General features: G+C 41.1%; 47 protein-coding genes and 1 pseudogene (1 of these 48 only partly in view). 19 read left to right on the forward strand and 29 right to left on the reverse strand.

Annotation, left to right across the window (positions count from 1 at the left end):
• Positions 1-79 precede the first annotated feature (79 nt).
• The gene (locus tag V6C71_01590; protein ID HEY9767183.1) at positions 80-610 is read right to left on the reverse strand and encodes a helix-turn-helix transcriptional regulator; all 531 of its coding nucleotides are present in this window, start codon (positions 608-610) and stop codon (positions 80-82) included.
• Positions 611-790: 180 nt separating this feature from the next.
• Between V6C71_01590 and V6C71_01595 the strand changes: the two genes are divergently transcribed.
• Positions 791-2,125 (forward strand): efflux RND transporter periplasmic adaptor subunit, encoded by a 1,335-nt coding sequence (locus tag V6C71_01595; GenBank protein ID HEY9767184.1) that lies wholly within the window; start codon positions 791-793, stop codon positions 2,123-2,125.
• Between the two features lie 87 nt (positions 2,126-2,212).
• Positions 2,213-5,467 carry an efflux RND transporter permease subunit gene (locus V6C71_01600; GenBank protein ID HEY9767185.1) on the forward strand — a complete coding sequence of 1,085 codons (3,255 nt, stop codon included), beginning with the start codon at positions 2,213-2,215 and terminating at the stop codon, positions 5,465-5,467.
• 97 nt (positions 5,468-5,564) lie between these two features.
• On the opposite strand, the gene V6C71_01605 is transcribed toward V6C71_01600, so the two are convergent.
• The 10 genes and pseudogenes from V6C71_01605 to V6C71_01650 all read right to left on the reverse strand — a co-directional run bounded on the left by V6C71_01605 (position 5,565) and on the right by V6C71_01650 (position 16,804).
• The gene (locus V6C71_01605) at positions 5,565-6,254 is read right to left on the reverse strand and encodes a response regulator transcription factor (GenBank protein ID HEY9767186.1); all 690 of its coding nucleotides are present in this window, start codon (positions 6,252-6,254) and stop codon (positions 5,565-5,567) included.
• A gap of 65 nt (positions 6,255-6,319) precedes the next feature.
• The gene (locus V6C71_01610) at positions 6,320-7,768 is read right to left on the reverse strand and encodes a HAMP domain-containing sensor histidine kinase (protein HEY9767187.1); all 1,449 of its coding nucleotides are present in this window, start codon (positions 7,766-7,768) and stop codon (positions 6,320-6,322) included.
• Between the two features lie 33 nt (positions 7,769-7,801).
• Positions 7,802-9,346 (reverse strand): annotated as a pseudogene (locus V6C71_01615) (iron uptake porin).
• Entirely contained in the window at positions 9,313-10,299 is a 987-nt protein-coding gene (locus V6C71_01620) for a phosphotransferase (protein HEY9767188.1), read from the reverse strand. The pseudogene V6C71_01615 and the gene V6C71_01620 overlap by 34 nt, the downstream one beginning before the upstream one ends.
• 127 nt (positions 10,300-10,426) lie before the next feature.
• A complete protein-coding gene (locus tag V6C71_01625; protein HEY9767189.1) occupies positions 10,427-12,298 on the reverse strand; it encodes an ABC transporter ATP-binding protein in 1,872 nt (623 codons plus the stop codon).
• A complete protein-coding gene (locus V6C71_01630) occupies positions 12,253-12,780 on the reverse strand; it encodes a glycosyltransferase (GenBank protein ID HEY9767190.1) in 528 nt (175 codons plus the stop codon). Before V6C71_01630 ends, V6C71_01625 begins: the two co-directional genes overlap by 46 nt.
• Positions 12,764-13,435: a glycosyltransferase family 4 protein gene (locus tag V6C71_01635; protein ID HEY9767191.1), complete on the reverse strand. Its 672-nt coding sequence runs from the start codon at positions 13,433-13,435 to the stop codon at positions 12,764-12,766. The genes V6C71_01630 and V6C71_01635 overlap by 17 nt, the downstream gene beginning before the upstream one ends.
• 41 nt (positions 13,436-13,476) lie before the next feature.
• Positions 13,477-14,796 (reverse strand): glycosyltransferase, encoded by a 1,320-nt coding sequence (locus tag V6C71_01640; GenBank protein HEY9767192.1) that lies wholly within the window; start codon positions 14,794-14,796, stop codon positions 13,477-13,479.
• Positions 14,797-14,802: 6 nt separating this feature from the next.
• On the reverse strand, positions 14,803-16,134 hold the full coding sequence (locus V6C71_01645; protein HEY9767193.1) for a glycosyltransferase: 1,332 nt from the start codon (positions 16,132-16,134) through the stop codon (positions 14,803-14,805).
• Positions 16,135-16,480: 346 nt separating this feature from the next.
• Positions 16,481-16,804 (reverse strand): hypothetical protein, encoded by a 324-nt coding sequence (locus V6C71_01650; protein ID HEY9767194.1) that lies wholly within the window; start codon positions 16,802-16,804, stop codon positions 16,481-16,483.
• A gap of 413 nt (positions 16,805-17,217) precedes the next feature.
• On the opposite strand from V6C71_01650, the gene V6C71_01655 reads away from it, so the two are divergent.
• The gene (locus V6C71_01655; protein ID HEY9767195.1) at positions 17,218-18,270 is read left to right on the forward strand and encodes an AI-2E family transporter; all 1,053 of its coding nucleotides are present in this window, start codon (positions 17,218-17,220) and stop codon (positions 18,268-18,270) included.
• 64 nt (positions 18,271-18,334) lie between these two features.
• Here V6C71_01655 and V6C71_01660 read toward each other — a convergent pair whose 3' ends face one another.
• The 6 genes from V6C71_01660 to V6C71_01685 form a co-directional block, all read right to left on the reverse strand.
• Positions 18,335-18,712 carry a YhjD/YihY/BrkB family envelope integrity protein gene (locus tag V6C71_01660; GenBank protein ID HEY9767196.1) on the reverse strand — a complete coding sequence of 126 codons (378 nt, stop codon included), beginning with the start codon at positions 18,710-18,712 and terminating at the stop codon, positions 18,335-18,337.
• On the reverse strand, positions 18,594-18,881 hold the full coding sequence (locus V6C71_01665) for a YhjD/YihY/BrkB family envelope integrity protein (GenBank protein ID HEY9767197.1): 288 nt from the start codon (positions 18,879-18,881) through the stop codon (positions 18,594-18,596). The genes V6C71_01660 and V6C71_01665 overlap by 119 nt, the downstream gene beginning before the upstream one ends.
• Before the next feature lie 404 nt (positions 18,882-19,285).
• A complete protein-coding gene (locus V6C71_01670) occupies positions 19,286-20,068 on the reverse strand; it encodes an ATP-binding cassette domain-containing protein (GenBank protein HEY9767198.1) in 783 nt (260 codons plus the stop codon).
• Positions 20,069-20,082: 14 nt separating this feature from the next.
• Positions 20,083-20,862, reverse strand: coding sequence for an aliphatic sulfonate ABC transporter permease SsuC (gene ssuC, locus V6C71_01675; protein ID HEY9767199.1), 780 nt, complete (start codon positions 20,860-20,862; stop codon positions 20,083-20,085).
• Between the two features lie 161 nt (positions 20,863-21,023).
• Positions 21,024-22,190, reverse strand: a complete 1,167-nt coding sequence (gene ssuD / locus V6C71_01680; protein ID HEY9767200.1) for an FMNH2-dependent alkanesulfonate monooxygenase — start codon at positions 22,188-22,190, stop codon at positions 21,024-21,026.
• Positions 22,139-22,312, reverse strand: a complete 174-nt coding sequence (locus tag V6C71_01685) for a hypothetical protein (protein HEY9767201.1) — start codon at positions 22,310-22,312, stop codon at positions 22,139-22,141. The genes ssuD and V6C71_01685 overlap by 52 nt, the downstream gene beginning before the upstream one ends.
• Positions 22,313-22,590: 278 nt before the next feature.
• Here V6C71_01685 and V6C71_01690 point away from each other — a divergent pair, with 278 nt between their 5' ends.
• Complete coding sequence (locus tag V6C71_01690) at positions 22,591-23,556, forward strand: aldo/keto reductase (GenBank protein HEY9767202.1); 966 nt, start codon at positions 22,591-22,593, stop codon at positions 23,554-23,556.
• 45 nt (positions 23,557-23,601) lie between these two features.
• Here V6C71_01690 and V6C71_01695 read toward each other — a convergent pair whose 3' ends face one another.
• Positions 23,602-24,063, reverse strand: coding sequence for a DOPA 4,5-dioxygenase family protein (locus V6C71_01695; GenBank protein HEY9767203.1), 462 nt, complete (start codon positions 24,061-24,063; stop codon positions 23,602-23,604).
• Between the two features lie 2 nt (positions 24,064-24,065).
• Here V6C71_01695 and V6C71_01700 point away from each other — a divergent pair, with 2 nt between their 5' ends.
• A complete protein-coding gene (locus V6C71_01700) occupies positions 24,066-24,284 on the forward strand; it encodes a hypothetical protein (protein ID HEY9767204.1) in 219 nt (72 codons plus the stop codon).
• 179 nt (positions 24,285-24,463) lie between these two features.
• Here V6C71_01700 and V6C71_01705 read toward each other — a convergent pair whose 3' ends face one another.
• Positions 24,464-25,249 carry a dienelactone hydrolase gene (locus tag V6C71_01705; GenBank protein HEY9767205.1) on the reverse strand — a complete coding sequence of 262 codons (786 nt, stop codon included), beginning with the start codon at positions 25,247-25,249 and terminating at the stop codon, positions 24,464-24,466.
• A 544-nt stretch (positions 25,250-25,793) separates the two neighbouring features.
• Here V6C71_01705 and V6C71_01710 point away from each other — a divergent pair.
• From V6C71_01710 to rppB, 5 genes are all read left to right on the forward strand, one after another.
• Complete coding sequence (locus V6C71_01710) at positions 25,794-26,018, forward strand: hypothetical protein (protein ID HEY9767206.1); 225 nt, start codon at positions 25,794-25,796, stop codon at positions 26,016-26,018.
• Between the two features lie 570 nt (positions 26,019-26,588).
• Entirely contained in the window at positions 26,589-27,029 is a 441-nt protein-coding gene (locus V6C71_01715; protein HEY9767207.1) for a heavy metal-responsive transcriptional regulator, read from the forward strand.
• Complete coding sequence (locus tag V6C71_01720; GenBank protein HEY9767208.1) at positions 27,029-27,160, forward strand: hypothetical protein; 132 nt, start codon at positions 27,029-27,031, stop codon at positions 27,158-27,160. Before V6C71_01715 ends, V6C71_01720 begins: the two co-directional genes overlap by 1 nt.
• Before the next feature lie 36 nt (positions 27,161-27,196).
• Positions 27,197-27,892 carry a two-component system response regulator RppA gene (gene rppA, locus V6C71_01725; protein HEY9767209.1) on the forward strand — a complete coding sequence of 232 codons (696 nt, stop codon included), beginning with the start codon at positions 27,197-27,199 and terminating at the stop codon, positions 27,890-27,892.
• A gap of 28 nt (positions 27,893-27,920) precedes the next feature.
• Complete coding sequence (rppB, locus tag V6C71_01730; GenBank protein ID HEY9767210.1) at positions 27,921-29,267, forward strand: two-component system sensor histidine kinase RppB; 1,347 nt, start codon at positions 27,921-27,923, stop codon at positions 29,265-29,267.
• Positions 29,268-29,421: 154 nt separating this feature from the next.
• Here the strand turns inward: rppB and chlP are convergent, their stop codons facing one another.
• Both chlP and V6C71_01740 read right to left on the reverse strand, forming a co-directional pair.
• Entirely contained in the window at positions 29,422-30,645 is a 1,224-nt protein-coding gene (chlP, locus tag V6C71_01735; GenBank protein ID HEY9767211.1) for a geranylgeranyl reductase, read from the reverse strand.
• A 256-nt stretch (positions 30,646-30,901) separates the two neighbouring features.
• Positions 30,902-32,050, reverse strand: coding sequence for a ferrochelatase (locus tag V6C71_01740; GenBank protein ID HEY9767212.1), 1,149 nt, complete (start codon positions 32,048-32,050; stop codon positions 30,902-30,904).
• Between the two features lie 522 nt (positions 32,051-32,572).
• On the opposite strand from V6C71_01740, the gene V6C71_01745 reads away from it, so the two are divergent.
• Positions 32,573-32,905, forward strand: a complete 333-nt coding sequence (locus tag V6C71_01745; protein ID HEY9767213.1) for a (2Fe-2S) ferredoxin domain-containing protein — start codon at positions 32,573-32,575, stop codon at positions 32,903-32,905.
• A 209-nt stretch (positions 32,906-33,114) separates the two neighbouring features.
• Entirely contained in the window at positions 33,115-35,379 is a 2,265-nt protein-coding gene (locus V6C71_01750; GenBank protein ID HEY9767214.1) for a transglycosylase domain-containing protein, read from the forward strand.
• A 15-nt stretch (positions 35,380-35,394) separates the two neighbouring features.
• On the opposite strand, the gene V6C71_01755 is transcribed toward V6C71_01750, so the two are convergent.
• Together V6C71_01755 and secG are read right to left on the reverse strand one after the other, a co-directional pair.
• A complete protein-coding gene (locus V6C71_01755; GenBank protein HEY9767215.1) occupies positions 35,395-36,150 on the reverse strand; it encodes a peptidase in 756 nt (251 codons plus the stop codon).
• A gap of 92 nt (positions 36,151-36,242) precedes the next feature.
• Positions 36,243-36,476 (reverse strand): preprotein translocase subunit SecG, encoded by a 234-nt coding sequence (gene secG / locus V6C71_01760; GenBank protein HEY9767216.1) that lies wholly within the window; start codon positions 36,474-36,476, stop codon positions 36,243-36,245.
• A gap of 314 nt (positions 36,477-36,790) precedes the next feature.
• Between secG and V6C71_01765 the strand changes: the two genes are divergently transcribed.
• Together V6C71_01765 and V6C71_01770 are read left to right on the forward strand one after the other, a co-directional pair.
• Positions 36,791-37,135 carry a phage holin family protein gene (locus tag V6C71_01765; protein HEY9767217.1) on the forward strand — a complete coding sequence of 115 codons (345 nt, stop codon included), beginning with the start codon at positions 36,791-36,793 and terminating at the stop codon, positions 37,133-37,135.
• 207 nt (positions 37,136-37,342) lie between these two features.
• On the forward strand, positions 37,343-37,732 hold the full coding sequence (locus V6C71_01770) for a DUF3574 domain-containing protein (GenBank protein ID HEY9767218.1): 390 nt from the start codon (positions 37,343-37,345) through the stop codon (positions 37,730-37,732).
• 420 nt (positions 37,733-38,152) lie between these two features.
• Here V6C71_01770 and V6C71_01775 read toward each other — a convergent pair whose 3' ends face one another.
• Complete coding sequence (locus V6C71_01775) at positions 38,153-46,345, reverse strand: hybrid fatty acyl-AMP ligase/type I polyketide synthase (protein HEY9767219.1); 8,193 nt, start codon at positions 46,343-46,345, stop codon at positions 38,153-38,155.
• A 277-nt stretch (positions 46,346-46,622) separates the two neighbouring features.
• Positions 46,623-48,281: a mechanosensitive ion channel gene (locus V6C71_01780; protein ID HEY9767220.1), complete on the reverse strand. Its 1,659-nt coding sequence runs from the start codon at positions 48,279-48,281 to the stop codon at positions 46,623-46,625.
• A gap of 360 nt (positions 48,282-48,641) precedes the next feature.
• Between V6C71_01780 and V6C71_01785 the strand changes: the two genes are divergently transcribed.
• Positions 48,642-49,100, forward strand: coding sequence for an SRPBCC family protein (locus tag V6C71_01785; GenBank protein HEY9767221.1), 459 nt, complete (start codon positions 48,642-48,644; stop codon positions 49,098-49,100).
• A gap of 14 nt (positions 49,101-49,114) precedes the next feature.
• Here the strand turns inward: V6C71_01785 and V6C71_01790 are convergent, their stop codons facing one another.
• Positions 49,115-51,037, reverse strand: a complete 1,923-nt coding sequence (locus V6C71_01790) for a diguanylate cyclase (protein ID HEY9767222.1) — start codon at positions 51,035-51,037, stop codon at positions 49,115-49,117.
• 142 nt (positions 51,038-51,179) lie between these two features.
• Positions 51,180-53,486 carry a single-stranded-DNA-specific exonuclease RecJ gene (gene recJ, locus V6C71_01795; protein ID HEY9767223.1) on the reverse strand — a complete coding sequence of 769 codons (2,307 nt, stop codon included), beginning with the start codon at positions 53,484-53,486 and terminating at the stop codon, positions 51,180-51,182.
• A 92-nt stretch (positions 53,487-53,578) separates the two neighbouring features.
• Here recJ and V6C71_01800 point away from each other — a divergent pair, with 92 nt between their 5' ends.
• Complete coding sequence (locus V6C71_01800) at positions 53,579-53,776, forward strand: hypothetical protein (protein HEY9767224.1); 198 nt, start codon at positions 53,579-53,581, stop codon at positions 53,774-53,776.
• A 38-nt stretch (positions 53,777-53,814) separates the two neighbouring features.
• Here V6C71_01800 and V6C71_01805 read toward each other — a convergent pair whose 3' ends face one another.
• A complete protein-coding gene (locus tag V6C71_01805) occupies positions 53,815-54,420 on the reverse strand; it encodes a GNAT family N-acetyltransferase (GenBank protein ID HEY9767225.1) in 606 nt (201 codons plus the stop codon).
• A gap of 122 nt (positions 54,421-54,542) precedes the next feature.
• Positions 54,543-55,331 (reverse strand): adenosylcobinamide-GDP ribazoletransferase, encoded by a 789-nt coding sequence (gene cobS / locus V6C71_01810; GenBank protein ID HEY9767226.1) that lies wholly within the window; start codon positions 55,329-55,331, stop codon positions 54,543-54,545.
• 142 nt (positions 55,332-55,473) lie between these two features.
• Here cobS and V6C71_01815 point away from each other — a divergent pair, with 142 nt between their 5' ends.
• The 3 genes from V6C71_01815 to V6C71_01825 all read left to right on the forward strand — a co-directional run.
• Complete coding sequence (locus V6C71_01815) at positions 55,474-55,920, forward strand: hypothetical protein (protein HEY9767227.1); 447 nt, start codon at positions 55,474-55,476, stop codon at positions 55,918-55,920.
• 58 nt (positions 55,921-55,978) lie between these two features.
• Positions 55,979-57,088 (forward strand): tRNA guanosine(34) transglycosylase Tgt, encoded by a 1,110-nt coding sequence (gene tgt, locus V6C71_01820; protein HEY9767228.1) that lies wholly within the window; start codon positions 55,979-55,981, stop codon positions 57,086-57,088.
• 408 nt (positions 57,089-57,496) lie between these two features.
• Positions 57,497-57,671: the 5' portion of a hypothetical protein gene (locus tag V6C71_01825; protein HEY9767229.1), read on the forward strand. The gene runs 32 nt beyond the window's last position; only the first 175 of its 207 coding nucleotides appear in the window; it begins with the start codon at positions 57,497-57,499; its stop codon lies off the right edge, out of view.

Consider the following 57,671-nt stretch of genomic DNA (forward strand, 5'->3'; position numbering starts at 1 on the left):
TTAAATCGAAATACGGCGATCGCCCTAGAGGATGTCTGGAAAGCTAGAAATGACCCAACTATCGAGTGGTAATTGAATCTTAAGTTGATGCTGTATTTTGTTGCTCCCGCCAAATTTGTTCTTTTAACCAGTCAATTTCAAAGCGGAGATTTGCTTGGTGACGTTGCAGAGCGATCGCTTGATAGGGATCTTCGGCATCTCGATCGACAAGTTGCGATTCGCGATTTTCTAGGCGTAATTGACAAGTCATCAAGCGAGACTGCATAAGTTTGATTCGCTCTAGTGGTTCTAGTTGACTAAAGAAAAAGAATTTTATAATAAAACGAGAACGACTGTTAACCCAGCTTTCATGAGGATGCGCCAACATTTTTTTTTGCCAGCGATCGCGTCCTAATTGGGTAACTTGATAGACTTTACGATTTGAGCCACCATCTGCCAATTCTGGAAAGGTTTTAATGTATCCCTGTTTTTCCAGTCGCTTCAGCAAGGGATAAATAGCACCATAGTTGACGCTGATGCAGCCACTCATAAACCTTTCTAACTGTTGTTTTAAAAGATATCCGTGTAAAGGTTTTTTGAGTAATAGACCGAGGGCAGCTAATTCCAACATTTTTTGTTACCGTCAATACCAACAATTCTTAATATTATATTGATATAATAAGCGAATATATCAGTTTGATATAGTTTGATTCAATACTCGCGAAATTGAAGTCGAGAGAGGCTTTCGGTCAGAAAGCATCTCTAATCGACTTGTTGAATCGCCCTTGCTTACTTCAGTTTCGTAAAATTTATGTCACTCAGATTTTCCGCTACCAATACTCAACGGTGGGCAAATCCAGCCTCGTTGATATACTGGACGATCTTTTTACCAGGATTGCTCTTTACAGCAAGTTGCGGTTTATTGCCTCCAGGAGATGCCCAAAGCAATTCTAGTCCTCAGCAGCAACAGCAATCCCCAACTGTTAATACAGCAGTAGCTAGCCAAGGCTCACTTGAGAAAAATACTGAGTATGTTGGTACGACTTTTCCAGTGCGGGAAGTTTCTTTGCGATCGCGCATTGAAGGACAACTGCTGGATGTGACGGTAGACGTAGGCGATCGAGTAGAGCAAGGTCAAGTATTAGCACGGATCGACGATTCCATCTCAGCAGCTACGGTGGCGGAGGCAGAAGCAGAGGTGGCAGCACTTCAATCGGAGGTAGCCAGTTTAGAAGCAGATGTCAATGATGCCCGCGCCCAAGTCGAACAGGCACAGCTAGAACTACAACAGGCGCAGTCTAATGCAGCCAGGACAAACCAACTTTTTCAGCAGGGTGCAATTTCCGAACAAGAGGCAGAATTAGACGAAACTGCGGTGGGGACGGCAGAACAAACTTTAAGATCTGTTCAACAGCAAGTAGACAATCGCTCTTCTGCCGTAGTAGCTGCCCAACGTCGCGTGGCAGCACAGCAGGCAATAGTTGCCCAGGAGCAACAAAGACAGTCATTTACCGTCTTAACTTCCCCCGTGACGGGTTCGGTATTAGAAAGAGTTTTAGAACCAGGAGACTTAGCCCAACCAGGTGACGAAGTATTGCAGTTAGGAGATTTTAGCCAGATTCAGGTACAGGTGCAAATTTCCGAACTAGAACTAGCAGGGATTCAGGCAGGACAGACGGCACAGGTACGGTTAGATGCCTTGCCAGAGCAAACGTTTACAGGAGAAGTGACGCAAATTTCTTTGGCTGCCGATTCCACAGCCCGTTTAATCCCCGTCGAGGTGACTATTGCTAACCGCGATCGCCGTATTGGTAGAGGATTACTAGCGCGGGTCAATTTTGAGCAACAGAGCGATCGCAACATTGTCGTTCCAGAAACAGCAGTTCAAATAACCTCAGAGGAGGCAAAAAATAATTCCGCGTCAGAGTTAGATACGGCAACCATGTTTATCTTAAAACAAGAAGGAGAACAAGCTACAGTTACCGCCCGCGAGGTGAAACTCGGCGAGCGCGCTAACTCTCGAGTCGAAATTCTCTCTGGACTAAAACCAGGAGAAAAATTTGTCGTGCGTAGTAGTGACAATTTACAAAACGGCGATCGCGTTCGTCCCAGCTTTATCTCCGAATCATCACAATCTGAATCGTAAAACTTCTGACCTCTCTACAAGGCATTGCCTTGCCCACTACTAACCTCTGACCTTCTGTACGGGCGAACGGCCGTTCGCCCCTCCAAGATGAAAACTTCCCCCCCCGCCAACTTTAGTATCAGCATTGTTGCCATTCGCCAGCACATCGGCACTCTAATGCTAACCCTAGCGGTAATTGTTATCGGAGTATTTTTTCTGTTTAACATCCAGGTAGACTTGCTTCCTTCTATTTCCTACCCACGCATTGGTTTGCGAGTCAACGTACCTGGCATTTCCCCCGAAGTCGCAGTAGATGAAGTGACTCGACCACTAGAAGAAGGACTGGCTGCCACTGAAGGGGTGGTACAGGTTTTTTCTCAAACTCGCGAGGGACAAGTAAGTGTCGACCTTTACTTTCAACCAGGAGGAAACATCGATCTCGCTTTAAATGATGCTACTGCTGCATTTAATCGCGCGCGATCTAACCTACTAGACACAGTTGAAGAACCAAGGTTATTTAAAGTCGATCCGTCTCAGTTACCCATTTACGAACTAGCACTGACATCTCAATCTTTAGATCCTTTGCAGTTGCGCGTGTTTGCCGATGAAGAACTGGCGCGGGAACTGGGAGTTGTTGAAGGTGTAGCCGTAGTTGATGTTTCGGGGGGTGTAGAAGAAGAAGTAAGGGTTTTAATCGATCTCAGCCGTCTTCAAGCCTTGGGTGTAGCCTTAGATGATGTTCTCACTGAGTTAGAAGAAACTAATCAGGATATTTCTGGCGGGCGAATTTTAGGCGAACTTAACGAACCTTTGACCCGTGCCGTTGGTCGCTTTGAGGATGCAGAGTCAATTCTCAATCTTTCTTTTGAAGTAGAGAATGTAGAGAATTCGGCAACAGCAGAAACGGAAAATAATTCAGTTCCTCTACGTCGCGTATATCTGCGAGATTTTGCCGAGGTTATCGATGGTCAAGCCAACCAGCGAGTTTTTGTGTTTCTCAACGAACAACCTGCGGTGAAAGTCAGCATTCAAAAGCAGCCTGAAGCTAATACGATTGAAGTCGTCGAGGGAATCAAACAGCGAGTTAAAGAGTTGCAACAAGCAGGGATAATTCCTGAAGATCTGGAATTGGTTGCAACTTTGGACGAATCGATCTTTATTCAAAATGCCATTAGCAATGTTACCAATTCTGGTTTAATTGGCGCGGGACTAGCTGCGATCGCCGTTTTGCTGTTCCTCGGTTCGCTGCGACAAACCGCAATTGTCGTGTCGGCAATTCCTTTAGCAGCATTAACAGCAATTATTTTAATGAAGCTATTTGGTCTGTCTCTCAATGTATTTAGCTTGGGCGGATTGGCAGTAGGAGTAGGAATTGTCGTCGATAACTCCATTGTCATGCTAGAAAATATTGCTGAAGGTGCGGGCATGACACCAGGAAAAGATGCCAAGACGCGACTTAATTCTCAGCAGCTGATCGAGCAAACCATGTATAGCAGTCAAGAGGTTGAATCGGCTTTGGTTGCTTCTACCAGTACCAATTTAGTTGCCGTTCTACCTTTTTTGCTGATCGGTGGCTTTATTTCTCTGCTGTTTAATGAATTAGTTCTCACCGTTAGCTTTGCGGTGGCAGCCTCAATTCTAGTAGCCATAACAGTTGTGCCAATGCTAACCTCGCGTTTACTGGCGATCCGAAAATCTAGTTCCATTGGGCGTTTTTGGCTACTCCAAGCATTCAATCGTCAATTTGAAGCTGCTACTAGACGCTACGGAATTATGCTCAAACAGGTTTTGCGACGGCGATTACTTGTAGTTGGGCTGACTTTTTTACTGCTGGGTGGCAGTACTATTCTAGTTGTCGGTCAAGTTCCCCAAGAGATTTTGCCTCGAATCGATACAGGGCAAGCGCAATTGCGCGCCCAATTTCCCCCAGGAACTCCTCTAGAAACAAACCGCCAAGTCATGGCAAAAGTGGATGAGATTTTACTAGCACAGCCAGAAACTGAGTATGTCTTTACTACATCTGGTGGCTTTTTGTTTGGTAGCAACACCAGCGAAAACCCCCTACGGGGTTCTAGTACGATCACTCTTCAGCCAGATACCGATGTTGAGGCTTATATCTCGCGGGTAGAAGCAGAATTAGATCGGCTCAACTTAGTTGATATTCGTCTGCGGCTTGCTCCTGGTGAAGTACGAGGTTTAATTTTAAACAACTCTCCAGTGCGCGGTGCAGATGTTGATGTAATCCTTCAGGGAGAGAATTCTCAGGTACTAGAACAAGCAGGACAGCAAGTATTAGATACTTTAGAACAACGAGCCACCTTATCTAGCTTTCGTCCCGATGCCGATCCTAGTCAACCTGAAATTCAAATTCGGCTAAACCGCGAACGCGCTGCGGATCTTAACTTAAATATTCAAGATATTGGCAATACTTTAGAAACGGCGATTACTGGTTCAGTACCTACCCAACTACAGCGGGGAAACCGCCTGGTAGATGTCAGAGTTGAGCTGGAGGAAGATGCAATTAGTCGTCCCGATCAACTAGAGCAAATTCCCTTATTTATCGATGATAGCGATCGCCTGATTCGTTTGGGAGATGTTACCCGCATTGAACAAGGACAAGCCCCTGGAGAAATTCAGCGCATTAACCAACGTCAGGTATTTTTAATTTCAGGTAGCCTCAATGAAGATGCTGATTTAGGAGCAGCCTTGACTGAATTGGAGCAAATTTTTCAAGAGATTGACTTGCCAGAAGGGGTCAGTCGCCTCCCAAGTGCTGCGGCGCAAAGCAATCAAGAAATTCAATCTTCTTTCGCTGTTTTGGGCGGACTAGCTGCATTTTTAGTTTTTGTCGTGATGGCTGTACAGTACAATTCTCTAATCGATCCGCTGGTAATTATGTTTACTCTGCCCCTGGCATTGGCGGGAGGTATTTGGGGACTATTTATTACCCAAACGGCGATCGGTATAACTGTGATTGTGGGAGCAGTTTTACTAGTGGGTATTGTAGTTAACAACGCGATTATTTTGGTAGAGTTAGCCAATCAAATTAGAGAGCGAGAACAATGCGATCGCACCACGGCGATTTTACAAGCTGCACCACAAAGATTGCGTCCTATTTTAATGACCACCATTACTACTGTAGTCGGGATGTTTCCTTTGGCATTAGGGTTAGGACAGGGGGGCGAGTTTCTGCAACCTTTAGGTATCGTTGTCTTTTCAGGATTAGCATTGGCAACGCTGCTAACTTTGTTTATTATTCCTTGTTTCTATATATTGCTACATAATTTGGTGGGCAGAATTTCAGGTAAAAAGCGATCGCTATCTAACCAGCAGAAAACTACACAAACCCTTACTCCTAAATAAATTAATACTATTGGTGATAAATTAAGGTATTACGCTGTTTGTCAATCGGTCTTTAGCTAAGAGCTATTAGCTCTTAATTAGTATTTTAATTTTTTCCCTATTTACACTTTAATTGTTTGTTGTCTATCAATTGATAACCTATTCCTCGAACTGTTGCAATTAAATCGCTGGCTAATTTTTTGCGTAAATAACCTACATAGACATCGACAATATTTGAGCCGGGATCGTAATTATATCCCCAGACGCGATCTAATAATTGTTCCCGACTCATTACTTGTCCTTTATGTCGGATAAACGTTTCTAAGAGTGTAAATTCTCGTTCGGAAAGTTCTACTGGTTGATGTTTGAAAGTTACTTGGCGAGTTAATAAATTAAGCGTCAAATTTTCGGTAGTTAAGCTCGTTTCATTTTTGATCGTAACTGGTTGAGAAGTACGCATCCGCAGACGAATTCGTGCCAGTAATTCTTCAAAGCGAAAGGGTTTGGTGATGTAATCATCTGCCCCACCTTCGAGTCCAGCTAGTTTATCTTGAATATCATCACGAGCTGTCAAAATAATAATCGATAAAGTCGCCCCTTGTCCCCTTAATTCTTCAAGGACAGCTAAGCCATCTTTCTCTGGAAGTCCTAAATCGAGCAACAGCAAATCGAAATTATCATCTAATGCCATGGAAAGCACTTCAATACCATTGGTGGCAATTGTAGTTATATACCCTTTAGCGCGTAATCCTTTTTCTAAAAAAGAAGCAATACGAGGTTCATCTTCAGCAATTAGAATTCGATTCATAGACTGAGCCAATAATAATAAATTTAATAATCGACTTAACTTATTAGTCTTTGCTTATTTAAAATCTATTGAAATCGATTTAAAGGCAAAATTAAGGTAAAAGTAGCTCCTTTGCCTATTTCGCCATTCGCTTCTACTTTTCCTCCATGAGCTTTGGCGATCGCCTGTACGATAGATAATCCTAAACCCTGTCCTTGAGAATGCCGACGATTATTAGCAGCGCGAGCAAAGCGTTGAAAAATTAATTCTCGGTCTTTGGCAGCAAAGCCTTCTCCCGTATCTTGAATCGAGAAAGACACACGATCGCGATCGCTTTTTGAACCTAAAATAATCCTATCGGTTTCTTCCGTATGTTGAACGGCATTTTGAGCCAGATTAATAATAGCTTGAGTTAGACGCTGGCGATCGCCCTGAAAATGACCACGACCTCGATTGTTTAATTGCCAGTTGCGTAGGGCTAATGTAGTTATTTTGCTATAAATTTCTTGGGTAAACAGAGCGATGTCAATTGTTTCTTCTTGCAAAAAATCAAATCGTTCGGCTTTTGCTAACAGAACCAAATTATTAACTAAACGACTCATGCGGTCTAATTCATCGAAGACAATAGCCAAAGTTTCCTCTTGTTCTTGAGGATCGTTGCCCATCAACTCTAAATGTCCGCGAATAATCGTAATCGGCGTTCGTAACTCATGACCAGCATCATTTAACAATTCTCGTTGACTGAGAAAAACTTTTTGTAACCGCTCCATCATTTGATTAAAGCGCTTGGTTAATTGAGCGATTTCTCCCGATCCTGTCACCGCAATTCGTTGTTCTAAATCGGACTCGTCAATCGAAGAAACAGTTTTACTGAGCTTTTGTAAAGGATTGAGTACTTTTTCTGAAGCAATCCAAGCTGCCAAAGCAGCGCAGAGCAAAACTATGACTAATATTCCCAGGGACATTCTAACTGCATCGAAAGCTTCTTTGACTTCTCCTGCGGTAAGATGGGCTGCTACTAAAATGCCTGTAACTTCTCCTCGAACAATTACAGGTTTAGTTAAATACAAGATTCTGCCGATTTCGGGATTTGAAGTTGTCCATTCTCCTTGAGTTGGTTGTTTAAATGTCAACCATTTTTGCATTAACGACGACTCTACTGCTAAGATATGTGGTCGCAATCGTGGATTAGAGCGATAAAATTGACCGTCGAGAATCGTAATTAAAAAAGTGTCATCTTCGGGAATTTTATAGTTTAAAAATTCTTCAAATAATTGAGCTAGTATTGCTTCGTTTGTGGTTTCAATTTGCGGAAATTGAGCTTGCTGAAAATTATCAAATACTTCTAACTCTTCAATCAGATCGTGACGCACTCTCAGGTTAACTTGAAACAAGATTAGGTGAGTAATCACAGGAACAGATAAAGCCAAAAAGCTGGTGATCAATGCCAGATACCAAGCCAAAATTCGCGTTCTCGCTTCCCAGAAAATATTTTGTTGGCGACTGGCAGCCTTCAGGTTTTGGTCAGACTTCAATTTGTTTTTGCCTCCTTAAAAAATATTATTTACTTAAAATTCCAAAGTAGTCCGAATCGTGCCGACTACAATTGAATCATTTTGGCTATTATGTTCGGGATTGAAAATCGTAAAAAATCCAGGGGTAACAGCAATGTCATCGGTTAGTTGCCAACGATAAAATGCTTCGAGATGATATGCTGTATCAGGATCTTCAAATTCTGCGCCTAAATTATTTTCCATCACTTTTGGTGGTTGCCCAAAAACTAAGCCTAATAAACTATCTTCTCGACCCCAATCAGTCACGCTCAACATAATTGTCCAAGTCAAAATATCCGCTTGAGGAGTATCGGGTAAATCTTGAGCAGAGGCTTGAATTTAACCCAATCGACCGCCTAAACTAATGTTAGGTTGGAGTAAAAAAGAGAACTCTGGGCCAACACCATGAGTGGTAACATCTTCGCTATTCTCAAAGGGATTTTCGGCTAATTCACTGCCTGTACCAGTCCCAACATTGTTAGAGGTGTAGTTATAGGTCAAACTTAAGTTCAGTCGATCGCTAGGAAGAAAGGTTAATTGAGTTATCGCAGCGTAAGGATTTTGCAGCAATCCTCGATCTGGTTCGTTTGCCTCGTTACTGACATAACCCAGCGTAAAATTAAATTTTTTGCCAAAATCGTGCGCTAGAGCGATCGCTGTCCCTTCTGCTTGTCTACGAATGGGATTTTCTCGTCCAAAAAGTGAAATTGCCCCATCACCACTACCACTAAATAGAGGATTGATAGCGGGAATTAAATCTCCCAAACCTCCACCCAGGGCATATAGGTTTAGCCTAGTATTTTTAGCGAGCAAAATTTCGTATTCTATTTCATCAATTTCTACTTCATTATCATCTGCACCATCAAATCCTAAGTTAGCCATATTCGTATCGGTTGTTTTGGCAAATTCTGGAATATTGCGTCCTTGAAGACGGATCTGTAATTCATCTTTGCCCGTAAAACTGGTGATAAAATCAAGACGCAAGCGATTTCCTAACGTCAAACTGGTATCATTTTCATCCTGCCAAACTTCGGCTACGGCTATAATTGCTTCTCCTTCTAGTTCTACTTGAGGAGCAAAGGATTGTTTTTCTAAAGTATTGACTCGACTTTCGAGTTGGTTAACTCTAGTTTTCAGCCCAATAAATTTAGGTTCAAAATCTTGTTGTAAACGATTGATGGTCGCGATATCTTGTCGATTTAATAAATTATTTGTTTGTTTAATATTATCGAGGCATTGATACAGTAATATGCCAAAATAATTGCGAGTAATCACGGGAGGTGATTGCTCTAAAATATTATTTGCTAAACATTGATAACGACTATTTAAGCCTTGCAAAGCCTGAAACTGCCAGCTATTCAAATTAACCTTATGAAGTTGTAATACGGCAGGAATTTGAGATTCATTTCTTGTTTGTTCAATTTCTTGAACTTGAGTCAAAGGTAAGGCGTTAACGCAAGTGGAATTGCTAATTATTAATGGCAAACTAATTAAAACAAATTTGAATAACTTCAAAACTAAACTAATTAAATTTTTATGGACTCTAATCGTTGTTCGCACAAATTGAGTAAAGCTTCCGTATAAGGGCGACGTTCGGGAAACTGATTACTAAGATAAATATGACGGACTAAAGTTAAAGTTGTATATGCCGTAATAGCGCGATTATCTTTTGCTTGTGTGAGCTGAAGAAATTCTTTTTCTAAGGCAATTTCTCGCTCTTGCAGAGCTTTTATATTACCAAAAGTTCTTAAACTATATTCGGTAATATGTGCAATAAAATTACCAATATCTAAACTGGGATTACCTTGACAATATAGATCGAGGTCTAGTAAGTAAAAGCGATCGCGATCGACGATAATTTGATCGAAATAAAAATCACGATGAATTCCATAAACGGGATATTCTGGTACGCTTGCTCCTAAAACACGGCATTTGGCTAAAATAGTTTTAATTCGTGATTCCCATTGAGGATAATCTTGCCAAACTAATGGTAATTTCGCTTCTAAAATTGCCAATTCATCCGCCATTGTATGAGAACGTTGAGGAGGTATATTTACTTGATGGAGTTTATGGGCAACCTGAGCAATTTTTTGACTAACAGCAACTCCTTTATTTGTAGTTAAATAATTAATTACTAATTCCCCAGGTACTTTTTTTTGTAGCCACATTTCCCACTCAGGAATAATGCCCACAGGTTCGGGTACGGAAATGTTGTCATCACTATGATTATCAAAGCCACTATGCCACAGTTGTTTTTGTAGTCCGTAACTTTTGATATCTGTTCCTTTGGCGCGGATTTTGCCAATTACAACTAGAGGATTTTTTCCCTGGAAACTATATTCAATTAAGCAACGTTTTTGGGGTTTATAACGAATTACCTTAATTTGAACGAGACTGAAAGCAAGATGCTGAGGAAATATTTCTTTGACTTTAAACGGACAAATAACATCTTGTAAAAAAGGCATTTGTGGATCTTGAGCAATATTAAATCGATCCGTAACTACACAATTCATCTTGGCTATTGGTGACAAGTTAAGGGACTACGTTGTTTGTCAATCGATTTTAAGCTATTAGCTTTTCCGACATTTTCGCTCAACTTTAACTTTTGAGAGAGCGTTAACTATTTATTTTCACGACTATTTAAATACGATAAATCATCTCTTTTTCATTAGGCTTATGATTATTTTGCATTCGATAAAGTTGGGCATAGCGTCCATTTTGAGCAATTAAATTTCTGGGACTTCCTTGTTCAATTATTCGTCCTTTTTCGAGATAAATAATGATATCTGCTTGGGTAGCTAATGCCAAATCGTGAGTAATTAAAAATGTCGTGCGTTGTTGGGCTAATCGTTGCAAAGCTTCAATTACAGCTTGCTCATTTTCGCGATCTAAACCCGTAGTCGGTTCGTCTAAAATCAAAATCGGAGTGCGACGAATTGCGGTGCGAGCGATCGCTAGTCGTTGACGTTGACCTCCAGATAGAGTTGCGCCTCTTTCCCCTAAAACGGTATCGTATCCTTGGGGTAAACTAGTGATAAAACTGTCGATATTCGCCAAACGAGCAGCAGCAACAATCTCTGCATCGTTAACATTGTCTATACCGTAGGCAATATTTTCTTTGACCGTAGCAGCAAAAAGCAGACTTTCTTGTAATACTACACTCATCTGCGATCGCAAAGAAGCAATGGTATAGTTGCGAATATTTTCTCCATCAATCAGGATGCTTCCCGATGTAGGATCGTAAAGACGCAGCAGCAAACTCATCAAGGTTGATTTACCGCTGCCCGAAACTCCCGAAATTGCTACTAATTGTCCTGGTTTAATCGCTAAATTAATGCGATCGAGCAATTTTTGTCCCGACTCATAGGCAAAACTGACATTTTGAAAGGTAACTTCTCCGCGAAATACAGGTGCAATCTTTGCCTGGGGTGAATCTTGAATATCGGGGGTTTGCTGTAAAATATTTAAAATTCGCTCTCCAGAGGCAGCAGCTTTTGCCAAACGCCCCGTATATTTAGCAAAATTTTGCACGGGTTTAAAGGCATTTTTGAGATAGGTGAGAAAAACAATTACATCACCGGCAGTCAAAGCATCTCGCAAGACTAACCAAGAACCATACCACAGCACGATCGCCATACCCAAGGCAATTACCCCATCTACCGTTCGTTCCAAACTAGCCGATAAACGTTGAGTTTCGACGCTTTTAGACAAACTAGCCTTATTTTGCCGTGAAAATATCTGAGCAAACGCATTTTCTAAGGAAAGAGCCTGAATCAGTTCAATTGCACCAATAGATTCGGCGGCGGTAGCTGCGACTAAGCCTTCTTGCTTGCGTTGTTTGATTGAAGACTCCCGAATTCTTTGACTAAGGCGGTTAGCAGCAAAAGCAAATAGGGGCAGTGTCACCAAAGAAAGCAAGGTTAAATCGCGATCGAGCCAAAACATGGCTGCGATCGTTCCCAACAAAGTTAAAATGCTGATGACTAATGGTAAGGCAGCCGTCAACAAAATTTCCTGAAGGCGGTTAGCATCACTACTAATTCGCACGATTAGATCGCCACTTCTGGCTTTGGTGTGATAAGCCAGAGAAAGCTGCTGCAAATGACAGTACAGGCGATCGCGCACTTGAATCATGACGCGACTGCCGACAATTGCCAGAGATACCGTACTCCAATAGGCAGCTAATGCCCGTAATGCCGTCAGGGCTAAAATCGCTCCCGCACAGAGGGTTAATAACCAAATGGGTTCGAGTTGGGCTAAAATAGGATTAGGAAGCCGATTATCGCTTAAAACATAATCAAAAACGAATTTAAGCGGTAATGGTTCGAGGATGCGTAAAGTCACATCTGCCACCATTGCCAAACTTGCTAGAATTAGCAAAGACTTTTGTTGACGAAGATAAGGAGAGAAACGACGTAATACTTCTGCCAAAATCGGTAGTGCCTGATTTAGCGATCGCTGTTTCATCATGTTACCTCCGTAGTCTGTCGCTGCTTTTGAGTAGCAAACCACAAGATTTTTTCAACTACTCGTTCCCAAGTATGATGCTGTAAGATTTTGCCGCGGGCTGAATCTCCTAAACGACGACGCAGTAAAGGCGATCGCCATAATTGCTCTAAAGCATCTGCTAATGCCGTCGCATCTCCAGGGGGAACTAATAAACCATTTACCCCATCGTCAATAATTTGACTAATTTGACCGATGTTACTGGCGACAACTGGCAATCCTGCTGCCATATATTCATAAACTTTCAGGGGCGAAAAATAAAAGTCTTCACTGGGCGGATAGGGAGCTACTGCAACATCCATTTGCGCTAACCAATGAGGGACAGTTTGGGGAGAAACAGCACCCGTAAAATCCACCGCCGACTCGAGCTTTCTAGTGGCAATTTCTTGGCTTAGGCGATCGCGTTCTTTCCCATCTCCGACAAGTAACAGGCGCGCTTGGGGATAGTTGCGCTGAAAACGAGCAAAAGCATCAATTAAAATAGGCAATCCATGCCAGGGTTTTAACGAACCGACAAACCCCACCGTAAATTGAGAAGTCGAAAGTATGTATATTTTGAGCGGATAAATTGTGCTCAAACCGTTGCGGATTAACTCCATTAGGAACTACCTGAATTTTGTCGGTATCTGTCACATATTGACTCACATAATCTTTGATTTCACGGGAAACGGCGATAATTGTCGTGGCTGCTTGAAAAACTCTTTTGGCGATCGCTTCAGCTTGTTCTCGATCTACTAAACCTCGATGTTTATCCTGTTCTAAAATCAAAGGGGCATTCACTTCTAAAATTCCTGGAATCCCCATCTTGCGGGCGTATTCCATGCCACTGTAACTCCAGAGAGAATAACGCTCGTAAACAAAATCAAAAGGTTGAGTCAGAGTTAACTCTAATTCTAAATCGGGATTTATCGAGCGGGCGACTCGTTCTCTGACGGCTAGCTCTACTTTAGGGATAGTAGGAAGCTGATAGACTTTGACTTTTTGGAAATCTGGGGGGATTTCTTCGCCCAAACGGGTGGTAAATAAACAAACTTGGACATTTTTGTGCAATAAAGAGCGAATAACTTCCTGTACGTGAATCGAACATCCTTTTTGTCCGAATACAGGAATCCCAGGATCGACACAAACATAAGCAGCTCTCAAAATTAATATCTCCTCATTAAATGTAGTATTGAATTAAAAAGCTAAGAGCTACGAAAAGAAACATTTTGTAGGTTATACATCAAATCACCAACGCCTAAGTGAGAATTAGGATTGTTTGGTTTTGAGGCGACTCGGAAAAGTTGACGTAATGATGCTGCATTAGCGTGAATATTAAACTCTGATTCCATTAGTTTTCGCGCTTCAGTGGCAAATTTGACTCTTAAATAGGAATTATCTAGAAGTTTTCGCAACGCTAAAGCTAAAGCATCTGCATCCTTTTGAGGAACAATAAATCCAGTCTGTTCGTGACGAATTAATTCGGGAATTCCCGTGACATCAGTTCCCACACAAGGCGTACCTAAAGCCATTGCTTCTAATAGTACTGTCGGTAATCCATCGCGGTTGCCATCCTTGCCGATAATATAGGGCGCAGCAAAAACCGCAGCTTGTTGCACCAGCTCAAATACTTCATTTTGTGGACGCGCCCCCACAAGACATACTTGCTCTACTAAGCCCAGTGCCTCAATTTGGGTGTTTAATTGTCCGGCTAATTCGCCAGTACCGACGATTTGACATTGAAAATCACCACCCCACTGCTTGAGCAAATTACAAGCCTCAATCAAAATCGAAAGTCCTTTTTTTTCTACCAAGCGTCCTACAGAAATGATTAGTGGCGGGCGATTTTCGGGGGAGACATAAGTAAACCGATCTAAATCTAAACCATTATAAATGCGCTGTACACCATGGGCTACACTACCGTAAACTTGCTTGAGATACCGACGATTATAGTCACTCACCGTAACCACAACAGCACTATCGGCGATCTTGCGCGTCATATCTTCAGGAATGACACTATCGTGGAAAATGTCTTTCGCATGGGCGGTAAAAGTATAGGAAATATCGGCAAAATGGGCTGCTAAACGGGCAACACTGGTAGCCACCGAACCAAAATGAGCGTGTAAATGGGTGATTTGTCGCAAACATACTTCTCGTGCTAACCAGGCAGCTTGATAAACAACGCTAGCGCGTTCTCCAGCAGCAAACCCTAGCTTACGCCAAAAATCGGGAATAACCAGCGCAACTTCTTGTAATTCTGCCCAAAAATAACTCGCTGGAGTGGGAGACAAACTATTAAGGGAATCACTCACTCGCCCTTGAGTTGGCTTGCGAATATAGGTAACAGAAGCCCGCACTTTAGCAATAATATTCTGAAAATGACTATCACAGGTAGGACGCAGGGCAAAAATATCAATATCCAACCCTGCGGCTTCATGGGCTAAAATTTCGTTGACCACAAAAGTTTCACAATAGCGGGGATAGCGTTTGAGAACATAGCCTACTTTGATTAATTGTTGTTTCACGTTTTTCTATTTACTATTTACTACAGACGACACGTAATTGGGCGATTCTTCCAGGATTTCAGCTAAAAATTGCGGAATACGTTCCAATCCTCGAAAATCTAATTTTTGCCGAATTTTGGGAGTCGATTTTTCTTGACGCAACCATGCACTTAAAGATTCAGGACTCAATCTTTCGGGATGTAGCATATCTATCAATCCCAATTCCTGTAAAAGTTGCACTCGGATTAGCTGTTCTCGTCGCGGTTTAATTCTTGGTACGATTAACGCCCGTTTTTCAAAGGAGAGAATTTCACACGTGGTGTTGTATCCTCCCATCGAAATTACCCAATCAGCCCGTTCTAATAACAGTGTGGGTTCGGCAACATATTCTAATACCTGCAAGTCAGACCGCTTGTCTGTATAAGCTTGAATTTGCTGGCGCGTCTTTTGGGGCATCATTGGCCCTGTGATGATAACTCCCTGAGTATCTTGAGGAAACTCGCTTTGAGCAAAGGCTTTAGCTAATTCTCCTCCATCTTGCCCACCTCCCACCATACATAAAGCTAAACGTCCAGGTGGTAAGTTAAAAGTTGGTTGCAAGTGTTCCTGCGTCACAAATTGGAGTGCAGAACGTCGGTCGAGATAGCCTGTATAGCGAAATTTGGCGGTAACATCGGCACTCAAACCGTATTCTTGAATTGAATTATAGACTCGAGGATCGCCATAAACCCATACAGCATCGTAATAACGGCGAATGGTATCTTGATAATTATTTTGTTTCCAGCTGCGCCGAATTACCTTGGGTTCGTCTAAAACATCACGTAAACCGAGAACGCATCGGGTATTTGTCTCGTTTCGTAAGTAGTGTAGAGTAGCATTGAGTTCTCCCATTGCTCCCCTGGGTACATTATCGACAATCAAAACATCGGGTTTAAAGGTTTGTACTGTAGTGTGAATAATTTGCGATCGCAAATTAATAATTTCCTTTAAAGATAGATCCAATCGTCTTGCCTGATACTGTCCATCTGTGCTTTTATGTAGAGCGGGAAGAGTTAAGTAATCGATACCAGGAGGTATTTGAAACTGATTTGCATCCCCCATGCCACTAATCATCAAAATATCCGCATTAATAGCGGAGATGGCCAAGGTTTGAGCAATTAAGAGATTACGTCGCTTGTGTCCCAATCCCATCGTGTCGTGAGAATAGAGAATAATCCGCCACTTACGCTGCTGAGAATACTGCTGTGGAAAAATTTTAGGAGACTTGAGCTTATTCGATTTGTGAGGTTGCAGACTCGGCATTTTCGTTACATGGTGATTAGTAGTTGAGCCTCGTAAATAAGGAATAGCAATAGCCATAATTTCTCCTCCGCAAAGCGCGATCGAACATTATCTGGGTGTTATTTAGTAAAATCTTCTAGACTTACTTTATATTGCTCTAGCGAATTAGCCTTGATTAAACAGATGCAATTTAAAATGCCGAAAACATTATCTATAAATTAAATAAGTATTTAATAAAAGGTTAATTACACTTTTCAGTATGAAAAATAACCATGAAGCATCAATGAAAAATTGATGAGAAAGTTTTCATGAATCTTGGCGGTTACCAAAGTTGAGTCAAGATAAAAGCATTACTATGAGGAATAAAAAGAAGGCGATCGCCTTTCTAAAAAGTCTCGTTATATTCCCAGGCGATCGCGACTAATTAGATAGGTTTCTGCCCTGTTAAACCAATTTCTCCATAAGATAGTTCGAGAGTGTGGCTATATTGAGCGCGCAGAAAAGCCCAATAACCTATTGGATATCCAGAGTCTTTCGGTTCTTCAATAAGTACATCTTCAAGACGCGCTCTTTCACATAAGATATCCATCGATTCGCGACTCTTGCAACCAACACCCAGATGTGCCAATAAAGATAAAAGATGTACAGAAACGGTTTGAATTAAGACAATTACAAAAAGTCGAGTATTGTCAGTGAGCCAAACTACGGCAACACTTGCTGCATCAATACGTCGATGAACAACCTGCATCCCTGCATAAGTCGAATAGAATTCGATACTTCGCTCTATATTTGAAACAAGAGCGATGTGAGTGAGTCCGAAATTATGTGATACATAACGCGCATAATGCATACATATCAATCATTGTCAATCTTACAAGACGTTAATCAATAAGTTAAGCTTTGTCCAGGTATCAAAAAAGCGATCGCATTTGCTGTCAAGCTATTGGGATTGATTGATAATTCTTGAAAATTAAAGCCTAGTTCAATTAAATAAATTATCTAAAATTAAATTATGCTCCATACTTTTTGCTTGATCCCCCAACTAATGGCATGAAGCAATCCTATTAAGGCTAGACTCAACACAATTCCACACAAAAGTGCTGCAAGCGGTTCCCAAAGCCACCAAATTCATTCAAATCAATTTTTCCTGGAGGTAAAGCTTTGCGTTTCGGGCAATGGCTGGGTTTAATCGCCCTCATAATTTCTCTTTACATTCTGTGGCAAATTCGGCAAATCGTTCTGCTGCTATTTGCTGCGGTTATTTTGGCAACAGTCTTAAACCGAGTCGTGCGACGATTACAGAGATCGCGCGTCAAACGAGGATTTGCCATTGCTATTACAATTATTATTCTCCTGGCAGTCATCATTAGCTTTTTTGCGCTGATTGTACCGAGTATTGTTGAACAGTTACAACAATTAGTTGATATTGTGCCACAAGTATCCCAAAGACTAACTACTTGGTTTGAGTGGCTGCAATCTGTAATTCCTGGCTCAATGTTAGAACAATTCCAAGAGTTTAAAGGTTTAGAAAATCTCACTCAACAAGTACAAACATGGCTCTCGCGATTGCTAAACAACTTTTTTGTTTTGCTGAATAACTCTTTTAGTGTTGTCGTGAGCATCTTGCTGTTTCTGGTTCTAACCATCATGCTCTTAGCAAATCCTGCTCAATACCGACGCATTTTTATCTTGGCTTTTCCTGCCTTTTACCGCAGGCGGGTTGATGAGATTCTTGGCGAGTGCGAAGCTGCGTTGGTTGGCTGGATTAAAGGTACACTAATCGCTATGGCTGTTATCGCCTTGGTGTCTTTTATTGGGTTGTCAATCTTGGGAGTTCCACTGCCTTTTGTTAACGCGACGTTGGCAGGTTTATTAGAATTTATTCCCAATCTCGGGCCAACCTTGAGCGTCATACCACCGGCACTGCTTGCCTTGCTCGATGCCCCTTGGAAATCTCTGGCAGTAATATTGCTTTACCTCGCGATTCAGCAGTTTGAAAGCCTAGTTTTAGTGCCTCTGCTTATGAAACAAGAGGCAGATCTGTTGCCAGTATTTACAATCTTGGCAGTTGTGGTTTTTTCTAGCTTGTTCGGATTCTTGGGTTTATTTCTCGCTATTCCTCTATTGATTGTGGTGCAGATTTGGCTCAAAGAAGCTTTAGTTAAAGATATTCTCAACAAATGGAATTCAAATAGAACTAACAATTCAAATTAGAATTTTTGCAATTAGTTTTTTCTGTAATCAGACTAACTATAATGCTTCTATAATGCTTCAAAAGTCAATTTGACCGCTCAATTACAGAGCCGCGTCCTCTGGTGTAAACTTGCGTAAACTCGGCACCGAGTAGAAGAATTTGAGCCGAAAAAAAGACCCAAATCAAGACGATAACTAAAGAGCTGGCTGCGCCATAACTAGAACCGATGCTGCTATTACCGAGATATAAGCCAATTAAAAACTTGCCAATCGTAAATAATAAAGCAGAGGTAGTGGCTCCAATCCAAATATTGCTCCAAGCAATATTAATATCGGGCAGCACCTTATAAAGTAAAGCAAATAACAGCGTTGTTCCCCCAAAAGAAAAGATCAAATTGAGTATCTGCCCCAGTTGAATCCATTGTGGAATATAGATGTCCAAAAAAATTAGCGATCGCAGCAAGTACAGCACTAAAAATCAGGGAAACTAGTAACAAAAAACCAATAATTAACAACGGCGCGAGCGAGAAAATTGTATAAAAAGCGATTCCCGCAGCCCATAGCGACACTTTATCTTGTTGCCACTCGATAGCCGTATTCTTAAACAGTACCCAAATCGTTTTTAGTTGCATTTCTAATCGGGCAATAATCTATAAATACTTTTTTAATTACTATTTATAGAACAAATGCGACAAACCGCGATCGCCCAAGGGGTTACTACAGCAGCAGGAGTAGATAGTAACACTCTAGTACGGATACGGATAGAACTGGCATTAAACCGTTCAGTCGCCAAGCAGTAGAAATATTTAGCTCGTACTAATAATCCACAAGTTGTTATACCTGTGGATTATGTCTGATAAAAGCGATCGCCAGAAAACGATTACTAACTTATACTAACTCTTATAGAGATTCGGGGAATGAGAATGACTTCCAACCATTGGCTGAGAAGCTCGCCGAGCGCATCGCAACTATATAAATATAAACCATAGCTAAATCTCTTTGATTTAACAAAGCTAATAGCTAACCGCTTTGTGGTTTAATCGTTTGAGTAAGTAAATTGTTTGTCGGCAGTTTGTTTTCTAGAAATGGTTTTACTGTTCAGTACGCGCTCTAAGATCCTTTCTACTAAAGCAGCAAACATAGGATCACCACGGTGACGAGGACGAGACAGAGGAACAGGTATATCTAACTCCACTCCACCTGCTTCTAATAAGACAACGCGATCAGCTAGTGTTACTGCTTCTTCAACATCATGGGTGATTAGTAAGGTCGTGAATTGTTGTGACTGCCACAGATGCTCGATTAAACGCTGCATTTCTATACGGGTTAGGGCATCGAGCGCACCTAAAGGTTCGTCTAACAGGAGTAAGCGCGGTTGACTGACTAAGGCTCGTGCTAAGGCAACTCGTTGACGCTGTCCGCCAGAAAGTGTAGCAATCCAGTCATTGGCGCGATCGCCTAAACCAACCTGTTCTAACGCCCACCTAGCCCTGGGTTTCCAATTACCCCGTAGTCCTAAGCCAACGTTGTCTAAAACTCGTTTCCAAAGCAATAACCGCTCATCCTGAAACATCATGCGTGCGGACTGGTTTAACTTGCCTAAAGGTTCTCCCTCAATTAATACGCCTCCACTGGTGGGAATCTCTAACCCAGCAATTAGTCTTAACAGGGTACTTTTGCCACAGCCACTGCGTCCGACGATCGCCACAAATTCTCCAGGGGCAACTTCTAAATCTAATTTTTGTAAAACCTTTTGTTTGCCAAAGGCTTTAGTTAACTCTAAAATTTTGAGGTCTGTTCCTTGTGTAGTCGATTTCATAAGCCGTTTGGTAATTAAAATTGATAACTGGGATGCCATTGCAGCAATTTCGTTTCTAGTAGACGAGCGATCGCATCTGCTAATTTTCCTAACAAAGCGTACAATAAGATGGCGAACACCACTACATCCGTTTGCATAAATTCGCGAGCATTCATTGCCAGGTAGCCAATTCCCGAGTTAGCGGCGATCGTTTCTGCCACAATCAATGTCAGCCACATAATTCCTAAAGCAAAACGCACGCCCACCAAAATCGACGGTAATGCACCAGGAAGAATAATTTGCCAAAACAGCTCCCAGAATGAGAGTCCATAAATCTTGCCCATTTCTAACAAACCCCGATCAATAGTACGAATTCCCAGATAGGTATTGATGTAGATGGGAAATAAAACCCCGATCGCTACTAAAAAAACTCTGCCAGCATCACCTATACCAAACCAGAGAATTACTAAGGGAATCATCGCTAGATGGGGAATGTTGCGTAACATCTGTATCGAGGTATCTAATAAAAGTTCCGACCAACGAAAGACACCGTTTAATAAACCTAAAACAAAGCCGATTAAACCGCCGATAATAAAACCCCACATCGCCCGCACCGCACTGACATAAATATGTTTGTACAATTCACCTGTGCTAGCTAAATGAATACCTGCTCTTGCTACAGCTATAGGTGTAGGCAAAACCTTAGTAGAAATCCAACCTATCTGCGCCAATACTTGCCAAACCAAAATCAGCAGAATTGGTACTATCCAAGGAGAAAGTAAATTTATTTGTTTCTTATTTAAAATCTTATTCATCTGCAAAAAGTTAAAAGTTAAAAGTTAAAAATAACTTTCTGTTTGACTAGCTAAAAGCTAAGAGCGCAGCGCGTACGCAAGGGGCTGTCCTAAAGCACTAGCTCCGCGTCGTCCTTTAGGACTGGCAAATCGAAGATTTGCGCAGCTAAGAGCGAAGCTCCTTAATCCACAGTGGTTGCTGTTTGACCCTTAAGTTCCTGCTGGGAAAAATTATTATTCGCTACAATTTCACCAAACGGACTAAACATTACCTGCTGCTGGAGTGCTGGCAGATTTTCTAGCGGTAAACGAGGGAATAACAATTCTGCTACACGATATGCCTCTTCTAGATGGGGATAGCCAGATAAGATAAAAGTCTCGATTCCCAAGTCGGCATACTCTGACATTCTTGCTACTACTGTATCTGGATCTCCTACTAGGGCAGTTCCTGCCCCGCCTCTAACCAAACCAATACCAGCCCACAAATTAGGACTAATTTCTAACGCTTCACGCTTGCCGAGGTGCAGTTGACTCATGCGCTTTTGTCCTTCCGAGTCCATGCGAGAATAAACTTTTTGAGCAGTGGCGATCGCGTCTTCGTCTACATATTTAATTAATCGATTAGCTGCATCCCAAGCTTCGCTTTCGGTTTCCCGCACGATAACGTGCAAACGAATCCCAAAGCGCAACTTCCGTCCCTCTACTTCTGCCAGACGGCGCACCTGGGCAATCTTTTGAGCTACTTGTTGTGGAGGTTCTCCCCAGGTTAAATAGACATCTACGTGTTTGGCTGCAATCCGTTGGGCGATCGCCGAAGAACCGCCAAACCACAAAGGCGGATAGGGTTTCTGTACTGGAGAAAACATCAATTTGCCACCGCAAATGCTGAGGTAATCGCCTAGAAAATTAGTTTCTTCTTCACTAGTAAGCGATCGCCAGGTAGTGAGAAATTCATCTGTTAGTCGATAACGTTCTTGATGTCCCAGGTGTAATCCATCTCCTGCTAACTCGACCGGATCGCCACCCGTCACGACGTTAATCAGTAAGCGTCCGCCAGACAAGCGATCGAAGGTAGCAGCCATACGTGCAGCAACTCCTGGCAAAACTAAACCTGGACGCACCGCCACCAAAAAGCGCATCTGTTGTGTCTGCGCCATTAGAGTTGAGGCAACAATCCAGGCATCTTCGCAGGAACGCCCCGTAGGTAGTAATGCGCCAGTATAGCCTAAGCGATCGACAGCTTGAGCGATTTGTGTCAGATAGGTGATATCGGTTGAGCGTCCGCCGATTCCAGTACCTAAATAACGACCATCTCCATAGGAATACAGGCTGATAAAGTTGCACTTAATCCCAAGCTAAGGGCAAACAGAAGCGAACCAGGTCGAAGGTAGGCACGCTTCAAAGTTTGGTAGCTACCGTTAGTAGGATAGCTTGAAATAGTTTTGAGAAATGATTTTGAGCAAAAAACCACAATTTAACCCTCTTTTTTTTTGAGAGTGGAACTAGATTGTTTAGAAAATTCGTATTGCTATATTAAAGCACAAATTATTTTAAAATGGTTTCAAAATAATTTAAAATTCATTTAAATTTTATTTACAATTCAAAAAGAGGCCAATTTCTCTTTAGAGGAGTCTAAAACAATGAAGTCAGAAGTCAGAAGTCAGATACTTACCAACAAGAAGCGATCGCGCAACATAAAGGCTATGAATATTCTCGCTAGAATACTTTTGAAAGCTAAAATCAAAAATTATGAGCCAAAAAACCAATCGACGTAACTTCCTCATAAGTAGCGTAGCAGCAGCAACTGCTATTGGTAGCGAAGCTTTAACAAAAAAACCAACCCGCGCCTCTTCATCGACAATTAAATCTATGCCAGAAAGAATATTAGGCAAGACCCAAATTAATTTACCAGTTTTGGGCTTGGGTGGAGCTGGGCAAACTCCCATTTCCCATGAAGAGCAAGAAGTTGAAGCTATCGCTTTAATTGAGAAAGCTTTAACATTAGGCATCAAATATTACGATACCGCAGCCAGCTATGGGCCTTCAGAGGAACGCTTTGGTAAAGTTTTACCGACCTATCGCGATCGCATTTATCTCAACAGTAAAACCGCAGCAAGAGATTACGATGGTGCTTGGCGGGAATTAGAGCGTTCGTTAAAACGTCTTAAGACAGATTATCTTAATTCTTGGCAATTACACCACGTTTCCTTCACCGATGAATTAGATACCATTTTTAGCGACAGAGGCGCAATCAAAGCTGTTGAAGAAGCCAAAGAGCAAGGATTGATCAAATTTTCGGGAATTACAGGACATCACGAACCAGAAGTTATTGCCGAGGGGTTGCGTCGCTACGATTTTGATACGACTTTGATCTCTCTCAATGCTGCCGATGTTCATCATCCCCGCCCATTTTCCCGTACCGTCTTGCCAGTAGCACGAGAAAAAAATGTTGGTACGATCGCTATGAAAGTTCCTGCATACGGTAGATTATTACAACCTGGTATCTTATCCAGTATGGAACAAGCTATGGGGTATAGCCTCTCTTTACCTGGAGTACATTGTTGCATCATAGCTGCCGAAAATCCCGAACAACTAGAATCTAATGTTGCCGTAGCGCGCAATTACACTCCTTTAGACACAGCACAAATGACCCAAATAGAACAATTAACTGCCAACGCTGGAGAAGATGGCGCATTCTTTCGTCAATGGACTTAAAATACCAGACACTCATGCTGACTTACTTAATGCCTGCTATTTTGTTTATTTAAACACATCTAAATTCAATTCTTGGGGTACTCCCATCCAAGAAGCATAATCGGTGTGGTCTTTGAGATCATTACCTGTAAGTGGATGAATCAATATTGTCAGATCATTTCTGTTTAAGGCTAACCAGGTTAACAAATCTGTATGATTGCTGCGATCAAAGGCTAATTGACAACTCCAACTCGGATGAGGGCCAATAGGTCTATGGTGCATCCGTCCCACTATTAGTGAAAACCTTTTTCCTGCTTCTTCACACAATACTTTTGCTTGTTCGACAGTGAATTCATCAAAGTAAACGTGGGCGTGATATTTTTCAATCGAACTGATGTTTTGAAATTCCATTTCTAATTCTTCTCTAAAAAAGCGATCTCTTTCTTCTAAAAGCCAGATTATATAAGGATGGAAAGTAAAAGCGATCGCCTTAACTTTATCTCTTTTCTTTAATTTAAGTCTAGTCAATAATGCAGATATCTCCCAGCAAAAAAAGCTTGGTTTGGGGATTAAGCTTCTCAGTATCATTAATAGCGATCGCCAAATTTCTTGCTCAAAAACCAAGTCCTCAGTTTATCAAAGCCGAGCGCCAGCCTAATAAACATAAGAAAAACAGTTATTTCTTGCTTCTTCTCCTCGCTCAGGATGACAACAGTTTTTTAAGTGGCGATCGCGATTACGGTAACTGAAGGTTGGCGGGGTGGAATTATTATTCCTTCTAACTAATTCTTGAGCGATCGCCACTTAAACGATTACTAACTTTTACTAACTCTTGTAGAGATTCTTTGAGTCGTTGATCGCTCTCTTGGTCGAGTTGAACTGCCCCATCTGATTGCAGTTGAATTTGTTTGTCTACTAAATTGATAATTTATTTGCATTTAAAAGATGCGACCAAAGAATCATTATCTTTTAGTAATCGTTCAAGTTGTTCAGATGCTGTTAATTGTTGACGGACATGAAAATCGATAAACAGACTAACTATCTCCGCTATTACTGAGCGAATTCGCTCTGGTGATTGAGTAGTCGGAAGATCTAAAGCAGTAACTTTCAAAGTAGAATCGAGGCGATCGACAATAGAAAAATGATTTGCTCCCTCTAACAAAACCAAATAAGCATCACCTTGTTCTCTAGAAATAGCTTCTTCAAATGTACGTACAACAGGAGTTGCTGCGGTTTGCCATTCATCAATGCCATAGATACGGCTGTTATTAGCAATCACTCCATCGCAAGTGCCTCCAATTAACAACATTGGTGCAGAAGAAGGCAAAGCTAAAATAGTAGCTCGATTGTAACCTAATTGTATTGGAGCAGCAGAGTGAGCTCCATAACTAAAAGCAGCAGCTACTTGGCTAAAAAGTTGAGTGTTAGCATTTTCTAAAGCTATCCTACCACCAGCCGAATGTCCGCCTAAAATAATCTTTTGCAGATCTAACAAACCTGCTAGTACGCCAAATGTGTTTAAATGCTCTAATTCAGCTAAAAGTGTAGGTAAAGCTGAAGCACTGGGAATAGTACCGTAAACATCCGGTGAAAGCGCAGCAAAATTAACACCAGGAGTAAGTGAAATGTTCCCAGGAATATTTTCCGCTAGCCAGTTGAACAAAACTATTACTAATCCACGAGCAGCCAACTTTAAAGCCAACCATTCGTACATTGCTAAATTACAATTGATACCACTGAAGAAAATTACTACGGGAAAAGGAGCTTCAGCTCGATTAGCAGGATAGTCAGAGAATGTCTGCTGACTATTTGGAGTTAGTGCGGGATAGAATACTTAATTTGTATTGTATCGTATGGTGGTTGAGCATTTTCGACTTTAGTGGCTTTCCAAAAAGCTTGAACAATCATTTATTTATATATTAAGCTGCATCGATCATTATAATTTCCCCTTGATGTGGATATGTAGATAGTTAAAAAATACGTCATTAGTAGGAATAAAACCAGCTTGGAAATATAATGTTCACTCAGCTTACGGCTAGTTGTTACCGAGTGTTTTGGCTCAGTAACTCCTGAGTGCCATAGAAAAAATATCTAAAGTATTTAAACCAAAGTGTTTAACAATTAACTTTAATTTTGTTGTCTAACCTCAGAATTAATTTATCAGTATTTCGTGACTCCACTTGATGACTTTTTATAGATGTTTCAGTCAAGGTTGAGTTGATAAAACTAAATATGTAAATGTTACTAAAAAAAAAATCATGAGTGACTATGTTCCCGTAAGCTGCGAACTACAAGATCGCCTCGAAGCTACAGCAATACTAAAAAAAGAATGTTATTTGACTTATTTAGATGAAAACAATAAATTGAGCGAAATACAGGGTCAAATAGTAGATATTTATGCTGCCGACGGTGCGGACTGGTGCAAATTAAGCGGCGATCACGTAATCCGTCTCGATCGCATCGAAGCCTTTGAGACTCGATAAGGTTATGCAATAAAAGTTTACTCAGTTATCAAACTGAAATCCATACTTAACAACATATACATATGCAGTGTTCTGGCAACGCATTTGGTCCCCATATCTGGCTGGGCTGCCTGGGCTTGGTTTATTCATCAAATGTTCATGCCCACTGCGATTTAGGTCATAGGGTAATTCCTGTGGAGGGGATATTTTGGTAAGCGTAGTATATTTACTGGTAAAACGAAATAATTATTCATCTTTGATAAAGCGTCCAAGATAACATTTCCTTTTGTCGTAGAAAAACAACTCCAGTTCAAATTCTTTGCCAAAGATCGCTCAAGAGTCGATTTACCTGCATGAGAAGTCCCGCCAATCAGAATTACTCTCGTTTTATTGATTGATTTATTCATAAACCTAATTCTGGTATTCTCGGACAAAAATTTTATTCCTGTTGTGAAATATTTAGGATTGAGTCCTGTATTGATAGACGCATTGTCAATCAAATAGCAGCAGACGCGAGCGCATTCTTAATCTTTTGACTCTATAGCTAACTAGAAAGTTTAAACTAAATATAAAACAACAAGTGAATTAATCATGAGTAAAGTAACTCATCTTAGAATTGGAGAACTAGCAAAACAAACGGGTCTGGCTGTAGGAAATATACGTTACTACAGCGATTTAGGACTGCTCCAACCGGTGCAAAGAGGAGACAACGGCTATCGCTATTATAGTTTTGATGCCAGTCAACAAATAGAATTTATCAAAAAAGCCCAGACTTTAGGATTTACTCTTGAAGAAATTAAACAGATTCTCGATGTCAGAGATCGAGGTGAAAAACCTTGTAGCTTAGTACAAAGTCTACTAGATAATAAAATTGAGCAACTTCAAATCAAAATTAAGCAAATGACCTTGTTTAAAGCGGAATTAGAAGAGTATCGCACTGCTTGGACAAATAATCCTCATCTCGAATCAAAGCCTCTTGAAGTTTGTCCCCTAATTTCTAGTGTGTCTTTGCATTCTGCACCATCAAAATAATGACTAGAAAAATAGTTAAATATTCTATCTTGGCGATCGCAATCCACTTAACCGCATTTTTACCGCCAAAGCGATCGCCATTTTTCAATTCTTTAATTCATTCTGATTTAATAATCTCATGGCAAGATTAAGAAGTATGTTGACAAGCAGATAGCTAATAGTCAGGAATGAGAATTTTGCTAGTTGAAGACGAACCAGATTTAGGGGCTGCGATTAAGCAGAGTTTGAATCACCACAATCACGTCGTAGATTGGGCATTAGATGGTCTTGACGCTTGGGAATACCTGGCAGATGGACTTAGAGAATATCATCTGGGAATTTTTGACTGGCTAGTACCTAGTTTATCAGGATTAGAATTAATCAAACGGCTCAGAAAAAAGCAACAATCCTTACCGATTTTGATGTTGACAGCTAGAGACAGCATGGAAGATAAAATAGCTGGCTTAGATGCTGGGGCAGATGATTATTTAGTCAAACCTTTTAATATGCCTGAACTGTTAGCAAGATTGAGGGCATTACAAAGACGAAATCCTCAATTACAGCCCCGACGATTACAGGTGGGCAATCTCAGTTTGGATTATGGGAATAATACCTTTTGGCTCAACTCAGCAGCAAAAGAACAGAAAGTTCTGTTAACCAAAAAAGAATTTCAGTTGTTGGAGTATTTTATGCAGCATCCTAATCAAATTGTTACTAGCGATCGCCTATTGGATCAATTATGGGAATTTGGTGCTGAACCACCGAGTAATGTAGTAGCTGCACAAATTAGTTTGCTGCGACGCAAGCTTACTAAGTATGGTTGCGCTGAAATGTTAGAAACGGTTTATGGATTGGGTTATCGTTTCCAGCACCCAAAGGCGTAATCGGGAGTTTTTGAGCTAACCTTTAAATGTGAAGCAAAACCGACTTTTTTCACGCTCGCGCTGGCGATTAGCTAGCTGGTACGCAGCCATTCTGAGCATAATTTTATTAATCTGTGCTTTAGGAGTTTATGAAGCGATCGTTCATGCCCATCGTATTACCATCAATCAAGAATTAGAATCGGTAGCGGGAACTCTTCATGATAGCCTTTTACCCGTTCTTCAACAGCCAGGTCAACTAGAACCAGCAGTACAGGAGTTATTGCCTAATACTTGTCTTGTGAAAACGAGCTGTTACAATGGCGATCGCTTTCAATCATATAGGTTAGGAGTAATTGGACAAGATAAGTATTACTTACGTATGTTCAATTTATCGAAAAATTTGGTGGCAGTAGCAGGAATGCAGCCGAAACTACGTCAAGTTGCCAATCGACAGCAATGGGAAACCCTAATTGATGCTGAAGGTACTCGCTATCGGCAAATTTCTTTTCTCTTACATACCCAAAACGGTCAAAACTGGGGCTATCTGCAAGTTGGTAGGAATCTCCGAGACTTTGATAGTTACGTCGCTAATGTTAAGTGGATACTTATGCTAGGAGTGCCTTTAGTAGTCTTATTAGTAATGGCTGCTAGCTGGTGGCTGGCAGGATTCGCCATACGTCCTATTTATCAATCTTATCGACAAATGCAGCAGTTTACCGCCGATGCTGCTCACGAATTAAGAACTCCTTTAGCAGCAATTCAAGCGACGGCTCAATCTAATCTTATGCTGCCTACTCTATCTGAAAATAAGGCGAAAGATACTTTAAAAAGTATCGTGCGACAAAATAAACGACTGTCTTATTTAGTGGCAGATTTATTAACTTTATGCCGTATTGATGGAGAGTTAACTAGCAACACCTCTTATAAAAACAAGCGAGAAAGAATATCGCTATCTAACTTAATTATTGAGGTAGAAGAAGAGTTAGCAGCCTTGGCAATGGCTTCAGAAATTGAACTCACTTCTCAAATCAGAAGATCTCAAATCCAGGTGATTGGCGATCGCCAACAATTATATCGTCTGATTATTAATTTAGTTACTAATGCCATCCAATACACTCCAGCAGGAGGCAAGATAATCTTAACTCTCATCGAAGAATATCACAGTGCAATAGTTTGTATCCGAGATACGGGTATAGGCATTTCACCAACTGAACAAAAGCAAATCTTCGACCGTTTCTATCGCGTAGACAAGGCTCGTTCTAGAAGTAAAGGTGGTGCTGGATTAGGGTTGGCAATCGCCAGAGCGATCGCTTTAGCTCATAATGGTAGTCTTGAAGTACAAAGTGAGGTCGGTAAAGGAAGTAGCTTTACTGTTAGATTGCCAAAATGTAATTGAATCAAGCTGTTTTTTCGGCAAGATATATTTTGGTATAGGATTTAAACTTTTTTAGTCATTGTCTAGCTTTGGGTTAAGTATAATTAAACACCACAAAAATAGCACCAGACTAAATAATCTGATGCTATTTAAAACGAATAAAATTGCTAGTTTTCTATGGCGCTAAAGCATTACCTCTAAGTAAACTAGCCAGAGTTTTGGCTGTGACTTTCATTTGGGTAAGAGGATTAGCAGGAACTACGGTTTTGTAGAGATAGCTATCGAAAGTCATTTTTTGTACGTCAATATCGTCGCACATCTCTACAAATGCTTCACGAGTAGCATCACTACGGTAGAAAACTCTTTGGAGAATATCCAGTACTAAATAGGTTGCACCGTATTCTTTGTTCCAATGTTTCATGAAGTCTTTGAGATCTTGCTCGGTAGGAACTTTTTGTCCGTTTTGAGAACGCTCAACTATTAATTCTGCGCACATCCGACCAGATTTAGCGGCGAAGTAGATACCTTCCCCAGAAGACTTGGTTACAGTACCCAAAGCATCACCAACTAAAACAACTCTGCCACGGATGGGACGAGGGCGAGGATGTTCGGGAATGGGGTGAGCTTCAACTTTAATAATTTTGCCACCTTCGAGTCTTTTAGCAGCACGTTTGCGGATACCAGCCTGTAGTTTCTTAATGTCAGCTTGGTTAACCTTCATCGTTCCCGTACCGACTGCTACGTGGTCAAATTTAGGGAACACCCAAGCATAGAAGTCAGTGGAAACATCGTCACCAACATACATTTCGGCCAGATCTTCGTAATATGCCATTTTGTCTTCGGGCAAGCGAATTCGCTCTTGAAATGCGATCGCATAATTGTAATCACCCGCATCTATAGCCTTGGCAATTCTAGAGTTAGCACCATCTGCACCAATCACTAGATCTACCTTAAGGGTTTTCATTTCCCCTTTAACAGAACCATTTGAATGATCCGCATAGTGTAGGGTGTATGGCTGCTTGTCACTATCGGGTATATCCAGCTGATATACAGTACCGTTGATTAAGTTTGCACCCAGTTGAGCAGCACGATTACGCAAGAAACCATCTAAGACTTCTCGGCGACACATACCGATGTATTCACCGTCTTTTAAAGTTGAGCCGATATTGACTTCTCTATTAGATGGCGAAATCATTTTCATTTTTTTGACTTGCCGATCGATAATTTTCTGGGGCAAATCAAACTCGTCCACCATACACAGAGGAATTGCGCCACCACAAGGTTTGGCGTTGTCTAGCTTACGCTCAAATAAATAAGTTTCAATACCTGCTTTGGCCAAAACTTCTGCGGCTGATGAACCTGCTGGTCCGGAACCGACAACAGCTACCCTTAATCCCAAAGTTTTTCTCCTATATCTCTATAAATCTTTTTTGACGTTGAGGCTAAAAGTGATCAGCGGTTAAACAAATCCCGCTATCCTTTGCTGGAATAATTCATAACCTCAACGATCCTGAACAGGATACTATCACGTTGCCCTGGCTTTATTGGACGCGATCGCCCTATTCGACTAAAGTTGAAATACTGCTTAACAACTTTGTTTACAAAAGTTAAGTAGTATTTCAGCGATCGCATTCTGGTTCAAGCTAAAAGCTGGCTTAATGATGGTGATGGTGATCAGCAGCCTGTACCTTAGCTAGCTGTGGATTAACCGTATTACCAGATTCTGCTAGTAAAGCTTCAATTTGGGGATTTGCCCATTGAGCTGCCATCTGCATAAACTCTGAACGGCTATTAACGCAGGGCATCCGAATAAAGGTTACGTCTGAATGCTTATGCTGTAGATGATGAATAATATGATCTACATCTAATAGGGTTTCGTGGTTTTCGGTAGCAAAGCCAATGGGCATCATGACTATAGAAGATGCGCCCAATTCCATGAGATTTTGAGCAGCCAGTTTTACGTTGGGCTGTGTCCATTCAATCAGTGGAGTATCGTGGTTGAGCCAGCCCACTGAAATAAGAGGATATTTATCAATTAGTTTTTCTCTAACTAATTCATACATAGCTTGGCTTTCGTCGATTCCCGAAGTAAACCCTTTTGCTTTATGGGGACAACCGTGGTTCATCAGGATAATGCCAATTTGTGATGCAAGATGCCCTTGGGCTAACTCCGCTTCAATTTTTTCCTCTACCATCTGAGCCATCAGAGCAATATATTCTGGCTTGTTGAAGAAAGAAGGAATATAGCGAGAACTTTTTAACCAATGAGATTCGCCATCAGCTTGTTTGGCCAAAGCCTTATTAACTTGCTCGACTGCAATACCGCTAGTAAAAATCGAATCGACTACTAACAAAGGGTAAATTAAGATTTTTTCAAAGCCTTGTTCTTTGATTTCTGCTAGTACCTGTTCGGGTAGATGAGGAGCGCAGAAGTTAAACGCTTTAAATACTTTTACCTTGTCTCCCCAGGTTTCTTGAAGTTCTTTCTCGATGCCCATTCGTTGCTCTTCAAAGATGGCGTTATGGGGAGAAACAAAATTATTATGCTGATGACTCCATTCGTGTAAGTCAAAGATCGCCAGTAATTTGGCGATCGCTGGATAAATCCAGGTAGGAACAGGGGCAAACTTGGCTGTCAAAAGGTTTAAAGCCTGCTCATTATAGTTGGCAAAGTCGGCATAACTTTCTACTTCGCCATAGCCCATCAGTAACACGGCAACCCGATTACTTTTGTTGTGTTCGGATTCATGATGATGGTGATGCTCATGAGCTGTAGAAGGGGATTGATGAGAAATTGTAACCACTTGCTATTTCCTTATATGAATTGAATTAATTTATGAGTTCGGATTTAGAAGAGATTTTGTCGTATTTTACAAAGAGAAATAACATCCAAGTCCTAATTAATAATTATATCTAACATCCCCTAGGGGGGGATAATTTGAAGAAGTGCTAAAAATTAATATTTAGCAGCATAAATTAAACTTAAGAGCGGATACTCCAAGAATGAAAACTTGTCACTAATCAAATCTGATTGAGTAGAGATTGAGGAATTGTTTAGACTTGTCAGCCTTTCCAGGACTATTTTTTCCCAGAAAATTGCTCATACCAGACTAAATAAATAGGATATTGCTTAACAGGATTACATTAATGCCAAGATAAATTTTGCCTGAGAATCTATATGAGAAAATTTGGCTCAAGTTATTTCAACAGCTTAACTTTTGAGTTAGTTTAAAGATAGCAACAGCGCTAGTTTAACTTTTTATTAATTGTCAGGGTACACTTTAAATCGCCAACGGTTGAGGTATAGTAACTAACTTAATTTTAATATGAAATCAGAAATACAGTTATCATCCATCAATGAGATTCAATCATCTCAAAAGCACTTATCAAAAACAAAAGTCTTAGTGTGTCGGGGGCGTAGCTGTCGCAAGTATAATTCTGAAAAGATATATAGTAATTTTGAGCAAAACTTACCGCCAGATGCAGAACTCGTATCCGTACCCTGCTTAGGACAATGCGGTAATGGACCAATGGTTTTAGTAGAATCGGATCGAACCTGGTATTCACAAGTTCATCCCGATGAGGTTGACACCATAATCAAGCAACACATTATTGGTAAGTCTCCGATTAAGGCGATGCTATATCGCAAATTTCATTAATAATTGATTTTAGTGAGTAAGAGTCGATCGCTCTGCTCGATTAGACATTCACTTCTCGCCTTTGCGCTTAAATCATGTTGAGCTACGCTATTTATTTTAAGCACAGACAAATAAAAGATTAACTGTCAAAATCAACTTGCGAGCGTATTTCTTACAATTAGGATAATTTACAGCAAAAGATCTTGGCGTTCTTTTAGTGAGAAGACTTAATGACTAGTAAACCTCCTTCTAATGGTAACAATTCCCAATCACCGATTAGCCGAGCTGTTACCCAAGCGGTACAAACAATTCAGGCAAAAGTTAACTTTAATTCAGCTAATTTTCAATCAGGCAAATCAACTCCAGAATTAAAAATTAAAGAAGCCAATGGCAAAGAACAGGGTTTTCCTCTGGTAGGCGATCGCTATACTTTAGGACGTAGTTCTCGCTGTGATATTAGCATTCGTAACCCCGTAGTCAGTCAAACACATCTAACCCTGAAGCGAAATCGTAAACACCCCCGCTCTTTTATCGTTCAAGACGAAAAATCAACAAACGGCATCTATCGCGGTAAACGCCGTTTGAAAACCTTCTCCCTGTTTCATGGGGAAAGCTTTACCCTTGGACCACCAGAATTAGCTGCGGTAGTTAACGTCAAGTATTATAATCCGCCTCCATTATGGCTCTATTTGATTCGTTATTCCCTATACGGTATGGGGGGAATGTTGAGTTTGTTTTTGCTGCTGCTGGCTATTGAATGGCTTAAAGTGCCTGTCTATCCTATACCCAGAGAATCAACTTTGCCGATTGTGGTTTATGCTGGCGATGCTGAAACGCCAATTAATCCCACGGCACAAAATAATACCCATCGCGAACTTAAAAAACTCTCTGATTTTTCTACCTATTTGCCTGATGCGGTTGTGGCCTCTGAAGATAGTCGTTATTATTGGCACTTTGGAGTCGATCCCATTGGCATTAGTAGGGCGTTGGTAATTAACCTTTCTTCTGCCGAATTGCGCCAGGGAGCAAGTACTCTTACTCAACAGCTAGCCCGTAGTTTATTTCCTGAAGTGGGAAGAGAAAATACAGCGGGGCGGAAACTGCGTGAAATGTTGGTCGCTTTGAAGTTAGAAACTTTTTACAGCAAAGATTTTATTCTTAAGACTTATCTAAATCGAGTCTATTTGGGTATTGGTAGCTATGGTTTTGAAGACGCTGCCCAATTTTATTTTGCCAAGTCGGCAGCGGATCTCAACCTTTCTGAAGCTGCTACTTTAGTGGCTATTTTACCCGCTCCTAATTTATATAATCCTGTCAAAGATTATGATACTGCCGTGGGTTTACGGAATCGCATTATCGATCGCATGGTTACATTGGGCATGGTAAGTCCAGAAGAAGCAGATCGGGCAAGGCGATCGCGGATTGAAGTCAGCCCTAAAGCCCGCGAAAGTTTTTCCAGCACCGTCGCACCTTATTTTTATAGCTATGTCTTGGATGAGCTTCAGGAATTATTAGGTTCAGATGTGGCACAGGAAGGAAACTTTATTGTGGAAACTGCTTTAGATCCTAAATTGCAGCAACAAGCTGAAGAATCTTTGGAATATTCGATTAATAGTGATGGCGATCGCCTAAATTATTCTCAGGGTGCAGTGGTAACTTTAGACAGCCGAAACGGCAATATTCTTGCTCTTGTCGGGGGCGTAAACTATGAACAAAGCCAGTTTAATCGGGTAGCGCAGGCAAAGAGACAGCCTGGGTCAACCTTTAAAATTTTTGCTTACGCGGCAGCAATTGAAGAGGGCATCGATCCAGATACAGAATATTCCTGCGCGCCTTTGTCTTGGCAAGGACAGCAATATCGAGGTTGTGAGCGTAGCAGTGGCGATATCGATATGTATCGTGGTTTAGCCCAATCAGAAAATGTTACTGCCCTGAGAATTGCAGAAGATGTAGGTTTAAACAAGGTTATTGATGTAGCTCAACGCTTTGGGGTATCTTCGCCTTTAACAGAAGCCCCTGGCTTGGTAATCGGGCAAAGCGAAACTACTGTCTTAGAAATGACTGGTGCTTATGCCACTATTGCCAATGACGGTATCTGGAATAAACCCCACGCTATCAACCGTATCTTAGACGGAAGTGACTGCAAAGACTCAAGCGATCGCAATACCTGTCGGGTAATCTATACTTTTGACGAAGATGAGGCAACCTATCGTGATGTAATCGAGCCAGAAGTTACCGATGAGCTTACTGATATGTTAACTTTAGCAGTCGAAGAAGGAACAGGTAAAGCCGCTTATCTCGATCGGGGCGAGGCGGGGAAAACTGGAACAACTGACCAAAACGTCGATCTTTGGTTCATTGGCTATGTTCCTATAGATGACTATGACTATGTTACGGGTATTTGGCTGGGTAATGACGATAATTCACCGACGACAGGCGGTAGCTATCAGGCAGCTGGTCTTTGGGCTAGGTACATGGAAGCAGTTAGTGATTGAGATGAGGCAACGCCGTTAGATCTGCCAACCTAGTCTTGTTGGCTGTTGGTAGATCTTTTTGAGGGTGTTTATGTCTCGCGCCGAAATAGGCGGTGGATCGCTTACCTGAGAAAAATATAGCGCGTCGCTTGCTTCTGTGCTGTGTCCCCAAATTCCTAAAGCATGACCTAACTCGTGACGGATAGTAGCAAGTAGTGACACTCCTGTAAAATTAGGACTAAGCTGCACCGTCATTCGTAGGGTAATCACGGCAGGGTTTTCACTCAGATAGAATTCATAATTTGTTTGTGCTGTAACTGCTCTGGGAATGTCATACAGCCCTGTATCAGGGTTTAATTTGATTTCCCTTTCAGGCTGCGATCTCAGCACAACTATATCCGCTTTTTCTTGGTCTGCTACTTCTTGTAAAGGAAAATAGACGTTCCATTCAGCGATCGCTTTTTTGACTGCTGCTGTCCATTGCTGAAAACGCCGCTCGGCTGAGGTATTCTCTGTACTTGCAGACTTTTCTATGTAGACTTTGACGGGAAACTTTGACCAGATTAAATATCCTACAGGTGTTGATTCAATCTGCCTGAGATAATCACCACTATTGGCCGAATCTTGCCAATCAGCCAAAAACTCTGGTAAAGCATGAACTTTTAGGGCAGGTAACTCAGAAGAGAAGGTAGGTTGGGAATGAAAAGTAGTATTGTTAAATATAAATGCAATTGAACAAGCAGCGATCGCTGGGGCAATTAGTCTATGCCATTTTATTCGCCACTTATTCATTAACTATATCTAAATTGTGAACTGTAACCAGACTATTGCCAAAGAACTTGAGCTAATTCTTACTATAAGCTCAATTCCATCGCTCAAATTAATTAAGCCCCGATCCAACCTGCGCTCAAAACAATGGTCAAGGTGACAAAAGCAATGCCCAATCCCCAGGTAATCCGATTTAAAGCATTTTCGGCGCTTTTAGTACTGGTAAACATTTGCGACTGTCCACCAATACCACCCAACCCATCTCCTTTAGGGCTATGCAATAAGATAAATACAATTGTTAAGAAGGCACAAACTGCCCAGATGATCTGCACTACTTGATAAACATTCATTACAAAAATCTAATTTAGGTTTTAATTTTCAACTTAGAACTGATAACCATTGTATGCTGCCAACTGAGCTATATTCAACTTAAATTGCCGATCTTTATGCCAGTCCCATTATTCAAATTGTAAGATTTTGCGTACCAATAATTTAAGCCCTATTTCTCAAATTAATTAGCATTGTCGCCAACATTTCTCCTCGATCTCCTGTTACTTTTCTTTACTGTTTAGCAACATGATTCGTCACTTTCTAATCATATTGTTGCTTAACACTGATGGTATAAAAAAAGAAGGCTCATCATTAATTAAGGAGAAGATCGATCGTGACTGGAATCCTCGTTACCTGGTTAGTAATCACCGTTAGTTTTTTAATCATTTCTAAATTGCCAATCGGAGTTGAGATTGACAGTTTTGGCAAAGCGTTAATCTCAGCAGCAGTTTTTGGCATTCTCAACGCTATTTTACGACCTATATTGGGCTTTTTTACTTTTCCCTTAATTATTTTGACCTTTGGTTTGTTTCTTTTTATCTTGAATGCGATTATTTTTGGGCTGGCAGCTATGTTAGTACCAGGATTTAGATTACGCTGGGGTTTTTGGAGTGCTTTGATTGGCTCGATCGCTTTGAGCATAATTAATTCGCTAATTTTTACTTTGTTAGCAGCTTAAAGATTACTAAGAAAAATTTACAAATTTTGATTGGCAAACTATCCAGAGAATCTTACGCTCAACACGGTTGACTTACGAATCTTTGTTATTAACAGAGAAATAGCCGCAAAAAAGCCATTATTTCAACTTCCTCACAATTTCTTCACGCTTAATTTCTATCTTAAATAATCACAATTTTTGATCGATCTAAATCTAAAAGGTGAATGAATGGCGAATTCTAATCTGAGCCAACAAGATTTATATTTTGAATTGAATACTTCTAACGGTGAAGATATTTCTCTAGAAGATTTTCAATCGTTTGTCGATCGTGTGATTACCCCGAGGTTTCCTAATGGCTTGACCATTTTTGATGCACAAGGGCAATTTCAAGACATTACGGGAGAAGCGATCGAAGAGTCATCTCAAGTTGTTAGCCTGGCGATCGAAGATACGGCAACCAACGAAACTGCTATCAAAGAAATTGTTGAAGAATATATCAAATTTCAGCAAGAAAGTGTTCTTACCGTTGTCGATGAGGATATACAAGCTCCAAACAACAGCTTATGCCAGGATTATACTAGTGATATGTTTGCCAGTATTGAAGTAGATTTTTGGTAACACTACCTTTTTGACTGCGCTTTTGGGTTGAGTAGAACACACAAGTTTAATCTGAAAAACTAATAGCGCGAAGGGCTGAAGTAATAAGTCCGTGCATGATAAGCGGAGCAGCGGACGCGATATGCGGAGCGGTATCCTTTAGGACGTAAGGAGGACGCGACGTAAGGAGCTAATCCTTTAGGGCTAATCCTTTAGGGCGGTCTTGGGCAAAGCCCAAGTATAGCGATATCCGAAGGTGTATCCGTGATAGACTGCTTCAAGAAGCTACGCCCTAAAGGCGCAAGGGCAGGAGTGCGGTTTAACCGTGAATGCGCGACAAGGGGGCTAGGGGGCCCAAAATAATTTTTACTACCCAACAAATTAATCTGGACGTAGTACTACCAAGTCTCTTATTGCTTTTGAAAGTTAGAAGTTAGACATTTAAGGAATTAATTTATTGGTAAAGGCTACCGCACCACTGATAATTTTTGCCAACGCCGAAGGTGCTTCTAGGGGTAGATTATGTCCCCCAGAAACGACAACTTTAGTAGCATTGGGCATTGCTTCTTGCTGATTATTTAAGTCTTCGATACGGTTGAAATTACTTTTATCTCCATAAACTAGGGTAATTGGTACTTTGATTTTCTTTAATAGTTTTAAGTAGCGCGATCGCCCAATACCATTGAGACTAATTCCAGCCCTAGTACGTAATAGGGGTTCCCAACGCCATCGCACACCGCCTTCGCAGGGTTCAGTAATTCTTTCGGCTAACATCATTGCCAAGGAAAGAGAAATTGCTGGAGTCGCCTTGCATAAACGTTCTGCTGCTGCTTCCACATTAGGGAATACAGGATGTTCTGGAGGCGTAGCCATCGAGTTTAATTGATTTGTCAAAGTAGTTGTGGGATCTTCATCTTCATTCAGCGTAGGCAAAATAGTCTCTACCAAGACGATATTTTTGATTCTTTGGGGTCTAATAGTAGCAAAAATTGCTCCTAAAACCGAACCTAATGAATGTCCCACCAGAATAAAGGCTTTTCCTGCCAGAATTTCGACAATAGCATCAATATCCCCTAGAAAGTCGATCAGGTTGTATGAACCGCCTTTACCGACGCGATCGCTTCTACCGTGTCCTCGTAAGTCTGGGGCAATTACCCGATAACCTTTTTGGGCTAAGCGAATTGCTACTTCTGACCAAGCTGCACCCTGTTCTAAAATGCCGTGTAAGCAGAGTACTAAAGGTCCTTCTTCTGGTCCCCAGGTACATAAACAAATTTTTAAACCTCTGATCGTAATTAAGGTTTCTTCCATCAGTAAATCGACAACATCAGTATTGGCTTCATAAGGGAGTTCATACTTCAGTTGTCTGGCAAGCTGTTGGGTATAAGTACCTAAAATATTAGGAAGCTGAATATTTTTCCAAGTTTGGGCTAGCTGGGCATCAATCTTTTGGTGATTAAGGAAATTGGGATCGCCTAAAGACATTGCGGTGTCGTTAACACCATCGGTCATGCGATCGCCTTGGTAGGGAGTTAATACGGCTCGATCGAAAGGAATCTCCAGAAAGTTACAGATATCCGTCAATACTTCTTGAGGTTTACTGACCAAATCTTCGTAATAAACTAGATGATAGCGTTCGGGGTCGATTTCTTGCGCCAAGTCGAGAATGTTTTGGTTACTTTCGCGCCAAATTAATTCCGCTAACTGATAAGGATCGGAGTTACCGCCGACTAACTTATCCATCCGCATCCGCGCAAATGATTCGACTACCGAGTAGGGATGGCGCACTAAATGAATGTATTTAGCACCTTTAAAGATAGTTTCTGCTTTGGACAAAGTTTCGCGGTTACTGGCGTAGGTAGGAGATTTGTCAACTAAAAGGCGATCGCCCGCTAACTGCTGTAGCTGATGATAAACTTCAGCAACGGAAGCATTTTCAGCTGTTAAGCGATCGATTAATTCTTGACTTTGGACTGCATTAATATTTTTTAAGGACATAAAAGCCCGTTTTAGCCCTTCTCCTAGCTGAGAAACCCCTAATTCTTGTTTTCGCTCTGCCATAGTATCAAAAGGCAACAGGTGCAGTTCGGGAGGAGAAGATAAGCTAGGATGTCCTGCTAGCATAACTCGCAACAAAGTTGAACCAGAACGAGGACTGGAGAGTATAAAGGCAGCAGGAGGTAGTTTATCCGTTAATAAATTAATTTTTGGCGCATGACTGGCTTTTTTAGTCGATTTAACTGTTTGTTCATGAGCTTTAGCAAATTCTGTGGCTAAATACGCCGCTAAGTTGTCGATCCGAGGGCGTTCGTAAAACTCTCTAGGATAGAGAATTAACTGAAGATCTGTTTTTAGCTGGTTGATCGCTTCCATCACCATCAAAGAATCCATGCCCAGATCTAGCAAACTATCGTCGAGCGATAAATTGTCTGGCTGAATTTGGAGTATTTCGGCGATCGCCTTTTGCAGATATTGAGTCAGATATTCGGGACGTTTTTCAATTGAGGTTGCCAGTAATTCTTGATAGATCCGCGTTTCAGTTTTGTCTTTTGGCTGAGTAACTAACTGCGAGAAGTAGTTGGACTTTTGTAGATAAGTCAGCTTTTGACTTAACTGCTGCCAGTCAGCCCTAATCACTCCTACCTGAGTTGATTCACTAGTTAGCAACTGCTCTAAAGCGAATAATCCAGCCTCAGGCTGAATCAACTCCACACCTTTGACGTTGAACCCTTGCTTAACCGCCATGCCGCTATCTCCCCAAGCACCCCAATTAATACTCAAGGCAGGTAAATTGAGACTACGGCGATAACGAGCGATCGCATCTAAACCTGTGTTAGCAATGCTGTAGTTACCTTGTCCTGGTGAACCAATCATCGCAACGGCAGAAGAAAACAGCACCATGAAGTCTAGCTCGATGTCTTTAGTTAAGCAATGTAAATTCCAAGCACCTGTAACTTTTGGCGCAATTACTCGGTTGAATCTCGCCCAGGTTTGCCTCTGTAACAAACCATCATCTAAGATTCCCGCAGCATGAATAATTCCCTTGATTGGAGATGAAAAGACAATCTTTTTTAGTGCCTCATAATCAGTGATATCAACCAGAATGGGCTCAACGACAACGCCCTGCTGTTCTAATTTGTCAATCGCTTGTTGGGCGTGTTCTGAAGGTTGGTTTCTTCCTAGTAGCAATAGATGCTTAGCACCTTTCTGGGCTAACCACCGAGCAACCTGCAAACCCAATGAACCTAATCCTCCTGTAATTAGATAAGAACCATCAGGATTCAATTTTAGGGTTTTATTTGAATTTATACCTGATGCTTTTTGCAAACGAGGTACATATAATTTTTCTGGGCGTATTGCCACGCGATCTTCTTTACTGTCAGCGGCAATAACTTCCAGCACGCGATCGGCTTCATTCCCAGTAGGTTTGCTAGCCAGATCGAGAATGCCGCCCCAATACTCAGGATGTTCGAGCGCGATCGCATTGGCCAATCCCCAGAGACAGCTAGAAGCAATGACATCACTACCTAAATTCTGCTCAATTTGATTTCCTCTAGTAGCTAGCCAGATCGGCGCATTAAGCGAGTTGGCGGACAAAGCCTGAATCAAATTTAAAATATTGGTACAGTGTTGCTGCTGATAGTTATTTATGGCTGTAATGGTTTCTGCTTGAGGATTATCTAAGCTTGTCAGATAAATAATTTTGTCTAGGCTGTGATGTTTGCTCAATATCTGGGTTAAATTAGCTGAATCGAGATGGCGATCGCTAATAACAGTACAATGCTGCTGCTGTTGGGTTAATTTAGCGGCAAGCTGCTTACCTAAGCCACGATCATCGGCAAAAATTAGCCAACTGTAATCGGATTGTAACTCGACGCTTAATTCTGGTGGATATACCTGCCACTCGATCTGATAAAAATCAGGAGGTTGAGACTCAGACTGATTACCCGATGGTAGATACACCTCCACCTTGCTGTTAGTATTAGCGGCTTTAGTTAACCAATAGCTTTGTCTTTGGAAAGAATAGGTAGGCAAAGCAATTTTCTGACTGCTATTGCCTTGTGCTACATTTTGCCAATCAACGGCTATCCCTCGGACATATAAAGAGCCAAGACTTTGCAACACTTGCTGCCAATCTTTCTTCTTGGGGCGTAAACTAGGTAGCCATAGGTGATCGGGATTGACCTTACTGTCAGTTGCTAGGGTAGAGCGTCCCATCCCGATTAAGATTGGTTTTGAGCCAATTTCCAAAAAGATATTACATTCTTGCTGCAAAGTTTGCATCCCATCTGCAAAACGCACAGGAGCAACCACATGGTTTACCCAGTAATCAGCAGTCGCTATTTCGGCTGTAGCTATATTACCTGTAACGTTAGAAATTAATTTTACTTGAGGTGCGAGATATTCAACCGACTCAGCAACCGCCCTAAATTCCGCCAAAATCGGATTCATGAGCGGCGAATGGAAAGCATGAGAAACCTTTAGCTGTTTGCTCTTAATCCCCTGAGACTCAAACTTACTAACTACTTCCTGTACTGTAGTTTTCTCCCCAGAAATGACAATACTTTGAGGAGTATTGATAGCGGCGATCGCAATGTGATCGCCAAAAGGTTCAATTGTTGACTTGACAGTAGCCTCATCGACAAATACCGCAAACATATCTCCTGCTTGAGACAAGCTTTGCATCAGCTTACCTCTTGTAGCCACTAGCTTTAAAGCGTCAGCTAAACTAAACACCCCTGCTAAAGTAGCAGCAACGTATTCCCCCACGCTATGTCCGATTAAGGCTGCGGGTTTAACTCCCCAGTTGAGCCACATCTGCGCCACAGCATATTCCAGAGCAAAAATCGCTGGCTGAGTATAAACGGTTTCATCGAGAAGGGATGAAGGATGCAGGATGAAGGATGAGGCATCAGGATAGAGAACATCAAGCAGGGGTTGGTCTAAATATGAATTCAGGATTTGGGCGCAGCGATCGATCGCCTGTTTAAAGACTGGTTGGGTTTTATATAGTTGAGCGCCCATATTCACATATTGCGAACCTTGTCCTGTAAACAGAAACGCTATTTGATGATTATTTTTAGCATCACCATAAACAATTCCTTTTTCTGATTGTGACGCGCTCAAACTTGCTAGTTTTTGCTGTAATTGCGCCTTAGAATTGACGGCGATCGCCAGACGATGGTTAAAATGGGTACGCCCAACATTAGCCGTATAGCAGATATCAGCTAAGGTAGCCTCTGGATTACTTGCTAGATAATCTTGGTAGCTCAATACCAAATCCTTTAGTGCTGGTTCAGTTTTGGCTGATAGAGTTAACAGCTCAAACGGACGTTCGAGCAATATTTCTCGCTCCGAGCCTTGGATGGCTGTCTCGCCGTCTTCGAGAATCACATGAGCATTTGTGCCGCCAAACCCAAAAGAGCTGACCCCAGCATATCTAATTTCTGAATGCCAAGGCTGTAGCTGCTGAGGCACGGTAATTTTAGTGTCTGATAAATCAATCAGCGGATTTAGCTGTTTAAAGTGTAGGTTAGGTGGGATGGCTTTGTTTTGCAAACAAAGTACCGTTTTAATTAACCCCGCAATTCCTGCTGCTGCTTCTAGGTGACCAATATTGGTTTTAAGCGATCCCAGGTAACAAAAGTGTTCTGCTTGACCCAAAACAGCTTTGAGGGAATTAACTTCAATCGGATCGCCCAAAGATGTTCCTGTACCGTGAGACTCAATGTAGCTAATTTCGGTAGCAGCAACATTAGCATTAGCCAAAGCCTGACGAATAACTTCCTGTTGCGATAATCCATTCGGAGCAGTCAAACCATTGCTACGCCCATCTTGATTGATTGCCGAGCCTTTAATAACCGCCAAAATGCGATCGCCGTCTCGTCGAGCATCAGCCAACCGCTTGAGAATGACAACTCCGCAGCCTTCTCCGCGAACATATCCATCCGCATCAGCATCAAAAGTTTTGCAGCGTCCATCTTCGGCCATCATCCCAGCAATCGAGAAAGTTTGAGTTAGTTCGGGGGTCAAGATCAAATTAACGCCACCAGCGATCGCCAGATTGCATTCTCCAGTTTTCAAACTCTGACTAGCCAAATGTAATGCCACTAGAGAAGAAGAACAAGCGGTATCTACCGCCAATGAAGGGCCTTTTAGATCTAAAAGATAAGAAAGGCGATTAGCAGCGATACTATGAGCATTTCCCGTGCCTAAGTAAGCATCTACGTCTACCCCATAGTGGAATCTCAACTGAGAGTAATCGCTACTGCTGATCCCGATAAACACACCAGTATTACTACTGGTTAATTTTTGAGTGGTTATTGCTGCATCTTCTAAAGCTGACCAGCTTACCTCCAACAAGAGCCTTTGCTGTGGATCGATACTTTGAGCTTCACGGGGAGTTATCCCAAAAAACTGTGGGTCAAATTGGTCTACATCATCAATAAAGCCACCCCAGCTTGCTCCTTCCCAGCGATCGCTTTTAGTAATTGCGTCTTTACCTTCTTGTAATAGCTGCCAAAATTGTTCGGGATTGTTTGCCCCAGGAAAACGACATCCGATGCCGATAATAGCTATTTCCGTTTGATTACTGTTAACTGTTAACTGTTGACTATTGACTGGTGACTGTTGACTATTGACTGGTGACTGGGATAAATAAGCAGCAAGTTCGACAATATTCGGATAGTCGTAAACCACAGTAGGAGAAAGCTTAATTTTGAGCCAGTCTTCTAAATCGGCGGACAGACTAACGGCAGCCACAGAATTTAAACCTAAACTAGCAAAGGGTTCGTCGATCTCTATTTCTGAGGTAGGTACACCCAAACGCTGCGCCAGATTTTCAATTAACCAATCTTGAATCTGATTTTGTTTTTGATTAGATTCAGGCTGGACAAAAATCTCGCTCCTACTTGTGACTTTTGACTTATACTCGCCAACGCCATTCAAACTACCAGCTAAATATCCTGCTTTACAGGCATGACGCTGAATTTTACCGCTAGATGTTTTGGGAATGCTGCCTGTTTTGAGTAGAACTATGGCGTGGGTTTGTAGTTCGTGCTCTTGGGCGATCGCACTTTTAATTGCTTTAGTAACTTCTTCCACATTCAGCTTACGCAAAGAAGTTCGCTTAATTTCGGGAGTAATTACAAGCTGTTCTTCACCAGCCACTTCCACGGCAAAGGCTGCGGTATTTCCCCCGCTAATAGCTTCATGAGCATTGTCAACGGTTAGTTCAAGATCCTGTGGATAGTAATTGCGTCCGCGAATAATAATTAAATCTTTTAAACGTCCTGTGACAAACAATTCTCCGTCTTGTAGAAAACCTAAATCTCCTGTTCGTAACCAACCTGCTTCCTGGGTATCAGTTAATACCGCATCAAAGCTATGAACACTTAAGTCGGGACGATTCCAATATCCTTGGGCGACACTATCGCTTTTTGCCCAAATTTCGCCAACTTTACCCTCAGAATATTGGTTTAGGGTTTGAGGATTGACGATCGCAATACTTTGTCCTGGGGTATTATTACCGCTACTAACTAGGGTAATACTATCCTGATTACTGGAGACAACAGCGCGATTCTCTTCTAGTTCTTTGATATCGAAGCTAGCAGTAATAGGTTCATTGCCTCTTGTGCTTCCCGTAATCATCAAGGTAGATTCCGCCATGCCATAGCAAGGGTAGAAAGCCCGACGTTCAAATCCACAGTCACGAAAATATTCACTAAAACGTTCTATGGTTTCGGCTCTAATTGGCTCGGCCCCAGAAAAAGCCAGCTCCCAACAGCTTAAATTTAAAGTTGCTTTCTGCTCAGGAGTAACCCGCTCTACACAGAGATCGTAGGCAAAATTTGGCCCTCCATTAGTTTGCGCTCCATAGCGAGATATTGCCTCTAGCCAACGATAAGGACGCTGTAAGAAGGTTACGGGTGCCATTAGGTACATTGAAGAACCAACAAAAACAGGCTGGATAATCGAGCCGATTAAACCCATATCGTGATAGGGAGGAAGCCAAGATACTAGCGTATGTTCCCGCTCGTTGCCAAAGCAACGCTGAATTGTTTTGGTGTTGGCAATTAAATTACCATGGCTAACCATCACTCCTTTAGGCTTGCCCGTTGAACCACTGGTATATTGCAAAAAAGCCAGACTGTCTGAAGAGATCGCACTGTACTGCCAACCTGTGGCCAAACTTAGTTCAAAAGTATCAGTGGCAAGAAAGGCAACTTTTTCGGTAGCATTATGACTGGCAAACTTGCTGGCAACCTGCTCCTGAATAGATTTTGTCGTGAGGGCAAAATTAGCTTCTGCATCAGCTACGATCGCCAGTAACCTCTCAATAGAACGATTGGATCGGGGTGGATATACAGGAACGGCTACCACTCCTGCATACAAGCAACCCAAGAAAGCTGTAATAAAATCTAGCCCTGGCTGATAGAGCAGTAATGCTCTTTGCCCTTTAGCATTTCGATTTTGCAAGATAAAAGCGATCGCCTTCGCTTTCTCATTGAGTTGTTGATACGTGAGATTATCGATCTCAGTTTCACCGTCAGCCAAGAAAGTAAATGCCCGTTTGCTAGGTTGAATACTTGCTTGTTCTTGTAATCGGTCTATTAGGGTTATTTGCTTGCTCAATCGATTCCTCTCTTTGCCACCCACTAAGCTAGATTTATGTATTTAGCTTATCCAAAAGCGAGGTATGTTTGTAAATACTCGCTAATGAAATAATATCTCAGACAAAGAATAACTGATAAATAAAGAAAAATATAGTAAGAGGCACAACTCAGCAGTTAAACCTGTCAAAAAAAGTTGCTAGATTCAGAGCTTAAACATCAAAAAAACTCCCAGTATCTTGATGTACCAGGAGCAATTGCCAAAATCGCCATTAAATTACGCAGCTGAATTTAAGGCATTATTTTCCTCTAAAGGAGCTAACCCAAGATTTCAGTTCTTCTCTGGCAACTTCTCGGCCACCTAGACCAAAGGCTAACGCGATCGCTACCGCAATTCCCCCTAGAATTAAGCCAAATGCCAGGTTAACTATATTGGGTGCAATCCCCATCCGATTAAGAGCCATCGCACCAACTAGGGTAATTATGGCTACCCGAGCGCACTGTGCTAAAAATTGCGACTGTGATGTGCCTGAAGACACGATCAGGTTGTACGCTAAATTAGCTAGATATAAACCAATTGCAAAAACAATTAGGCCGATCAAAACTTGACCTGCGATCGCTAAAATAACTCGGAAGACATCTTCTAAAGCAGGAATTCCTAAAATATCTACTGCTGTTAAAGTAGCAACTAGCATGATTCCCACCAAGCAGAGCAAACCAACTAGCTCTGAAGGTGATTTTGTACCCATGGTGGGTTCGGTTTGAATTATCGTTGGCTGTTCTGTCCCCATACCCAAGTCAGTCGGCTCTTGTGGAAAAGGACGCGCGCTAGGCGGAGGTCCTTGAGTACCTGTAGTTGCCGCTGAGATACCCAACCACTGAAACAAGTTGTTAAAACCAACATTGGTCAAGATATTACTGACAAACTCAGAGACAAAGTGCCCTGCCATATAAAATAAAGCCAAAACTACGCCAGCAGCAAATAGTTTGGGAATAAATTCTAGTACTTGATTGAGCATATCCGTTGCTGGAGCGGATATGGCACTTATTTGCAGCTGTTCTAACGCCGAAATAATACCTGGGATCAAAATCAGCACAAAAACTATAGTGCCAATAATTGAAGATAATGATTGGTTGGCAGTAGTGCGCCCGAGTCCAAATTTTCGTCCAATATTGTCTACGCCAGTAGCAGCCAAGAGATTAGTCACAATCCGCTTGACAATAGTTGCTACAAACCAAAATATAGCAGCAATGATGATTGCTCCAAGAATGTTTGGTAGCATTGACAGTATTTGATTGAGCATTCCTTGAACTGGCTCAAGCGTTCCGTTTAACTGCAAAGCATTCAGTATTGCTGGTAGGAACAGTAGAAATATAAACCAGTAAAGAGCGTTTCCTAAAGTATCAGTCAGGGAAAAATCCCCAGTATCTGACGAACTTAAGCCTAAACGCCGTTCGATGTTTAATACTCTTAACCCTCTAGTCACTATTGTCTTGACAATAGTAGCTACAACCCAGGCAATAGCCAGTAAGAAGGCAGCCCCTAAAAGTTTGGGAATAAAGCCAGCAATCTGGTCTAGCAGGGTATTTAGAGGTGCAGATACCGCCTGTAAATTTAGCGCATTTAAAGCAGCTATAATCACAAACAGCATAATGATCCAAAAGATCAGGTTGGCGATCCAACTTTCAATCGGAAAAGATTCTGCGCTTCTTTGTCCTGTGATAGCAGCAGCAAGTCTATTGTCTATATCAGTACTGTTGAGAATTTTTTTGACCACTGCTTTGACAATTAGGGCAATGATCCATCCCACAACAAAAATCAGGAGTGCTTTGATCAAGCTCCAAATATCAACTCCCAATTGAGATTGGAAAAATTGATCTACAGATCTATTTCCAGGGTTAGCTTGTGCTAACAGCATGGGATTAAGTGACGAAATATTACTAAGTATTTGTGCCATGTTCCTTTAGTTTTAATTCATCTAGTCATTTCCGCCATAAATACTAGCGGGAAACGATATAGATGTCTTGTTATTTACCATAAGTAAATATATTTTCTGCGATAATTATGACAAATTAAATTAGATTTACTTCCAAAGTTAAAGATATTAGCTTTTTTATACAAATTGTGCGTAGTTTCAACTCAATAATTTTTTTCGGTGTAAAAGCTGGAGCAACAGCCAGTCAGTTAATTTTTGAAATATTAATGTAAACAAATGTATTTGAGTTAAGAGAACCTTAATTGTGTGTAATATAAATATATATTTCTACTCTTACTATTTAGGCTTTTAATTTTTAAATTTACAGTTGCGCTAAATTTTATGTCGTCTCAAGTTTTTGAACAATCTATTCGGATCGCCGCAAGTTCTGTAATTACTGAAGAATGTTTAACTGACTTAAAACTAATGCATCGTTGGCTAAACCCCATGTTGCGCTGTGAACCTATTGGTACCTGGAGTACTCAAGTTGGCAGTCTGAGCCGTTTTACGCTCAAAATTCCTCTACTACAACCAAGTCTCAGGAGTGTAGTGTCCCAAAGAGAGCCAGGTCTTATTGTTTGGGAGTTTGACGGCTTTTTTAAAGGGCGCGATCGCTGGGAATGTCAGCCCTCAAAAAACGGCACTTTTTTACTAAATCGCTTTGAATTTGAAATTCCCAATCCGATAATTAGCTGGGGATTTAATAATTTTGCCATCAATTTAACTAAAAAAGATATGCAAGCTCAATTAAGACGCTTAAAAAAAGTGGCAGAAGAAGTGTATCGTAACAGTGACCACTAACCACTAACTAATAATTAAGGCCGTCTAACACAGTCTCTACCTTGTTCTTTGGCTTTATACAGAGCTTTGTCCGCAGCCTGAATTAGACCATATACACTATTGCTATCGTCAGGAAAATAGCTAACTCCAATCGAAACGCTAATTGAGTCGAGTTGTTCTCCTTCATGTTCTAGCTTTAGTTTTTTAACTCCAGCTCTAATTTCTTCAGCACGAATGATTGTATCTTCAATTGAAGCATCTGGCATTACAATAACTAGTTCTTCTCCACCATAGCGACAAGCAATATCGTATTGACGGATTTGTGATATAAGATAAGTTCCTAGTTGGCTCAATACTAAATCTCCAGCACTATGACCATGGTTATCATTGAAGCGTTTGAAATAGTCCACGTCGATCATCAGAACGCTGACAAATTGTTTTTTACGTTGAGCTCGATTAATTTCTTTGGTTAAAGTCTCTTGTAAATAGCGACGGTTATATAAACCTGTAAGAGGATCGCGCAAGCTTTGAAATCTTAGTTTTTCCTGAAGTTTTAGATTGGCAAAAGAAATAGCAAGATTTTGTGCTATGGTTTCAGCTAAATCTTGAACTGATTGACTAATTGCGTCCAAATAATCGAAGCGCAGGTACAACATCCCAATAATTCCTCTCTCGGCAATCATAGGTAAACAAAGACTTGGCTTTAAAGTGGCTTTAGCGTCTATGTGGGAGCAATATAATCCTGAGGTTTGGGGATGAACTTGATGGGGATTGCCTCGTCGTATTGCCCAACATTCTTTAGGGTCAAAGTTCCCATCACTATGCGGAATTCCCCAAGCTGCGATCGCATCTAATAGATTTTTGCTGTTGTTCATTAAATAAACCGCACCGTGAGTATTGGGAAATAATGGTCTGAGCAAATCGGCAAGAACTTCTTTTGCTTCATCTATGCTGGCACAAGCTTGAATAAATTCATTCATTTCTGTAAGTTTAATTCTGGCTTGATTAGTTTTTTCTAAGGCCAAAATTTGCTCTTCAAGTTTTTGATTTAGTTCTTTGGTTTGAGTAATATCCCGTGCTATCCCCAAAATTTGCTCGGGGCTACCATCAGCATCGCGAGTAAAAATAGTAATTTTGTCGTGTAGCCAATACCATTGACCTTGAGTATTTTTGATCCGATATTCTAGTTCTAAATAGTTGTCATTTTTAAGCAAAAGGCATTCATTAAACTGCTGCTTTACGGCTACTAAATCTTCAGGATGAATTAGTCGATCTAACAAGCCATCTCTAAATTTTTGCAGCTCTAAGGGTGTATAGCCTAGTAAGTCAGTGATAAAAGGATTGCAGTAAATATTCCTATTTGTCACTAAATCATAAATATAAAGAATATTAGGGGTTAAATCGATCAGTTTTTCTCTAAATTCAGTACTTTCCTGTAAGTCTTGATTAGCTTTGATTAAAGCAGTAGTTTTTTCCTGCACCCGTTCTTCTAATTGTTGATTGAGCAAAACCACTTTTTCTCTAGCAGTTTCTTTAGCCATGATTTGCTCATTTAGTTGCTGGTTTAAATTGGCTAATTCTTGGGGGGAGGGAAGATTTAAAGCTTTGGGAATCAAAGGTATTAGAGAAAGAGCAGTATACAAAGAAACTAAGGCGGTAATTGCTTTTAGTATTCCATAAATCCAATAATTAGGATGCCAAAGAGTCCATATTTCTGCAAGATGGGTAGTGCCACAAGATAAAATAAAAGCCCCAAAAAGAATAAAGATATTTTTAAAGGGTAAATTTTCTACTTTACGAACAAAATAAATTAAAAATATAGGAATTGAATAATAAGCGACCGCAATAAAGGCATCAGCAGTAACGTGCAGTGCAACTAAAGGTGTTTGCCACAAATAACAATGTCCATGAGGAATATATTGGACATTAAATAATAGCAGCTGTGTCAATAAATTCATCGGTCGCTAATCGTAGATACTTTTCAAAAACAATTCACTAAATTTAGCCGAAGAAACTAGCTATCGCCAACTACCATAAGATATAAGTAAATACCACAGTTATCAGTAAACTTTTAAAAGCTAAAAACGGAAATATTTAAATTTAGTAATTAGTAATTAGTTGTCTATTAATAGTAGATAGAGGAACTTTATAGAAGTATTGTTGCTGAAAATGCTCTTCTTTAATCGCTAGTAGAAAAGAATTAATATAGATTTGTATTTCTGGATTTATTGTTTTTGGGTTGAAGGAAAATTGATATAAATTGTTTGAATATCTGCATTCAAAACCTGCTTGTTCTAACGCTTGTAGTCCTAAATAAAAACTGCGATCGCCTAGATTTAGTTTTGCCTGTAGTTGATTTTTACTGACTTGTTTTTGGGTGCGACTTAAAAATTTGGCAATGCCAACTAGCTGCTGCCAGATTTTAGCGACATCGGTTAATCGATCGGGATGATATGCCAAGACTAAAGAGCGATCGCTGGTAACTGCATAATCATATTCTCGGCGGATATCACTCCAGTTACTAGGACATTGCTGTAGCAAGCGGACTGGTTGGGCTAACACTTCTAAATCGTCTAATTTATCAGAAGCAAAACGACGATCTATTACTGGATGTGTTTGGTCTATGGCTGAATTTGACCATGAAGTTTCTGATATTAAACGTACCGCAACTAATCTAATTTCATAGCGTTTACTGTAGGTATTAAAATCCAATTCAGCGATCGCTTCGCATTTTCCCGTTACAGGAATTTCATCTCGATAATGTCCCCACCAAATACCAGGAAATCCTTGATTAGTTGAATCATCCCAAATGTTAAAAGTGGTCTTAATATATTGAATTTTTTGACCACGATTGTCTTGAATATTTTTATGCCAAGCGTTTTTAAACCAGCAGTTTTTAATTAATAATTTGGGAATAGGATTACCCATGCCATAAGGTTCAAGCTGTCTTAACTCATTAAACAATTCCTGACCCAAATCCGCTACCGTCACTGATAAATCAATATCTATCTGGGGCATCATTTGGGCTACATTAGTCTGTTGACGTAGCTGTTGATTAATTCCTTCTCTAAACAAACTTAAATTAGATAAGGGTAAACTTAAACCCGCAGCAAAGGGATGTCCGCCAAAGCGATGTAATAAGTCAGACTGAGATTTAACTAGCTGATATAGATCGATGCCGTTAACCGATCTGGCAGATCCACGCGCCATTATTTCTGCTGCATCATCTACTCCGCCACTGCTAAGTAAAACCGTGGGACGACCATATTCTTGAGCAATTTGTCCCGCAGCCAAACCCAGCACACCCCCTTGCCATTGAGGATCTTCGAGGACGATTACTGAGGTGGTAGATAAATCTAGCTGCTGTAGTTTTTTAGTGACTTGTTGAATCGTGTCTTTTTGCAAAGACTTGCGACGAGTATTAGCCAATTCCGCTTCTTCGGCAAGCTGACTACAGCGTTGAGCATCCTGACTGGTAAGCAACTCCACACAAAAACTAGCATCACCGTGAATACGGCTAACCGCATTAATTCTAGGACCTAAACCAAAAGAAATATCGGTCGGGCGATCGCCATTACGACGACACAAATCCAATAACTTGGCTACCCCAGGACGATTCATTTTCTCAGGATCGATCTGTTTTTGTAACTGTTTAATTCCGATCTGGGCTAGATAACGACAGTCACCTTTTAATTCTACCAAGTCGGCAATTAGACCAATAGCAACCAGATCCAATAAATTCTCAAGTGGCTGATTTGGGACATCGGGCAAGGTTTCATACAGTGCTTCAACCAATTTATAGGCTACTGCTACCCCAGAAAGATGATAAAGAGGATGGTTGGTTTCTAAGTAACGAGGGTTGATAATCGCCGTAACTTCAGGGCGAGATTCAGGTAAAGTATGGTGATCGGTAACAATAATATCGATGCCCAACTCATGAGCATAACTAATCTCTTCCAAGTTAGTGCTACCAGTGTCGCAGGTAACGATCAGCTTTGTCCCTGTTTCAGCTAATCTAGCAATACCAGAATTATTTAAACCATGAGATTCTCTCAGACGATTGGGAATATAATAATCTAGCTGCAAATGCTGCGGAAAAAACTGCCCTAAGCCGTCCCACAGGACACTAGTTGAAGTAATCCCATCTGCGTCAAAATCGCCCCAAATTGCTACCTTTTCAGCGCGATCGCGTGCCTGCTGCAAACGAGCGATCGCCCACTCCATTTCTGTGCCAAAAACAAAAGGGCTAGCAGGCTGATATAAAGCTGGATTCAAAAAACCAGGTAATTGTGCTAAATCTTGCATCCCCCTTTGCCATAACAGCTGCGCGCAATAATTAGACTCTCTACCAGTAATTTGCTGTACGCCCTCAACAAACTCTTGGGGCGCTGATTTAGCATTTAACATTTAACATTTAGCATTTAACAAAAAACTGCATATCCTACTTAGTTTCAGACATATTTTAGTTTAGACAAAAAATAATTAACGAGGTTGAGCAAATGACTTTACTAATAACTTTGACTTTAACTGGCGTTGCAGGTTATCTAAACATGACTCTTACAGAAGAAATCGAAGCTGTATTCGCTGGGTTAGTCGCCTGTCTTGGTTTATGTCTCAGTTTATTCTTTGCTCCCGTATTACTCAAACTAGCCTTGCTTGCTATATTACTTCTATTGCCTAAAGCAAATTTAGTCTAACTTTCAAAGCTGTTAACTCTTGATACGTCTAGTGTCAATTAAGCTATTTTATCCAATTGATACTTAACTATTGAGCGATTTAGTAAATTTTGAACCAAGGAATTTTGCAAAAGACTAACATCGGGTAGCGTATCAGCAGTAAAAACGTATTCCTGCTTTAGTTTCAACCCCACTTTTTCCATTACTCTTGTAGATGCTAGATTTTCAGCCAAAGCCCAAGCGACTATCTTATCTATCTTTGATTCGGTAAAACTTTTATCGACTAATGCTTGAGCTACCTCGGTGGCATAACCTTTACCCCAACTTTGTTGACAAAGACGATAACCCAATTCAATGGCACCAGATTCAACCAGATTCAATTGTTGCAGTAATTTAAAATCAACTTCGGGGCGTAAAAATATCCAGCCGATAAACTCTTGACTAGATTTCTTAATTATTGCCCAAAAGCCCAAGTTTTTATCTTGCTCATAGTAGCTCATTGCATAAGGTAAAAAATTATTCGCAATCTCCTCACTATTACTAACCAATCCACCATTGATATAGCGCATTACATCAGGATCGCTATCCAAAGCAACCAGGTTGTCTAAATCATTTTTAGTTATCTGACGCAAAATTAATCTGGAAGTTTCTAAAAAAATCTTCATCAAACCTAGACAAAACCAACCAATTAACAATATCTGCGTTCATCTGCGTACTCTTCGAGAAGCCGCTTCGCGTCTACATCTGTGCGACGCGCAGCTAGTCCTTTAGGGGACATAATCCAATCCTAAAACACAGTCAAAAAACACAAAATCAAAGCTTCACTCCATTCTACTATCGCGCCATAAGTATCCCCTGTATGTCCCCCTAGTTGCCTGTAAAACCAATATCCTGTCAACAGCGCGATCGCACTATTGACTACAACAATCAACCCTACCTGCCACCAAGACAGATATCTCACCGTAAACCAGAAAGCACTTTGACACAGTAAAAAAAATAAACCTAATAAAATATCTTGGGGTAAACGCAGATTTTCTTTATGAAATGAACCTTTCCCTGTTTCTCTCAGATAAGGATAAAAGGCGATCGCTCCTACCTGCCCCCATCTAGCCCAACCTGTGGCTGAAAGCAACACTAACCACAAAGGCAGCGACATTTCACTTAAGGATACTGTTTTAAGCAAGAGAATTATTATGGCTGCCATTGCTCCAAATGCCCCCGTGGCACTGTCTTTCATAACTTCTAGGCGACGTTTTGGATCGGTAACAGACAATCCATCCGCAGTATCCATTGCCCCATCTAAATGTAAGCCTCCTGTTATAATTACCCAGGCTGTCACAACCAGCGCACTACGGGTTAAATTTGGTATTCCACAAGAGCGTAACAGTATTTGCCCTAAAGCTAGCAATGCTCCAATCAACAAACCCACCACAGGACACCAACGAGCAATACGCGACCAATTATTTGTCCATTCCGTAGGCAAAGGAAAAATAGTATAAAATATTACACTACTATTTAATGAGGCGATCGAGTCACTAATCCATGACCCAAGATCATTAATCGATATTTTTGACACAGACGAACACTTAATTAAAATTTGATTAAATATGTGGGAAATGTTGGGCTAATATTGTTTCATAAGCTACTTTATTTTTACGGCATATTTCTAACAACAAAAATATCTAGCCAGGTAATTTGAAAATTCAAATATACTTTTTATGAGTAAACATCAGCGCATGGAGTCTTTAGCCGCACCCTGTATTGTAGATGAAGGGATTGTAATTAACCAAGATGATATTAGACGTTTACTAGCTGATTTGTCTCATGTCCATTATGTTCATACGATGGATGGGCAAATAAGTAGTGAGGGCAAAGGATTTATTCAAGAAATCTTTAGTGATTTTAATCAATCTACTTTGATTGCCAATAGGAAAATCTATATCAATCTCCAAAGTTTTGATTATCTGCATTTAAGTAAATATACTGAAGACCAGACCTGTTTTGACCTAGTTCAAGATAATCGTCAGCTACGTCTAATTCCCATCTCTCGCACTATTGCTCCTCAAACCATAGCTAAAAATCTTGATGCCGAAGCTATTGAAGCCATGGTCACTGAAGTTTTGTCAGCACGTTTGGATGTACAGCTTGATGATGAAGACTTTTAATATAGCGTAAGCTATTAGCTATTAACTATTAGCTCTTAGCTGAGGATAAAAATAAATAGTGGGATTTTCATTTGAATGTCAGGCAAGCTGTAGTCACACCAAGGCGCGGGCAGGAGTTTTTCATACTCCTCATGGACTAGTAGAGACACCCAGGTTTATGCCCGTTGGCACTTTGGCAACCGTAAAAGGAATCATTCCGCAACAGTTAGAAGCAGCCAAGGCTCAAATGATTTTGGCAAATACTTATCATCTTCATTTACAGCCAGGGGAGGAGATAGTTAGGGAGGCTGGAGGACTACATAGTTTTATGGCTTGGGATCAGCCGATTTTGACGGATTCAGGTGGATTTCAAGTTTTTAGTCTTAGCGAAATGCGCCAAATCTCAGAAGAGGGGGTGACATTCAAATCTCCCCGCGACGGTAGTATTATTAAGCTCACTCCAGAGCGTTCGATTCAAATTCAAAATGCTTTGGGTGCAGACGTAATCATGGCATTTGATGAATGTCCTCCCGCCGACGCAACTAAAGAGCAGGTAGAAGCAGCTACCGATCGCAGCTATCGCTGGTTAAAAAGATGTGTTGAAACGCACCATAATACGAATAAACAGGCTTTGTTTGGTATCGTCCAGGGAGGAATATATTTAGACCTAAGAAAAAGGGCTGTAGAGCAATTAGCGGCATTAAACTTACCTGGATATGCGATCGGTGGGGTAAGCGTCGGCGAAGATCCAGAATTGATTAACGCTACGGTTAAATATACCGCTCCGTTATTACCTGCTGATAAACCCCGCTATCTAATGGGTGTAGGAACTTATCGAGAAATGGCACAGGCGATCGCCGCTGGCATAGATTTGTTTGATTGTGTGATTCCAACTCGTCTTGGTCGTCATGGTACGGCTTTAGTGCAGGGAAAACGCATGAATCTGAAAAATGCTCAGTATAAAAGAGACTATCAGCCTCTCGACGAAACCTGTGCTTGTTACGCTTGTCAAAATTTTAGTCGTGCCTATCTCAATCACATGGTGCGATCGCAGGAAATGTTGGGCTATATTATGTTATCTCTACATAACATTACTGAATTAATTCGTTTTACTCAGCAAATCCGTGGCTCAATTTTACAGGGAACTTTTGTGACTGAGTTTGCTAATTGGCTCGACGATCGACTTTAGTCAATTGATGATGATTATACCAATTCTCGCGCATTAGCTAGAGAGATATAGCCGTACCAAGTTAAGTTAGGACACATAGATTATCGGCTTCATTAGTAGCCCGTGTATGATTTGCGACGCGAAGCTATATGCCCTAAAGGACTAACTTCGTGTCGCGAAGCGGTATCCGTGATAGAGTCCTTTAGGGCAATCACGGATTCACGGATAAACCGCACTCCGCCCTTCGGTCTCGTAGCTTCTTGAAGCAGTCCTAAAGGATACACCTTCGGATATCGCTATACTTGGGCTTTGCCCAAGACCGCCCTAAAGGATAAGCTTCGCGTCCGCTGCTCCGCTTATCCGTGCCGAGACTAGCTGAGTCCGAAAACTATCGCTCAACCAAAACCCAAACCTTTACCGCCAGCAACTATGCTACCAGATAATAACAGTAATTTTACTGGCAATATACAAAGCTATGTACTCAATCGTCAAGGCTTAGTCGATCGCTTATTGCTCGATAACGGCATTCAGGTGAAATTTGCGCCACACCTGAGCGATCGCCTGATAGCAATTGCTCAAATAGGTTCTCAAATAAGCGTACAGG

This window comes from Coleofasciculaceae cyanobacterium (assembly GCA_036703275.1).
GTDB lineage: Bacteria > Cyanobacteriota > Cyanobacteriia > Cyanobacteriales > Xenococcaceae > Waterburya.

Bases quoted from the DNA above. Each gene is read 5' to 3' on its own strand.
- V6C71_01590 (HEY9767183.1), bottom strand. From the start codon at position 610: ATGTTGGAATTAGCTGCCCTCGGTCTATTACTCAAAAAACCTTTACAC.
- V6C71_01595 (HEY9767184.1), top strand. From the start codon at position 791: ATGTCACTCAGATTTTCCGCTACCAATACTCAACGGTGGGCAAATCCA.
- V6C71_01600 (HEY9767185.1), top strand. From the start codon at position 2,213: ATGAAAACTTCCCCCCCCGCCAACTTTAGTATCAGCATTGTTGCCATT.
- V6C71_01605 (HEY9767186.1), bottom strand. From the start codon at position 6,254: ATGAATCGAATTCTAATTGCTGAAGATGAACCTCGTATTGCTTCTTTT.
- V6C71_01620 (HEY9767188.1), bottom strand. From the start codon at position 10,299: ATGAATTGTGTAGTTACGGATCGATTTAATATTGCTCAAGATCCACAA.
- V6C71_01645 (HEY9767193.1), bottom strand. From the start codon at position 16,134: ATGGCTATTGCTATTCCTTATTTACGAGGCTCAACTACTAATCACCAT.
- V6C71_01650 (HEY9767194.1), bottom strand. From the start codon at position 16,804: ATGCAGGTTGTTCATCGACGTATTGATGCAGCAAGTGTTGCCGTAGTT.
- V6C71_01665 (HEY9767197.1), bottom strand. From the start codon at position 18,881: ATGCAACTAAAAACGATTTGGGTACTGTTTAAGAATACGGCTATCGAG.
- V6C71_01670 (HEY9767198.1), bottom strand. From the start codon at position 20,068: ATGAAATCGACTACACAAGGAACAGACCTCAAAATTTTAGAGTTAACT.
- ssuC (HEY9767199.1), bottom strand. From the start codon at position 20,862: ATGAATAAGATTTTAAATAAGAAACAAATAAATTTACTTTCTCCTTGG.
- V6C71_01690 (HEY9767202.1), top strand. From the start codon at position 22,591: ATGAGCCAAAAAACCAATCGACGTAACTTCCTCATAAGTAGCGTAGCA.
- V6C71_01700 (HEY9767204.1), top strand. From the start codon at position 24,066: ATGCAGATATCTCCCAGCAAAAAAAGCTTGGTTTGGGGATTAAGCTTC.
- V6C71_01705 (HEY9767205.1), bottom strand. From the start codon at position 25,249: ATGTACGAATGGTTGGCTTTAAAGTTGGCTGCTCGTGGATTAGTAATA.
- V6C71_01710 (HEY9767206.1), top strand. From the start codon at position 25,794: ATGAGTGACTATGTTCCCGTAAGCTGCGAACTACAAGATCGCCTCGAA.
- V6C71_01715 (HEY9767207.1), top strand. From the start codon at position 26,589: ATGAGTAAAGTAACTCATCTTAGAATTGGAGAACTAGCAAAACAAACG.
- V6C71_01720 (HEY9767208.1), top strand. From the start codon at position 27,029: ATGACTAGAAAAATAGTTAAATATTCTATCTTGGCGATCGCAATCCAC.
- rppA (HEY9767209.1), top strand. From the start codon at position 27,197: ATGAGAATTTTGCTAGTTGAAGACGAACCAGATTTAGGGGCTGCGATT.
- V6C71_01745 (HEY9767213.1), top strand. From the start codon at position 32,573: ATGAAATCAGAAATACAGTTATCATCCATCAATGAGATTCAATCATCT.
- V6C71_01750 (HEY9767214.1), top strand. From the start codon at position 33,115: ATGACTAGTAAACCTCCTTCTAATGGTAACAATTCCCAATCACCGATT.
- V6C71_01755 (HEY9767215.1), bottom strand. From the start codon at position 36,150: ATGAATAAGTGGCGAATAAAATGGCATAGACTAATTGCCCCAGCGATC.
- secG (HEY9767216.1), bottom strand. From the start codon at position 36,476: ATGAATGTTTATCAAGTAGTGCAGATCATCTGGGCAGTTTGTGCCTTC.
- V6C71_01770 (HEY9767218.1), top strand. From the start codon at position 37,343: ATGGCGAATTCTAATCTGAGCCAACAAGATTTATATTTTGAATTGAAT.
- V6C71_01780 (HEY9767220.1), bottom strand. From the start codon at position 48,281: ATGGCACAAATACTTAGTAATATTTCGTCACTTAATCCCATGCTGTTA.
- V6C71_01785 (HEY9767221.1), top strand. From the start codon at position 48,642: ATGTCGTCTCAAGTTTTTGAACAATCTATTCGGATCGCCGCAAGTTCT.
- V6C71_01790 (HEY9767222.1), bottom strand. From the start codon at position 51,037: ATGAATTTATTGACACAGCTGCTATTATTTAATGTCCAATATATTCCT.
- recJ (HEY9767223.1), bottom strand. From the start codon at position 53,486: ATGTTAAATGCTAAATCAGCGCCCCAAGAGTTTGTTGAGGGCGTACAG.
- V6C71_01800 (HEY9767224.1), top strand. From the start codon at position 53,579: ATGACTTTACTAATAACTTTGACTTTAACTGGCGTTGCAGGTTATCTA.
- V6C71_01805 (HEY9767225.1), bottom strand. From the start codon at position 54,420: ATGAAGATTTTTTTAGAAACTTCCAGATTAATTTTGCGTCAGATAACT.
- V6C71_01815 (HEY9767227.1), top strand. From the start codon at position 55,474: ATGAGTAAACATCAGCGCATGGAGTCTTTAGCCGCACCCTGTATTGTA.